47 protein-coding genes are annotated in these 41,046 nt (G+C 69.8%); 29 read left to right on the forward strand and 18 right to left on the reverse strand.

What is annotated here, in order from left to right; translation table 11 throughout:
- Nucleotides 1-135 precede the first annotated feature (135 nt).
- The 3 genes from IEY81_RS08990 (at nucleotide 136) to IEY81_RS09000 (ending at nucleotide 3,299) form a co-directional block, all read left to right on the forward strand.
- Nucleotides 136-1,302 (forward strand): glycerophosphodiester phosphodiesterase, encoded by a 1,167-nt coding sequence (locus IEY81_RS08990; protein ID WP_229787568.1) that lies wholly within the window; start codon nucleotides 136-138, stop codon nucleotides 1,300-1,302.
- Nucleotides 1,303-1,393: 91 nt separating this feature from the next.
- A complete protein-coding gene (locus IEY81_RS08995; RefSeq protein ID WP_189118126.1) occupies nucleotides 1,394-2,161 on the forward strand; it encodes an SDR family NAD(P)-dependent oxidoreductase in 768 nt (255 codons plus the stop codon).
- A 97-nt stretch (nucleotides 2,162-2,258) separates the two neighbouring features.
- A complete protein-coding gene (locus tag IEY81_RS09000) occupies nucleotides 2,259-3,299 on the forward strand; it encodes a DUF3048 domain-containing protein (RefSeq protein WP_189118127.1) in 1,041 nt (346 codons plus the stop codon).
- Between the two features lie 6 nt (nucleotides 3,300-3,305).
- Here the strand turns inward: IEY81_RS09000 and IEY81_RS09005 are convergent, their stop codons facing one another.
- A complete protein-coding gene (locus tag IEY81_RS09005; RefSeq protein WP_229787570.1) occupies nucleotides 3,306-3,995 on the reverse strand; it encodes a TetR/AcrR family transcriptional regulator in 690 nt (229 codons plus the stop codon).
- Between the two features lie 124 nt (nucleotides 3,996-4,119).
- Between IEY81_RS09005 and IEY81_RS09010 the strand changes: the two genes are divergently transcribed.
- The 4 genes from IEY81_RS09010 (at nucleotide 4,120) to IEY81_RS09025 (ending at nucleotide 7,474) form a co-directional block, all read left to right on the forward strand.
- The gene (locus tag IEY81_RS09010; RefSeq protein ID WP_189118128.1) at nucleotides 4,120-4,650 is read left to right on the forward strand and encodes a hypothetical protein; all 531 of its coding nucleotides are present in this window, start codon (nucleotides 4,120-4,122) and stop codon (nucleotides 4,648-4,650) included.
- 176 nt (nucleotides 4,651-4,826) lie between these two features.
- Entirely contained in the window at nucleotides 4,827-5,393 is a 567-nt protein-coding gene (locus IEY81_RS09015; protein WP_189118129.1) for a YqgE/AlgH family protein, read from the forward strand.
- Nucleotides 5,394-5,414: 21 nt separating this feature from the next.
- The gene (locus IEY81_RS09020; protein ID WP_189118130.1) at nucleotides 5,415-5,693 is read left to right on the forward strand and encodes a DUF3039 domain-containing protein; all 279 of its coding nucleotides are present in this window, start codon (nucleotides 5,415-5,417) and stop codon (nucleotides 5,691-5,693) included.
- Nucleotides 5,690-7,474 carry a DEAD/DEAH box helicase gene (locus tag IEY81_RS09025; RefSeq protein WP_189118131.1) on the forward strand — a complete coding sequence of 595 codons (1,785 nt, stop codon included), beginning with the start codon at nucleotides 5,690-5,692 and terminating at the stop codon, nucleotides 7,472-7,474. The genes IEY81_RS09020 and IEY81_RS09025 overlap by 4 nt, the downstream gene beginning before the upstream one ends.
- Here IEY81_RS09025 and IEY81_RS09030 read toward each other — a convergent pair.
- Nucleotides 7,471-7,959, reverse strand: coding sequence for a MarR family winged helix-turn-helix transcriptional regulator (locus tag IEY81_RS09030; RefSeq protein ID WP_189118132.1), 489 nt, complete (start codon nucleotides 7,957-7,959; stop codon nucleotides 7,471-7,473). The genes IEY81_RS09025 and IEY81_RS09030 overlap by 4 nt on opposite strands.
- A 56-nt stretch (nucleotides 7,960-8,015) precedes the next feature.
- Here IEY81_RS09030 and IEY81_RS09035 point away from each other — a divergent pair, with 56 nt between their 5' ends.
- Nucleotides 8,016-8,555 carry a DUF1697 domain-containing protein gene (locus tag IEY81_RS09035; RefSeq protein ID WP_189118133.1) on the forward strand — a complete coding sequence of 180 codons (540 nt, stop codon included), beginning with the start codon at nucleotides 8,016-8,018 and terminating at the stop codon, nucleotides 8,553-8,555.
- A gap of 4 nt (nucleotides 8,556-8,559) precedes the next feature.
- On the opposite strand, the gene IEY81_RS09040 is transcribed toward IEY81_RS09035, so the two are convergent.
- The 3 genes from IEY81_RS09040 to IEY81_RS09050 are packed head-to-tail and all read right to left on the reverse strand — an operon-like array spanning nucleotide 8,560 to nucleotide 11,764.
- Nucleotides 8,560-9,801 carry an MFS transporter gene (locus tag IEY81_RS09040; protein WP_189118134.1) on the reverse strand — a complete coding sequence of 414 codons (1,242 nt, stop codon included), beginning with the start codon at nucleotides 9,799-9,801 and terminating at the stop codon, nucleotides 8,560-8,562.
- Nucleotides 9,802-9,856: 55 nt separating this feature from the next.
- Entirely contained in the window at nucleotides 9,857-10,441 is a 585-nt protein-coding gene (locus tag IEY81_RS09045) for a nicotinamidase (protein WP_444544148.1), read from the reverse strand.
- A gap of 30 nt (nucleotides 10,442-10,471) precedes the next feature.
- On the reverse strand, nucleotides 10,472-11,764 hold the full coding sequence (locus IEY81_RS09050) for a nicotinate phosphoribosyltransferase (RefSeq protein ID WP_189118136.1): 1,293 nt from the start codon (nucleotides 11,762-11,764) through the stop codon (nucleotides 10,472-10,474).
- A 109-nt stretch (nucleotides 11,765-11,873) separates the two neighbouring features.
- Here IEY81_RS09050 and clpS point away from each other — a divergent pair, with 109 nt between their 5' ends.
- Nucleotides 11,874-12,167 carry an ATP-dependent Clp protease adapter ClpS gene (gene clpS, locus IEY81_RS09055; RefSeq protein ID WP_189118137.1) on the forward strand — a complete coding sequence of 98 codons (294 nt, stop codon included), beginning with the start codon at nucleotides 11,874-11,876 and terminating at the stop codon, nucleotides 12,165-12,167.
- Nucleotides 12,167-12,757: a DUF2017 domain-containing protein gene (locus IEY81_RS09060; RefSeq protein ID WP_189118138.1), complete on the forward strand. Its 591-nt coding sequence runs from the start codon at nucleotides 12,167-12,169 to the stop codon at nucleotides 12,755-12,757. Before clpS ends, IEY81_RS09060 begins: the two co-directional genes overlap by 1 nt.
- Here the strand turns inward: IEY81_RS09060 and IEY81_RS09065 are convergent, their stop codons facing one another.
- The gene (locus IEY81_RS09065; protein WP_229787572.1) at nucleotides 12,758-13,168 is read right to left on the reverse strand and encodes a MarR family winged helix-turn-helix transcriptional regulator; all 411 of its coding nucleotides are present in this window, start codon (nucleotides 13,166-13,168) and stop codon (nucleotides 12,758-12,760) included.
- Between the two features lie 73 nt (nucleotides 13,169-13,241).
- Between IEY81_RS09065 and IEY81_RS09070 the strand changes: the two genes are divergently transcribed.
- The 3 genes from IEY81_RS09070 (at nucleotide 13,242) to IEY81_RS09080 (ending at nucleotide 15,892) form a co-directional block, all read left to right on the forward strand.
- On the forward strand, nucleotides 13,242-15,074 hold the full coding sequence (locus IEY81_RS09070; protein WP_189118139.1) for an ABC transporter ATP-binding protein: 1,833 nt from the start codon (nucleotides 13,242-13,244) through the stop codon (nucleotides 15,072-15,074).
- An 82-nt stretch (nucleotides 15,075-15,156) separates the two neighbouring features.
- Nucleotides 15,157-15,585: a M67 family metallopeptidase gene (locus IEY81_RS09075; RefSeq protein WP_189118140.1), complete on the forward strand. Its 429-nt coding sequence runs from the start codon at nucleotides 15,157-15,159 to the stop codon at nucleotides 15,583-15,585.
- A 31-nt stretch (nucleotides 15,586-15,616) separates the two neighbouring features.
- On the forward strand, nucleotides 15,617-15,892 hold the full coding sequence (locus IEY81_RS09080) for a MoaD family protein (protein WP_008358635.1): 276 nt from the start codon (nucleotides 15,617-15,619) through the stop codon (nucleotides 15,890-15,892).
- A 6-nt stretch (nucleotides 15,893-15,898) separates the two neighbouring features.
- Here the strand turns inward: IEY81_RS09080 and IEY81_RS09085 are convergent, their stop codons facing one another.
- From IEY81_RS09085 to IEY81_RS09100, 4 genes are read right to left on the reverse strand one after another with little or no spacing between them, the layout of a single operon-like run.
- A complete protein-coding gene (locus tag IEY81_RS09085; protein WP_189118141.1) occupies nucleotides 15,899-16,528 on the reverse strand; it encodes a response regulator in 630 nt (209 codons plus the stop codon).
- Entirely contained in the window at nucleotides 16,525-17,739 is a 1,215-nt protein-coding gene (locus IEY81_RS09090; RefSeq protein ID WP_189118142.1) for a sensor histidine kinase, read from the reverse strand. The genes IEY81_RS09085 and IEY81_RS09090 overlap by 4 nt, the downstream gene beginning before the upstream one ends.
- A gap of 12 nt (nucleotides 17,740-17,751) precedes the next feature.
- Nucleotides 17,752-18,495 (reverse strand): ABC transporter permease, encoded by a 744-nt coding sequence (locus IEY81_RS09095; protein ID WP_189118143.1) that lies wholly within the window; start codon nucleotides 18,493-18,495, stop codon nucleotides 17,752-17,754.
- Entirely contained in the window at nucleotides 18,492-19,427 is a 936-nt protein-coding gene (locus IEY81_RS09100; RefSeq protein ID WP_189118144.1) for an ABC transporter ATP-binding protein, read from the reverse strand. The genes IEY81_RS09095 and IEY81_RS09100 overlap by 4 nt, the downstream gene beginning before the upstream one ends.
- A gap of 90 nt (nucleotides 19,428-19,517) precedes the next feature.
- Here IEY81_RS09100 and IEY81_RS09105 point away from each other — a divergent pair, with 90 nt between their 5' ends.
- The 3 genes from IEY81_RS09105 (at nucleotide 19,518) to IEY81_RS09115 (ending at nucleotide 21,228) form a co-directional block, all read left to right on the forward strand.
- Nucleotides 19,518-20,465 (forward strand): PLP-dependent cysteine synthase family protein, encoded by a 948-nt coding sequence (locus IEY81_RS09105; protein WP_189118145.1) that lies wholly within the window; start codon nucleotides 19,518-19,520, stop codon nucleotides 20,463-20,465.
- Between the two features lie 153 nt (nucleotides 20,466-20,618).
- Entirely contained in the window at nucleotides 20,619-20,942 is a 324-nt protein-coding gene (locus IEY81_RS09110) for a type II toxin-antitoxin system RelE/ParE family toxin (protein ID WP_189118146.1), read from the forward strand.
- Nucleotides 20,932-21,228: an addiction module antidote protein gene (locus IEY81_RS09115; protein ID WP_189118147.1), complete on the forward strand. Its 297-nt coding sequence runs from the start codon at nucleotides 20,932-20,934 to the stop codon at nucleotides 21,226-21,228. Before IEY81_RS09110 ends, IEY81_RS09115 begins: the two co-directional genes overlap by 11 nt.
- 137 nt (nucleotides 21,229-21,365) lie before the next feature.
- On the opposite strand, the gene IEY81_RS09120 is transcribed toward IEY81_RS09115, so the two are convergent.
- The 3 genes from IEY81_RS09120 to IEY81_RS09130 all read right to left on the reverse strand — a co-directional run bounded on the left by IEY81_RS09120 (nucleotide 21,366) and on the right by IEY81_RS09130 (nucleotide 24,000).
- Nucleotides 21,366-21,710, reverse strand: coding sequence for a hypothetical protein (locus IEY81_RS09120; RefSeq protein WP_189118148.1), 345 nt, complete (start codon nucleotides 21,708-21,710; stop codon nucleotides 21,366-21,368).
- A gap of 30 nt (nucleotides 21,711-21,740) precedes the next feature.
- Nucleotides 21,741-22,919 carry an FAD-dependent monooxygenase gene (locus IEY81_RS09125; protein ID WP_189118149.1) on the reverse strand — a complete coding sequence of 393 codons (1,179 nt, stop codon included), beginning with the start codon at nucleotides 22,917-22,919 and terminating at the stop codon, nucleotides 21,741-21,743.
- Nucleotides 22,920-23,001: 82 nt separating this feature from the next.
- Nucleotides 23,002-24,000, reverse strand: a complete 999-nt coding sequence (locus IEY81_RS09130; RefSeq protein WP_189118150.1) for an alkaline phosphatase family protein — start codon at nucleotides 23,998-24,000, stop codon at nucleotides 23,002-23,004.
- A 117-nt stretch (nucleotides 24,001-24,117) separates the two neighbouring features.
- On the opposite strand from IEY81_RS09130, the gene murI reads away from it, so the two are divergent.
- The gene (gene murI, locus IEY81_RS09135) at nucleotides 24,118-24,975 is read left to right on the forward strand and encodes a glutamate racemase (RefSeq protein WP_189118151.1); all 858 of its coding nucleotides are present in this window, start codon (nucleotides 24,118-24,120) and stop codon (nucleotides 24,973-24,975) included.
- Entirely contained in the window at nucleotides 24,972-25,742 is a 771-nt protein-coding gene (locus IEY81_RS09140; protein ID WP_229787574.1) for an MBL fold metallo-hydrolase, read from the forward strand. The genes murI and IEY81_RS09140 overlap by 4 nt, the downstream gene beginning before the upstream one ends.
- A 149-nt stretch (nucleotides 25,743-25,891) precedes the next feature.
- On the opposite strand, the gene IEY81_RS09145 is transcribed toward IEY81_RS09140, so the two are convergent.
- Both IEY81_RS09145 and IEY81_RS09150 read right to left on the reverse strand, forming a co-directional pair.
- The gene (locus IEY81_RS09145) at nucleotides 25,892-26,587 is read right to left on the reverse strand and encodes a response regulator (protein ID WP_189118152.1); all 696 of its coding nucleotides are present in this window, start codon (nucleotides 26,585-26,587) and stop codon (nucleotides 25,892-25,894) included.
- Nucleotides 26,584-27,744 carry a sensor histidine kinase gene (locus IEY81_RS09150; protein ID WP_229787576.1) on the reverse strand — a complete coding sequence of 387 codons (1,161 nt, stop codon included), beginning with the start codon at nucleotides 27,742-27,744 and terminating at the stop codon, nucleotides 26,584-26,586. The genes IEY81_RS09145 and IEY81_RS09150 overlap by 4 nt, the downstream gene beginning before the upstream one ends.
- A 133-nt stretch (nucleotides 27,745-27,877) precedes the next feature.
- Here IEY81_RS09150 and IEY81_RS09155 point away from each other — a divergent pair, with 133 nt between their 5' ends.
- The 4 genes from IEY81_RS09155 to rdgB all read left to right on the forward strand — a co-directional run bounded on the left by IEY81_RS09155 (nucleotide 27,878) and on the right by rdgB (nucleotide 31,076).
- Nucleotides 27,878-28,807 (forward strand): ABC transporter ATP-binding protein, encoded by a 930-nt coding sequence (locus IEY81_RS09155; RefSeq protein ID WP_189118154.1) that lies wholly within the window; start codon nucleotides 27,878-27,880, stop codon nucleotides 28,805-28,807.
- A complete protein-coding gene (locus tag IEY81_RS09160) occupies nucleotides 28,804-29,640 on the forward strand; it encodes an ABC transporter permease (protein ID WP_189118155.1) in 837 nt (278 codons plus the stop codon). Before IEY81_RS09155 ends, IEY81_RS09160 begins: the two co-directional genes overlap by 4 nt.
- A gap of 100 nt (nucleotides 29,641-29,740) precedes the next feature.
- A complete protein-coding gene (rph, locus tag IEY81_RS09165) occupies nucleotides 29,741-30,448 on the forward strand; it encodes a ribonuclease PH (protein ID WP_189118156.1) in 708 nt (235 codons plus the stop codon).
- Nucleotides 30,438-31,076: an RdgB/HAM1 family non-canonical purine NTP pyrophosphatase gene (gene rdgB / locus IEY81_RS09170; protein ID WP_189118157.1), complete on the forward strand. Its 639-nt coding sequence runs from the start codon at nucleotides 30,438-30,440 to the stop codon at nucleotides 31,074-31,076. Before rph ends, rdgB begins: the two co-directional genes overlap by 11 nt.
- 120 nt (nucleotides 31,077-31,196) lie before the next feature.
- Here the strand turns inward: rdgB and IEY81_RS09175 are convergent, their stop codons facing one another.
- Both IEY81_RS09175 and cls read right to left on the reverse strand, forming a co-directional pair.
- A complete protein-coding gene (locus tag IEY81_RS09175) occupies nucleotides 31,197-32,468 on the reverse strand; it encodes a hypothetical protein (protein WP_189118158.1) in 1,272 nt (423 codons plus the stop codon).
- 50 nt (nucleotides 32,469-32,518) lie between these two features.
- Nucleotides 32,519-33,991, reverse strand: coding sequence for a cardiolipin synthase (gene cls / locus IEY81_RS09180; RefSeq protein ID WP_229787579.1), 1,473 nt, complete (start codon nucleotides 33,989-33,991; stop codon nucleotides 32,519-32,521).
- 39 nt (nucleotides 33,992-34,030) lie between these two features.
- Between cls and IEY81_RS09185 the strand changes: the two genes are divergently transcribed.
- The 7 genes from IEY81_RS09185 to ehuA all read left to right on the forward strand — a co-directional run bounded on the left by IEY81_RS09185 (nucleotide 34,031) and on the right by ehuA (nucleotide 39,520).
- A complete protein-coding gene (locus IEY81_RS09185; protein WP_189118160.1) occupies nucleotides 34,031-34,936 on the forward strand; it encodes an alpha/beta hydrolase in 906 nt (301 codons plus the stop codon).
- Nucleotides 34,933-35,577, forward strand: coding sequence for a class I SAM-dependent methyltransferase (locus IEY81_RS09190; RefSeq protein ID WP_189118161.1), 645 nt, complete (start codon nucleotides 34,933-34,935; stop codon nucleotides 35,575-35,577). Before IEY81_RS09185 ends, IEY81_RS09190 begins: the two co-directional genes overlap by 4 nt.
- A gap of 19 nt (nucleotides 35,578-35,596) precedes the next feature.
- The gene (locus IEY81_RS09195; protein ID WP_189118162.1) at nucleotides 35,597-36,169 is read left to right on the forward strand and encodes an LURP-one-related family protein; all 573 of its coding nucleotides are present in this window, start codon (nucleotides 35,597-35,599) and stop codon (nucleotides 36,167-36,169) included.
- Nucleotides 36,170-36,427: 258 nt separating this feature from the next.
- A complete protein-coding gene (locus IEY81_RS09200) occupies nucleotides 36,428-37,324 on the forward strand; it encodes a transporter substrate-binding domain-containing protein (protein WP_189118163.1) in 897 nt (298 codons plus the stop codon).
- Between the two features lie 9 nt (nucleotides 37,325-37,333).
- Nucleotides 37,334-38,047: an amino acid ABC transporter permease gene (locus IEY81_RS09205; protein ID WP_189118164.1), complete on the forward strand. Its 714-nt coding sequence runs from the start codon at nucleotides 37,334-37,336 to the stop codon at nucleotides 38,045-38,047.
- Nucleotides 38,047-38,727: an amino acid ABC transporter permease gene (locus IEY81_RS09210; protein ID WP_189118165.1), complete on the forward strand. Its 681-nt coding sequence runs from the start codon at nucleotides 38,047-38,049 to the stop codon at nucleotides 38,725-38,727. The genes IEY81_RS09205 and IEY81_RS09210 overlap by 1 nt, the downstream gene beginning before the upstream one ends.
- Nucleotides 38,717-39,520: an ectoine/hydroxyectoine ABC transporter ATP-binding protein EhuA gene (gene ehuA / locus IEY81_RS09215; protein ID WP_271188432.1), complete on the forward strand. Its 804-nt coding sequence runs from the start codon at nucleotides 38,717-38,719 to the stop codon at nucleotides 39,518-39,520. Before IEY81_RS09210 ends, ehuA begins: the two co-directional genes overlap by 11 nt.
- Before the next feature lie 18 nt (nucleotides 39,521-39,538).
- Here the strand turns inward: ehuA and IEY81_RS09220 are convergent, their stop codons facing one another.
- Complete coding sequence (locus tag IEY81_RS09220) at nucleotides 39,539-40,795, reverse strand: inositol monophosphatase family protein (RefSeq protein WP_229787581.1); 1,257 nt, start codon at nucleotides 40,793-40,795, stop codon at nucleotides 39,539-39,541.
- Nucleotides 40,796-41,046: the final 251 nt, after the last annotated feature.

Consider the following 41,046-nt stretch of genomic DNA (forward strand, 5'->3'; position numbering starts at 1 on the left):
AGGGGGCTCGATTCCAGAGCAGAACGAGCGGCGGTTCCCTAGACTTGCCCGACGACTCGAGACGGTCGACGGACGGTCACGAGGCGTTCACGGGACACCCGCACGAGAGACTCTCGGAACGAGTGGGATGGGAGCATGATGATGTTGAAGCCCGCCTCCAGTATGCGCCGCGGGTTCGCGGCGGTGGTGAGTCTGCTCGTCGCCGGAGCCGTGCTGGTCTCCGACCCGGTCGCGGCATCGACGAAGAGCCCGCCGACCGCGCAGAAGCAGGACGAGACGAAGCCGCTCGTGATCGCCCACCGGGGCGCGTCGGGCTTCCGGCCGGAGCACACGCTGGCGGCGTACGAGGTCGCGATCGAGATGGGTGCGGACGTGATCGAGCCGGACGTGGTCTCGACGAAGGACGGGGTGCTGGTGGCGCGCCACGAGAACCAGATCTCGGGCACGACGGATGTGGCCGAGCATCCGGAGTTCGCTGACCGGCGGACGACGAAGACGATCGACGGCAAGGACGTCACCGGCTGGTTCACCGAGGACTTCACCCTGGCCGAGCTCAAGACGCTGCGGGCGAAGGAGCGGCTGCCGGGGGAGCGGCCGGGCAACACCCGCTACGACGGGCTCTTCGAGGTGCCGACGGTCGCGGAGGTCTTCGCGCTGGCCCAGCGGGAGTCGAGGCGGGAGCGGCGGACCATCCGGGTCGCGCCGGAGACCAAGCACCCGACGTACTTCGACTCCATCGGCCTCTCGCTCGAGGAGCCGCTGGCGAAGCTGATCAAGCGCTACGGGTACGACCGGCACGACTCACCGGTCCTGGTGCAGTCCTTCGAGGTCAGCAACCTCGAGGACATGGACCGGTTGACGAAGGCCTCGCTCGTGCAGCTGGTCAGCGCCTCGGGCGCTCCCTACGACCAGGTCGAGGCCGGCACCGGGCTCACCTACGCGCAGATGCTCACACCGGAAGGGCTCGCCGACATCAGGACGTACGCCGACTGGGTCGCGCCCGAGAAGAAGTGGGTGCTGCCGCAGGGTGCCGACGGTTATCTGACCGGTCCGACCGAGACCGTCGCCGACGCTCACGAGGCGGGGCTGAAGGTGGTGGTGTGGACGATGCGTGAGGAGAACAAGTACATGGCGGCCGACTTCCGCAACGGCACCGACCCGCTGACGAAGGGTGACATCGCGGCCGAGGTGACCGCGTTCCTCGACGAGGACGTGGACGCGTTCTTCGCCGACTACCCCGACTCCGCCGTGCAGGCGCGAGACGCCTGGTTGGAGAGCCCGGTCGCCGTTACCAATCAGTAGACACCTCGCGACAGCACGCGCGGCCCTCGCTATTGTCGGCGAGGGCCGCGCGTCGTTGCCGGTCCGAGCCACATACGAAGGAGTTTGGGTCATGGGTCGTTTCGATGGTCGAGTCGCAGTCATCACCGGTGCTGCGCGAGGGATCGGGTTCGGGGTCGCCACGCGGTTCGCCGAGGAAGGCGCTTCGGTCGCGATCATCGACCTCGACGAAGCCGCCGCCGCGGAGGCCGCGGCGAAGCTCCCGCTCACCGAGGGTGCGAAGTCGGTCGGCATCGGCGCCAACGTCGCCAAGGCCGACGACACCGAGGCCGCGGTCGCCCGCGTCGTCGAGGAGCTCGGCGGCCTGCACATCCTGATGAACAACGCCGGGATCACCCGCGACAACCTGCTCTTCAAGATGACCGAGGACGACTGGGACCTGGTCATGAACGTCCACCTCAAGGGTCACTTCCTGATGAGCAAGGCCGCGCAGGCGGTCTTCGTGAAGCAGAAGTACGGCAAGATCATCAACGTCTCCTCCACCTCGGCCACCGGCAACCGTGGCCAGGCCAACTACTCGGCGGCCAAGGCCGGTGTGCAGGGCTTCACCCGCACCCTCGCCCTCGAGCTCGGCCCGTTCGGCGTCAACGTGAACGCGATCGCGCCGGGGTTCATCGCCACCGAGATGACCGACCAGACCGCGGCCCGCCTCGGCCTCGACGTGGACGAGTTCCGCAAGCTCTCGGCCGACGCCAACCCGGTCAAGCGCGTCGGCGAGCCCGCCGACATCGCCGCCGCGGCCGCGTTCCTGGCCAGCGACGAGGCCTCCTACATCACCGGCCAGACGCTCTACGTCGATGGCGGCGCGACCGTGGCCTGACCCGCCGCAGCAGAACCCCGGGCGCATCGACATCGGGTGCAACGATTACCGTCTGACTCTCGTCTAGGTACTGAGCCGATGCAGATGGAGATTGATGATGCGCACGTCCCGCCCGGGGTTCCTCCTGCGAGCAGCGGCGACGCTGACCGCCGCGGGGCTGGTCCTGACCGGTTGCGGCTCCTCCGACGAGCCCACGGACTCGAAGCCGTCGCCGTCCGCTCCCGCTGAGCCGGACCACGAGCCGCTGACCGGCGTCGAGCTCCCGAAGGGGCAGACCGCGGAGCGCGAGCACCCGGCCTACATCGTCAAGATCGACAACACCGCGGCCAGCGACCCGCAGTACGGCGTCGCCAAGGCCGACATGGTCGTCCAGGAGCTGGTCGAGGGCGGCGTGACGCGGCTCGCCGTGGCGTACTACTCCCAGCTCCCGAAGGAGGCCGGCCCGGTCCGCTCGATGCGGGCGACCGACGCCGGGATCGCTGCGCCCATCGGCGCCGAGATCATGACCAGCGGCGCGGCTCCCTACACGTTCGCCCAGCTGAAGAAGCACGACGTGAAGTGGATCGACATGTCCACCCCCTACGTCGTACGCGACACCAGCAAGCCCCACGATTTCCTGCACAGCGTGGTCGGCAAGGTCGCCAAGGCCGGCAAGGCGGAGGCCAAGGGCGGCGACGCCAAGCGCCCCGACGACTTCTTTCCCTGGGGCGACGCGACCACCACGCTCGCCGGCGGCAAGCCCGCCAAGGCCGTCGACGTGAGGTTCTCCGACGCGCGCACCGACAACTGGGTCTTCCGCAACGGCAAGTACCGCCTGAAGAACAACTACATGTCCAAGGGCGGACAGTTCCTCGCCGAGACCGTCGTGGTCGCGCAGACCAAGACCACCATCGCTCCCTACAAGGACCCGGGCGGCGCGATCGTGCCCGTCTCCCACTTCACCGGCCGCGGCAAGGCGTGGATCCTGCGTGAGGGTCAGATCGTCGAGGCGACCTGGGAGAAGGAGGGCGAGAACGGCACCGTCTCCCTCACCGATGCGGCCGGCAAGGAGATCAAGCTTCCGCCGGGCAAGGTGTGGCTGGACCTGATCCCCGAGGGCAACGGCCAGGTCGAGCCCGGCGGCGTCACCGTCAAGTAGCGCGCCTCAGCGCATGTCCTCGACCCGGATGTCCTGCTCGATCAGGGTGCGGATGCCGGTGATCAGGTAGGTCACCGCGAGCTCGACGCGGTCGGCGGCCTCCTCGGGGTCGCCGGCCTCGGTGACGGACTCGCCGGCGGCCGACATCGCTCCGAAGAAGAGCCGGGCGAAGGTCGCGACGATCTCGTCGTCGACGGTGCGGCCGTCGGCGCGCAGGACGGCCGCGACGATGTCCTCGACGACGGTGAAGGTCGAGCGCTCCTCCTGCTCGCGGTAGCGCTGGTAGCCGAGCACCGCCGGCCCCTCCTGCACCACGATGCGGCGGTAGGTGGGCTGCTGCACGGCGTCCAGGAACGTACGCAGCCCGGCACGGGCCTGCTCCCAGGGATCCTTCGTCTCACGCATGGCGGCGTCGATGCGCTTCGCGGTGGCGCCCTCGACCTTCTCGAAGACGACCTCGAAGAGCGCCTGCTTGCCGCTGAAGTGATGGTAGAGCGCGCCCTTGGTGACCTCGGCGCCCGCGACGATGGCATCCAGCGAGGTGCTCGCATAGCCGTGCTCGGTGAAGAGCCGCTCGGCGACCTCCACCAGCGACCGCTTGGTCGAGGCGGAGAACTGCTGCCTTCGAGACATCCCGGGCACCGACGGAAGCGGGGGGACCTTGGGGACGAGCTTGCTCACCGACGACTTTGCCACCCGCCCACTGTAACGGCCGTGTTCGGAATCACCGTCCCAGGTATTGACCATACCGGCGGTATGTCCAATACCATGGGTACGTACTCACGGTATGTGAGTGACGACCTTCCGCAAGGAGCCGACAATGAGCTGGACCAGCCATCACAGGCGCGGGGAGATCCTCCGCGACGTGGTCGCCGCCATCGACGAGCGTCGAGACGGCCTGCTGCCCATGGATCTTCCCGGCGTCGCCGACACCTTCACCGACGAGCTCGACCTGCTCGCCGCGCTGCAGCTGCGCTGGCACACCCGCCTGTCCGGCCGTATCGAGGCCGAGCTCGCCAAGCAGCCGATGGATCTCGAGGACGCCGTCGTCGGCGCCTGGCATGCCGCCGCCGACGATCTGCCGGGTCTCCGCGCAGTCCTCGACCACTACTACGAGCGGCCCGCCGACGACGCGATGGCCGTGGCCCTGGCGAAGTCGCAGGCCAAGGAGCGCGTCACCCTCGCGGTGATGGCCGGCCGCGGCGCCTACGCGGACGCCGAGTGCGTCCGGATCGGCTCGATGATCGAAGCGCGTGCCCGCGCCGAGTACGTACCGAGCGTGCGGACCCCCGAGCGCAAGCCGTTCGCCGGCCTCGTCGACATGCTCCGCTCCGTCCGGCTGGCCGCCTGAGGCTGCCGACGGCCCTCTGACCAGGCCCCGGGTGCCGGTGCGCTCCCTCCCCGCGGACTCCCTTCCGCATCTCCCAAGCGCCGGCCCCGGGGTCTTTTCGTGTCTCGTTCCGCTCGGTCTGCATTGTTGGTTTCTTGTTGCGCCCGACGTGTCCCGGGTGATGCGATCATGGCGTCATGACGGAGCAGAAGGACGTACGCGCCGGGCGGCTGTTGGTAGCCACCCCGGAGCTGCGCGACCCCAACTTCGTCGACACCGTGGTGCTGCTCATCGAGGTCAACGCCGACGGAGCGCTGGGCGTGGTGCTCAACCGCCCCTCGCCGGTGCCGGTTGCCGAGGTGCTGCACCCCTGGGCGACCTCCGTCGCCGTGCCCGACGTCCTCTTCCAGGGCGGACCGGTGAGCAAGGACGCCGCGATCGCGGTCGCGCTCCTGGTCGACTCCGACGACCCGCCGCTGGGCTTCCGGCCGGTGGTGGGACGGCTCGGGCTCCTCGATCTCGACACGCCCGTGGAGCTCGTCGACGGCACCCTGTCGCGGCTGCGGATCTTCGCCGGGTACGCCGGCTGGGGAGCCGCTCAGCTCGAGGGTGAGGTGGAGGAAGGCTCCTGGTACGTCGTCGACAGCGAGCCCTACGACGCGTTCCTGGACGACGTGAGCACGATGTGGTCGGCGGTGCTCAGACGCCAGCCGGGGGAGCTCGCCTTCCACGCCACGCGCCCGCCCGATCCGGAACTCAACTGACCGACCAGTAGACTGGGAGACATGGGCATCCTGGGATTCGGCACGAAAGAAGCCGTCAAGGAACGGGAGGACGTCAGGCATCAAGACGTCCCCACCGAGGAGGGTGACCACGACCGCTACTCCCACTACGTGGAGAAGGACAAGCTGACCGAGGCGATGGTCATGGGCACTCCCGTGGTCGCGCTGTGCGGCAAGGTCTGGGTGCCGAGCCGCGACGGGTCCAAGTTCCCGGTCTGCCCCGACTGCAAGGAGATCTTCGAGGAGATGTCGCCCGGCGGCGGCGAGGGCGACGACGAGTGAACAGTGCCGATCTTCCCGGCGCTCTCACTCCCGCGTGGCCGAACAAGGCCGCGTGGGGCACCGCGCCCAAGCTCCGTGCTTGGCAGCAGGAGGCGCTGTCTCGATATCTCACCGACCAGCCGCGTGACTTCCTCGCCGTGGCGACGCCCGGCGCGGGAAAGACGACCTTCGCGCTGACCGTCGCCGCCGAGCTCCTCGGCCGCAGGCTGGTCGACCGGGTCACGATCGTCGCGCCCACCGAGCACCTCAAGGTCCAGTGGGCCGAGGCGGCCGCGCGGGCCGGGATCCCGATCGACCCGACCTACTCGGCAGGCCAGGGCAAGACCTCGGCCGACTACGTCGGCATCGCGGTGACGTACGCCGGGGTGGCGGTCAACCCGCTGGCGATGCGCATCCGCACCGAGCGGTTCAAGACGCTGGTCATCCTCGACGAGGTCCACCACGCGGGCGACGCGCTGTCATGGGGCGACGGCATCCGGGAGGCCTTCGAGCCCGCCGCGCGCCGGCTGGCGCTGACCGGCACCCCGTTCCGCTCCGACACCAACCCGATCCCGTTCGTCACCTACGCGCCCGGTCACGACGGCATCCCCCGCTCCGCGGCCGACTACACCTACGGCTATGCCGAGGCGCTGCGCGACCACGTCGTCCGTCCGGTGCTGTTCATGGCCTACTCGGGACAGATGCAGTGGCGCACCCGGGCAGGCGACGAGATCGCCGCCCACCTCGGCGAGCCGCTGACCAAGGACCTGACCTCGCAGGCGCTGCGTACGGCCCTCGATCCGGCCGGTTCCTGGATCCCCTCGGTGCTCGCCGCTGCCGACAAGCGGCTGACGGAGGTGCGCCGCCACGTCCCCGACGCGGGCGGCCTGGTCATCGCGACCGACCAGGACTCCGCACGGTCCTACGCCAAGACGTTGAAGGCCATCACCGGTCAGAGCGCCACGGTCGTCCTCTCCGACGAGAAGGCGGGCTCGAAGAAGATCGCCAAGTTCTCCGAGTCCGACGACCGCTGGATGGTCGCGGTCCGGATGGTCTCCGAGGGCGTCGACGTGCCCCGGCTGGCGGTCGGCGTCTACGCCACCACCACCTCCACGCCGCTCTTCTTCGCGCAGGCGGTCGGGCGCTTCGTCCGAGCACGTACGCGAGGGGAGACCGCCTCGGTCTTCCTGCCGTCGGTGCCCAACCTGCTCGGCTTCGCCTCCGAGCTGGAGATGCAGCGCGACCACGTGCTCGGCAAGAAGGTCACCAGCGAGGATGACATCTTCGCGGCGGAGGACGCGCTGATGGCTGCGGCCAACGCCGAGGAGGGCGCCTCCGAGGAGGAGCTCGGAGCCTGGGAGGCCATGGGGTCGGAGGCGCGCTTCGACCGGGTGCTCTTCGACGGTGGCGAGTTCGGCCACTCCGGCGAGGTCCATGTCGGCTCCGAGGAGGAGATGGACTTCCTCGGCATCCCGGGTCTGCTCGATACCGACCAGATGAGGACGCTGCTCCAGCAGCGGCAGAGCGAACGGGCCCGCAAGCAGAAGTCCAGCGGCTCGGCACCGGTCGCGGCCGACGAACCCGTCGCCGCGGTCGCCGCCCACGAGCAGCTGGCCGTGCTCCGGCGCGAGCTCAACGGTCTGGTCGCCGCCTGGCACCACCGCACCAAGACGCCCCACGGCGTCACCCACAACCGGCTGCGCAAGGAGTGCGGCGGCCCGCCCGCCGCGGTCGCCAACGCCGAGCAGCTGCGGGCCCGGATCGACACGCTGCGCGACTGGGCAGCCAGGGGCTCGGCCTAGCTCTCCGGGGACCCCTCCGGAGCGTCGCCCTCGACCAGGTCGCGCAGCACGGCGACGGCGGCCTCGAGGTCGGCCTGGGTGCGCTGGCGCGACTCCAGGCGCTCGGCGATGAGGCTGGAGATCCGCTCGCGCACGTCGGCGAGGTCGGCCCGGCCGGCGTCGGTCAGCGTCACCAGGCTCGCCCGGGCATCGGCCGGGTTGGGCTCCTTGCTGACCAGCCCGGTCTGCACCAGGTGGGCGATCTGAGCCGACATCGTCGGCTGTGAGCAGCCGTCGGCGCGGGCCAGGTCGGTGATGCCGAGCGGTCCGATGGCGTCGAGGATGGTGAGGACCCGGACGCTGGCCGGCAGGTCGAGCGCACGACGTACGACTCGCATGAGCCGCGCCGCGAAGACGACCAGGTCGCTGGAGAGCTCGAGGGTCTCCGCGGAGACGGAGCCCGAGTCGGTCGGGAGTGCCGAGGGGAGCAGCTGCTGAGAGGGCATCGTCGAATCCAGAATCGGGGTTGCGGCGCGGTGGACGGGGTGGAGACTATCTGAGAATGACTACGGAACGGCACACCTGGATCGCGTTCCTGCGCGCGATCAATCTCGGCGCGACCCGGAAGTTTCCCAAGGCGGCGATCGTCGCCGCGGTCGTGAGGGCGGGTGGGACCGACGTCGAGACCTACATCAACACCGGCAACGTACGCTTCGACCATCCGGTCGGCGACCGGGCCGAGATGGAGGCGATCTTGGAGGAGGCCTTCGCGGCCGACCGCTTCTTCGAGGTGCCGACGATCTGCACCACCCCGGCCGAGCTGAAGGTGATCGCCAACGACGCCACCGCGGTCGGGATGGGCCACGAGGGCCGGCAGTACGTCTTCCTGTGCAAGGAGCACAGCGACTCCAGCTCCCGCGACGCTCTGGTCGCCCGGGCGGGGGAGGACGAGCGGGTCTACGTCATCGGCCGAGCCGTCCACCTGCTCACCGAGAACGTCCACAAGACGAAGATCGACAACGCCGTGGTGGAGCGTCATATCGCGGTCAGCACCAACCGCAACGTCAACGTGATCCGCACGCTCGCCGACAAGTGGGCCTGAGGCGCTACGCCGCAGCGCCGTTGGTCTCCGGCGCCGGGAAGGAGACGCGGGCGAGCCGGCGTACGGCCGGGCTCAGCAGCGTCGCCAGCGAGATCAGCACGTAGGCGATGCCGGCGACCGCGAGGATGGTCTCGATCCCGAACGCGGCGGCCAGCGGCCCCATCGCCAGCTGGCCGATCGGGATCGCGATGTAGGTGCCGAGCTGGTCGTAGGAGGAGGCCCGGGAGAGCAGGTCGCTCGGGACGTTCTCCTGCATCGAGAGCTGCCAGCCGAGGCTGAAGACCTGGATCCCGGCTCCGGAGAGCGCGGCAGCCGGCAGCAGCACCCCGAGGTGGGTGGAGAAGCCGAGGGCCGCGATCGGGAGCCCGAACAGGGCCATCCCGAGCATGCCGAAGAAGAGTGGACGCTCGAGCCGGACCTTCATCAGCACGATCGTCGCGACGAGCACGCCGATGCCCTGGAAGGTGAGGAGCAGCCCCCAGCCGCCGGCGCCGAGCGACGACCCCTCGGCGCGCTGCGGGCCGAGGGTGAGCAGGCCGCCCTCGTAGAGGGCGTTGAGCACGGTGGCGGCGCCGACGCAGAGCCACAACCAGGTGGTGGTGCGGAAGTAGTCCCAGCCCAGGCGCAGGTCGCCCACGACCGAGGACTTGCTCACCGTGCCGCTGATCTTGACCGGCAGCAGGAGCAGCGCGGCGACGATCCAGGTGGCGGCGTCGAGCGCGAGCGCCCAGCCCGCGCCAACGCTGAGGACGAGCAGGCCGGCGGTGCCGGGGCCGGCGACCGCGACGACGGCCCGGGTCAGCGACATCAGCACGTTGGCCTCCTGCAGCATGGTGCGCGGCACCACGAGCGGGATGATCCCCTGCTGGGCGGGGAGGCCGGCGGCGGAGACGATGCCGTTGACGGCGGAGAGGACGATCAGATGCCACAGCTCGGCATAGCCGCTGATCACCAGCACGGCCACGGCGGCCTGGCTCGCCCCGGAGACCAGGTTGGAGGCGAACAGGATCCGCGCCCGGCCCACCCGGTCGGCGAGGACGCCGCCGATGAGCATGAAGACGATCATCGGGATGGTGCGCGCCGCGAGGACGGCGCCGATCGCTATCGGGGCGTCGCTCACCTCCAGGACCGCGAAGGCGAGCGCCACGGGCGCCATGAAGTTGCCCACCATGTTGATGGAGCGGGATGCGAAGAACCACCGAAAGTGGGGTTGGCGAAGAGGGGCTGTCGCCGAGATCGGAGCCATTCGAGAGAGAATAGACCTTCTGGAAAGGGCTATCTGCCGAAAATTCTCGATTCTGTCACGAGACCGTTACCCCGGCGGCTCGCATCTCCTCCAGCGCCGTCGCGGTGGACGCCTTCGCCACGCCTGCGGCCAGATCCGAGAGCAGCCTGGTGTGGAAACCGGCGGCCTGGGCGTCGAGCGCGGTGGCGCGTACGCAGTAGTCGGTCGCCAGCCCGCACACGTCGACCTCCTCGACGCCGTGGGCGCGCAGCCAGTCGGTCAGGCCGGTGCCGCTGGTGGCCGCACCCTCGAAGCCGGAGTAGGCCGCGGCGTACTCGCCCTTGCGGAAGATCTCGTCGAAGGTGACCGGGTCGAGGTTGGGGTGGAAGGCCTCGCCGTCGGTGCCGACCACACAGTGGGCGGGCCAGGAGTCGACGAAGTCGGGAGGGTTGCCGAAGTGGTCGCCCGGGTCGATGTGGTGGTCCTTGGTGGCCACCACGAGCCCGTACGTCTGCTCCGGCTCCTTGCTCGCCGCCCGCTCCCGCAGCAGCTGACCGATGTCGTAGGCCACCCGGGCGCCGCCCTCGACGGCCAGGGACCCGCCCTCGCAGAAGTCGTTCTGTACGTCGACCACGATCAGTGCACGCGTCATGCTCGTCAGCCTAGCCCGGTAGCGCTGGAGGATCCGGCGTCACTGGAAGAGCGTCGGGATCGCCGGGTCGCCCTTCAGCAGCGAGTGGGCGATCACGGGCAGCTCCTCGACCGAGGCGCGGTGGCGGTCGCGGGCGGCGTCGAGGGGCTCGCGCCCGACGATCTCGCCGCCCTTGACCAGCTGGGTGAGCAGCGGCCGGTCGTTGTGGTCACCGGCCGCCGGGGTGCCGATGCCGATCACCTCGGCGTCGGCGACGTCCTTGCGGTCGCGGCGGCGCAGGGCGTACTTGCGGCCACCGATCGAGGTCTTCGCCGCGCTCTTCTTGGCGACCGGCTCCAGGTCGCCGGAGGCGCCCTCCCGGGCGACCAGCTTGTAGACGAAACCCGCGGTCGGGTGGCCGGAGCCGGTGACCAGCTGGGTGCCGACGCCGTAGCCGTCGACCGGGGCGGCCGCCAGGCCGGCGATCGCGTACTCGTCCAGGTCGCTGGTGACGATGATCTTCGTCTCGGTGGCGCCGAGCTCGTCGAGCTGGCGGCGTACGTCATGGGCGAGCTGCCCCAGGTCGCCGGAGTCGATCCGCACGGCACCGAGCTCGGGACCGGCGAGCTCGACCGCCTTCGCCACCGCCTCGGTGATGTCGTAGGTGTCCACGAGCAGCGTGGTGCCCTTGCCGAGCGAGGCGATCTGGGCCTGGAAGGCCTGCTCCTCGGAGTCGTGCAGGAGCGTGAAGGAGTGCGCGGAGGTGCCGGTGGTGGGCACCCCGAAGCGGGCGAGGGCGGCCAGGTTGGAGGTGGCGGTGAACCCGGCCACGTAGGCAGCCCGGGCGGCGGCGACCGCGGCCGCCTCGTGGGTGCGCCGCGAGCCCATCTCGATGCAGGGCCGCTCGCCGGCGGCCATGGTCATCCGGGACGCGGCGGTGGCGATGGCCGAGTCGTGGTTGTAGATCGAGAGCAGCACGGTCTCCAGGACGACCGCCTCGGCGAAGCTGGCCTCCACCACGACCAGCGGCGACTGCGGGAAGAACGTCTCGCCCTCGGCGTACCCCCACACGTCGCCGGTGAAGCGGTAGCCGGCCAGCCACTCCAGCGTCGGGCCGTCGACCACGCCCTCCAGCACCGCCAGCTGCTCGGTGTCGAAGCGGAACGCCTCGATGGCGTCGAGGGCCCGGCCGACGCCGCCCACGACGCCGTAGCGGCGCCCGCCGGCGAGCCGGCGGGGGAACAGCTCGAAGACGGCCCGGCGCTCCGCGGTGCCGGCCTTCAGGGCGGCCTGGAGCATGGTCAGCTCGTAGTGATCTGTCAGGAGTGCGGTCGAGTCCGCTGTCGAGTCCACGGACACATCGTGGCACGATGGAGAGTATGAGCGAGCGCCAGCGAGTGATCATCGGGATCCTCATGTCGCCGGGTCCGTATTCTCGCGCTTGCGCTACGGAGGTGGCGGCATGAGCGCGCCAAGCCCTGTGGAGCTCGACGAGCCCGAGGTCTCCGACCTCGTCGCGCCCGCGACCCCGTGGGTGACCATCGTCTGGAACGATCCGGTCAACCTGATGTCGTACGTCACCTTCGTCTTCCAGAAGTACTTCGGCTACTCCAAGAAGAAGTCGGAGAAGCTGATGATGGAGGTGCACAACGACGGCAAGTCGGCCGTCTCCACCGGTTCTCGCGAGGAGATGGAGCGCGACGTCCAGGCGATGCACGAGTACGGGTTGTGGGCGACCCTGGAGAAGCAGGATTGATGGGCGGCTTCAGCTACCACCGCCGCAGCAAGCAGATCATCGCGACCTTCTCCGGGTTCGAGGCCGACCTGCTCCGCTCGCTGGCCTCCCAGCTCGTCGAGCTGCTGCGCAACGAGGTCGCCGCGCCGGCCGAGAGCGAGGACCCGCTCGAGGCGCTGCTCGACTTCTCGGGTCCGACCACCGAGCCCGAGGACCCGGTCCTGAAGCGGCTCTTCCCGTCCGCCTACGGTGACGACACCGAGGCGGCCGGGGAGTTCCGGCGCTACACCGAGAGCGGGCTGCGCGACGGCAAGGCCCGTGCCGCTTCCACGATCATCGACTCCCTGGAAGAGGCCGGGCTCCCGCCCGAGCTCGACGAGGACGGTCTGGTGATCGACGTCGAGCTCTCGATCGGTGACGCCGAGGCGTGGATGCGCTCCTTCACCGACATCCGGCTCGCCCTCGCCACCCGGCTCGGGGTCGAGGAGGGCGACGAGGACTTCTGGGACTCGCTGCCCGACGACGACCCCGCCGGCCAGGTCTACGGCATCTACCAGTGGGTCGGGATCCTGCAGGAGACCATCGTCGAGGCCCTGTTCGCAGCGTCCTGACTAGCGGTCGTCGAGCAGCGTGTGCAGGATGCGCGTGAGCGCCGCCCGGTCCTCCTCGGGCAGGGGCTGCAGGAACTCGTCGGCCGCCTGCTGACGGGCCTCCTCGATCAGCCGTCCGAGGCGTACGCCCTCCTCGGTCGCGACCACGCAGACGGCCCGGCGGTCGGCCGGATCGGGTCGGCGCGAGACCAGGTCGTGGCCCTCGAGCCCGTCGACGACCTCGGTGGCCGACCTCGGGACGATGCGGAGCCGCTCGGCGAGGGCCGAGAGCCGGATCGGCTCGTCGACGGCGAGCACGATCCGCAGGGCGCGACCCTGTGACGGGGTGATCCCCCAGCGGGCGGTCGCGTCGCCGTAGCGGCGGCGAAGGGTGCGCGCTGCCGCCATCAGCAGGTCGGCGGTCTCGTCCACAGGAATAACCCTAACCCATCGTGCGTTAGCCTCATTGTGAGGAAACCTCAGTAAATAGGAACGAGGTGTTCGAATGAGTGACCCGCACCCGTACAAGTCGACCGGCGAGTCCCGCCGCTCCGCCCGGGATCCCGGCTCCAAACGCGCCGACCGCGCGCAGCTCGAGGCCAAGCCGGTCTCGCTGCGGCGGATCGCGCGGCTCTTCGCGCCCTACCGTGGGCGCCTGCTTCTCGTCGTCGCGCTGATCGTGGCCAGCTCCGTGATCGGTCTGGCGCAGCCGTTCCTGGTCAAGCACGTCATCGACACCGCGCTGCCCGAGGGCGACACCACGCTGCTCGTGCTCTGCGTCGCCGCGATGGTGCTCATCGCCATCGCCTCCGCCGCCCTCGGGGTGGCCCAGACGCTGATCTCGACCGAGGTCGGCCAGCGGGTCATGCACCGTCTGCGTACCGACCTCTTCGGGCACCTGCAGCGCCAGTCGCTCGACTTCTTCACCCGTACGCGAGGTGGCGAGGTGCAGTCCCGGATGGTCAACGACATCGGCTCGATGCAGTCGGTGGTCACCTCGACCGCGACCTCGATCGCGGCCAACGTCACCGTCGTGGTCGGCACCGTCGTCGCGATGATGGCGCTCAACTGGCGGCTCGCGCTGATCTCGCTGGTGGTGCTGCCGCCGGCGGTGTGGACCACTCGCAAGGTGGCGCAGATGCGCTACGCGGTGACGTCGCAGCGTCAGGCGAAGATGGCCGACCTGCACGTGCAGGTCGAGGAGGGCCTCTCGGTCAGCGGCATCCTGCTGACCAAGACCCTCGGTGCCGCACCGGCCCTGGCCTCCCGCTTCGAGCAGACCTCTCAGGACCTCGTCGGTCTGGAGGTACGCAGCCAGCTCGCCGGCCGGTGGCGGATGGCGACCATGCAGGTGGTCTTCGCCGCGGTGCCGGCCGCCCTCTACCTCGCCGCCGGGTTCCCGGTGACCTCCGGCGCGCTGACCATCGGCACCCTGGTCGCCTTCGTCTCGCTCCAGGGCTCGCTCTTCCGGCCGCTGATGGGGCTGCTCAACGTCGGGGTCGACGTGACCTCCTCCCTGGCCCTCTTCTCCCGGATCTTCGAGTACCTCGACCTGCCGGTCGAGATCGACGACCCGGCCTCGCCGGTGTCGCTGGGCGAGGCCCGCGGGGAGGTCGTCCTCGACGACGTCGGGTTCTCCTACGACGGCTCGCAGCCCGTCCTCGAGCACATCTCGCTGCGGGTGCCCGCCGGCGGCTCGCTGGCGCTGGTCGGGGCCACCGGGTCGGGCAAGTCGACGCTCGCGGGGATGGTCGCGCGACTGCACGACCCGACCTCCGGCCGGGTGCTGCTCGACGGGGTCGACCTGCGCGACCTGACCCTCGCCGACCTGGCCGCCAACGTCGGCATGGTCACCCAGGAGACCTACCTGCTCCACGCGAGCGTCCGGGACAACCTGCGCCACGCCCGCCCCGGGGCGACCGACGCCGAGATCGAGGCGGCCGCCCGTGCGGCCCGGATCCACGACCTGATCGTCGACCTCCCCGACGGCTACGACACGGTCGTCGGCTCCCGCGGCCACCGCTTCTCCGGCGGCGAGCAGCAGCGGCTGGCGATCGCCCGCACACTGCTGCGCGACCCCCGCGTGCTCGTGCTCGACGAGGCCACCTCGGCGCTCGACAACACCACCGAGCGCGAGGTCCAGGCGGCTCTGGACCGCCTGGCGGAGGGGCGGACGACGATCACCATCGCCCACCGTCTCTCGACCGTCCGCGACGCCGACCAGATCGCGGTGCTCGACCACGGCCGGGTCGTCGAGGTCGGCACCCACGAGGAGCTGCTGCTGCGCGGCGGTGCCTATGCCGACCTCGTACGTGGTGGCCTGGCCGAGGTCGCCTAGCACGCTGGCCGGCGGCAGCCGGCCGGAGTCCGAGGACCGGTCACGTTCGGGATCCGGCCCGCGTCCGCCTAGGCTGAGACCCGTGCTGACCATCGACCAGGCGACGTACGACGCGATCGTCGCCCACGCCAAGCGCGACCATCCCGACGAGGCGTGCGGGATCGTCGCGGGACCCGAGGGGTCCGACCGGCCGGAGCGGTTCATCGAGATGATCAACGCCGCCGGCTCGCCGACCTTCTACGAGTTCGACTCCACCGATCTGCTCCAGCTCTACAAGGAGATGGACGCGAACGACGAGGAGCCGGTGATCGTCTACCACTCCCACACGGCGACCGAGGCCTACCCCTCGCGCACCGACATCGGGCTGGCCATGGAGCCGAACGCGCACTACGTGCTGGTCAGCACCCGAGACCACGGGAACGACGACGGACCTGTCGAGTTCCGCTCGTACCGCATCGTCGACGGCAACGTCACCGAGGAAGAAATCAACATCGTCGCGACGTTGTCGTGACGCATCCTGAAACATCCAGCTAGGAGAACCCATGGCCATCGAGGTCAAGATCCCGACCATCCTCCGCACCTACACCGCCGGTGAGAAGGCAGTCAGCGCCGAGGGCAAGACCCTGAGCGCCCTCATCGACGACCTCGAGGCGAACCACTCCGGCATCAAGGAGCGCCTCATCGACAACGGCGACCTGCGCCGCTTCGTCAACGTCTACATCAACGACGAGGACGTCCGTTTCATCGGCGGTCTCGACGCCGAGCTCAAGGACGGCGACCAGGTCGTGGTCCTCCCGGCTGTGGCGGGTGGCTGCTGACCCGTTTCACCCCAGGATGCCGCGGTCGTACGCTCGTGCGACCGCGGCAGCTCTGTCTGTGACCCCCAGCTTGTCGAAGATGTGGCCCAGGTGGGTCTTCACCGTCGCCTCGCTGACGAAGAGCGAGGCCGCGATCGCGCGGTTGGTGGTGCCGCGGGCGACCAGGGTGAGCACCTCGCGCTCGCGCTGGCTCAGCTGAGCGCTCGGACCCGGTGAGCGCAGCCGCGAGGCGAGCCGGGTCGCGACCGCGGGGGAGAGGACCGTCTCGCCGGCAGCGGTCGCCCGGACCGCCTCGACGAGGTCGGTCGTGGGGGCGTCCTTGAGCAGGTAGCCGGTCGCCCCGGCCTCGATCGCGGCGACCACGTCGGTGTCGGTGTCGAACGTCGTCAGGACGAGTACGCCGGTGCGCGACTCCTTCGCGCGCAGCCGCTCGATCACCTCGACGCCGCTGGTGCCGGGCATCCGCAGGTCGAGGACGAGGACGTCCGGGTCGAGCGTCTCGACGAGACCGAGCGCCTCCTCGCCGTCGCCGGCCTGGCCGACGACCTCGAAGCCCTGGGCGAGGAGCACCCCGACCACCCCGTCGCGTACGACCGGGTGGTCGTCGGCGACCACGATGCTGATGGACCGACTCATGCAGGACCTCGGGAGAGCGCGGGGATGCTGGCGGAGACGGCGGTGCCCGCGCCGGGCGCCGACTCCAGGGTCAGGGTGCCGGTCAGGCGCTCGGCGCGGTCGCGCATCACGCCCAGCCCGAACGATGAGGAACGCCGCGGAGCGGCGGTGTCGAAGCCGCAGCCGTCGTCGCGTACGTCGAGGATCACGTCGGCCTCGTCGAAGGTGAGCGTGACCCCGACGCGTGAGGCGCCGGCGTGCTTGGCGACGTTGGTGAGTGCCTCCTGGGCGATCCGCAGCAGCGTCGCCTCGACCTCGGAGTGGAGTGCCCGGGCGTCGCCGACGACGACGAAGGCGGCCTCGACGCCGTGGTCCTCGCGCCAGCCGGTGACCAGCGTGGACAGCGCGTCGGTGAGGCCGGCGCCGGCCAGCTCGACCGGAGTCAGATCCTGGACCGACCGCCGCGCCTCGACCAGCGCGGTGCGGGCCATCTCGGTGGCGCGTTCCACCCGGAGACGTACGTCTGCGGCGTCCGCGGTGCCCTGGGCGGCCTGGAGCTGGGCCACGACACCGGCCAGCGACTGCGCGATGGTGTCGTGGATCTCGCGGGCGAGGCGCTCGCGCTCCTCACGGACGCCGGCCGAGCGCGACTGGGCGAGGAGCTGCGCCTGGAGCCGTTCGTTCTCGGCGAGCGCGTCCTCCAGCCGGACGATCGTCTCGCCGCGCTCCCGGCTCACCGAGTCGAGATGCTCGCTGTAGCGGCCCATCAACCCCGCCAGGCCGAAGTTCACCACGAAGAGCAGCGGCAGCAGCATCGCCTGCCAGGGGTTGTCGTAGGGCGGCGGGCCGCCGGTCTGGCCGACGGCCATGATCGCGGCCGTCACCCCCATCGCCACCCAGCGCACGCGGCCGCGGAAGGAGTCGAAGGCGTCCAGGTAGCCGATCCACGCGACGATGCAGAACAGCGGGTGCATCAGGGTGAGGGTGGCGATCAGCAGCGTGCGGCCGAAGTAGCCGACCGGGTGCGGGCCGCCGTGGACATAGGTCCACCACCAGGACCACAGCGCGACCGCCACCACCAGCCCGCCGAAGGCCACCTGAGCCTCGAAGCTGCTGGGTCCGAGGACCGGCAGCGTCGCGAGGCAGATGGTCGTGGCGAGCACGATCAGCGCCAGCGGCAGCACCTTGAGGCTGCGTACCCAGCGCTGATCGTGCTCGACGACCGAGTCCATGCTCAGACCCTCTCATTCCCACTTGAAGGCGCGCACGGCAATCACGTAGAGCAGGATCGTCCAGCCGCCCATCACCGCGAGATCCATCAGCTGTGGGAAGTCCCCGGCGCCGGCGTCGTTGAGCGCGTTCGACGCGGCACCGTAGGGCGTGAGCGAGATGATGTCGCGGACGGTGCCGCCGAAGACCTCGACGGGGAAGTAGACACCGGCGGTGAACATGCTCGGGATGAATGCCGCCATCGCCACCACCTGACCGGTCTTGGCGTTGGGGGAGACCGCGGTGATCGCGGTCCCGATCCCGAGCGAGACCGCCAGCGCCAGCACGTACGCCGCCGCGTACCCGAGGATCGACCCCGGCAGCGGCGTCCCGAACACCACCCGGCCGACCACGATCACGATCACCGACGAGGCGGCGACCGCGACCGCGTGCACCAGCACCTGGCCGAGCAGGATGGAGCTCGGGCGGGCCGGTGTCGTGCCGAGCCGCCGCAGCACCCCGGTCTCGCGATAGCCGGTCAGGGTCGGCGGCATCGTCATGATCGCCGCCATGATCATCGAGAGGAGCACCGTCGTCGGCACGTAGAGGTCGATGAGACGACGGTTGCCGAAGTCCTCGTTGTACTCGCGGAAGGCCGGCACGACCCCGAGCACGACGAGCAGCAGCGTCGGGAACGCGAGAATCCAGAAGAGCGAGAGCCGCTCGCGGGTGAAGAGCCGCGTCTCCGTGCGGATCATGGCTACGGTCGGGCTGGTCATCGCAGTGCCTCCATGGCGGTGATGGTCTCGGTGAGGTCGAGGTAGGCGGCGTCGAGGGTGCCGGCGGCGACCCGGAACCGCTGCGGTGTCACGCCCTGCGTACGCAGCGCCTCGACGACCGCGAGCGCGACCCCTTCAGCGCCCTCGACGGTGACGAGCCCGTTCTCGCTGCGCGCGGCGGCGACGCCGTCGAGCTCGCGCAGCGCGGCCAGGTCGATCGCGACCTCGGTCTCGAAGGTGGTGATGGTCGCGGCGGACGCGGCGTCGATCAGCCCCGCCGGGGTGTCGAGCGCCCGGATGCGGCCGGAGTCGACGATCGCGATCCGGTCGCAGAGCGTCTGCGCCTCCTCCATCGAGTGGGTCACCAGCAGGACGGTCACACCCCGGTCGCGTACGTCGCGCACCAGGTCCCACACCTCCCGGCGCGCCCGCGGGTCCAGGCCGGTGGTGAGCTCGTCGAGCACGACGACCCGCGGCCGGCCGATCATCGCCAGCGCGATCGAGAGCCGCTGCTGCTGTCCGCCGGAGAGGTGCTCGAACCGCTGCTGCAGGTGGCCGCCGAGCCCCAGCCGCTCGGCCAGCGGCGCCCACGGCTCGGGATCGGGGTAGAAGGCGCTCCACAGCTCCAACGCCTCCTTGACCGTGATCTTCGGCTGCAGCTTCGCCTCCTGGAGCTGTACGCCGAGCACCTCCGTCACCGCCGCACGATCCGTCCGGGGGTCGATGCCGTGGACCCGGATCCGGCCCTTGTCGCCCACGCGCAGCCCGGCGATCGACTCCACGGTCGTGCTCTTGCCGGCCCCGTTGGGGCCGAGGATGCCGAAGATCTCGCCCTCGTAGACGTTCAGGCTGATCTCGTCGACCGCCACCTTCGCGCCGTATGTCTTGCGCAGGCCGTCCACGACGACCGCTGTTGCTCGCTCCTGATGCATACCTGGAGCCTGTCGTGATCCGCGGTCTCACGGATCGGGCGATCGGCGCGAGTGGGCATCAGCCGATCGGTTGATGCGACGATGGACCCCATGCGCTACGACAACCTGCTGGCGTCCGTCGGGAACACCCCGCTGGTGGGCCTTCCCCGCCTCTCGCCCTCGCCCGACGTACGGCTGTGGGCCAAGCTGGAGGACCGCAACCCGACCGGCTCGATCAAGGACCGCCCCGCCCTGCGGATGGTCGAGGAGGCCGAGAAGGACGGCCGGCTCCGGCCCGGCTGCACCATCCTCGAGCCGACCTCCGGCAACACCGGGATCTCGCTGGCCATGGCGGCCAAGCTCAAGGGCTACCGGATCGTCTGCGTGATGCCCGAGAACACCTCCGAGGAGCGGCGTCAGCTGCTGCGGATGTGGGGCGCCGAGATCGTCTCCTCGCCCGCCGCCGGCGGCTCCAACGAGGCCGTCCGGGTCGCCAAGCGCCTCGCCGCCGAGCATCCCGACTGGGAGATGCTCTACCAGTACGGCAACTCCGCCAACGCGCTCGCGCACGAGGAGGGCACCGGTCCCGAGCTCCTCGCCGACCTCCCCTCGATCACCCACTTCGTCGCCGGGCTCGGCACCACCGGCACCCTGATGGGCGTCGGCCGCTACTTCCGCGCCGCCAAGCCCGACGTACGCATCGTCGCCGCCGAGCCGCGCTACGGCGAGCTCGTCTACGGCCTCCGCAATCTCGACGAGGGCTTCGTCCCCGAGCTCTACGACGCCTCCCTCATCGACGCCCGCTTCTCCGTCGGCCCCCGCGACGCAGTCCGCCGCGTCCGCGAGCTCCTCGAGCTCGAGGGGATCTTCGCCGGCATCTCCACCGGCGCCATCCTCCACGCCGCCCTCGCCCAGGCCGCCAAGTCGCTGCGCGCCGGCGAGCAGGCCGACATCGCCTTCGTCGTCGCCGACGGCGGCTGGAAGTACCTCTCCACCGGCGCCTACGAAGGCACCATCGACGAGGCCGAGGAGGGTCTCGAGGGCCAGCTCTGGGCCTGACCCGCCACCCAAGGGTGTCGACGAAATGTCGGTGGGCCCGATTAGCGTTCCAGATGCATCGAAGGTCGAGGCACATTCTGGAACCACGAACCGGGGGTAGCCGACCATGGCTGATTGCTTGGAAACGCTTCGAGTGTCAGATATAGTCGACAGATGATCGAGGTCGCCAGGACCGAGGACTTCGACCGATGGCTGAGGAAGCTGAGGGACCGCCAGGCCCGACTGCGCATCGTGGCGCGCATCGGCCGGTTGGCCCATGGCAACCCCGGCGATGTGAAACCAGTTGGCCATGGCATATCGGAGATGCGGCTGACGTACGGCCCGGGATATCGGGTCTACTACCTACAAGACGGCGACAAGCTGATCCTGCTGCTCTGCGGAGGCGACAAGTCTGCGCAGAGTGAAGACGTCGAGAACGCGCATGCTCTGGCGGAAGAGTGGCATGCAGACAAGGATGCTGAGCACGATGGCGACTGAGAAGTACGCGCGCTTCGACGCTGCTGACTACCTGGACGGTCTCGATGACATGGCCGCCTACCTCGAGATCGCTCTCGAGGATTCGGCGGACGACCCGACTGCTGTCCCGCGCGCGCTGGGTGTGATCGCCAGATCGCAGAACATGAGTGAGCTCGCTCGCCGGGTCGGGATGAGCCGAGACGGCCTCTACAAGGCGCTTTCCGCGGACGGAAACCCGACCTGGTCGACGATCCTCAAGGTGACGAAGGCGCTCGGGCTGAGGTTCGAGCTGCACGCGGTCGCGTAGGTCGTCTCGCTGGTCGAGCCGCGAGCGCCAGCGAGCGTGTCGAGACCAACACAGTCCCATCGAGCGCCGATCCGAAAGTGATGGTCTCGAGCCGGATTCGCTCGTTCCTCGCGAATCCGGCTCGACCAGCGGTGGGGTCAGCGGCAGAAGGCGTAGACGACGAGGCCGTGGTCGCGGCCGGCGAAGACCTGGTCGAGGGCCTTGCCGGTGAGGTGGGCGTCGACGTAGCGCGGGGCGGGGCCGGTGGCGACGATGGCGTGGCCGGGCATCCGGCCGGTCATGTCCCGCGGGGCCTCGGCGCTCCAGCAGTCGTGCTTCTCGATGAGCGCGGCGGGGCTTCCGGGGGCGAGCGGGCGGCCGGAGCGGGTGCTGCCCTCCTCGGGGGCCGAGCCGAGCTGGACCAGCGCCACGGCGATGGCCGATGCGTACATCGCCCAGATGCCGAGCGCCAGGAAGCCCTTGCGTCCGAGGAAGGCTCTCACTCCCGGACAACGCCCCAGCAGGGCGGGGAGTTACGGTCGGCCGATCTCGGCCACGTCGTGGTCGTGGATCCAGGCGAGATGACGCTCGTAGACGTCGGGAGCGCCGAGGCGCTTGTTGCGGCCCCGGGCGCGGGGGCCTTCGGGCAGGTGGAGGACGTCGGCGGCGGCCAGCGAGGCGACCTGGATCCGGCGGGCGCGGTCGCGGCGGCGCACCTCGTAGGAGGCGCGGGCGCGGGCACGGTCGTCGGTGGAGGTGAGACAGTCGGCGAGCACGACCGCGTCCTCGATCGCCTGCGCGGTGCCCTGGCCGTGGTGGGGGAGCATCAGGTGGGCGGCGTCGCCGAGCAGGGTGACCCGTCCGCGCGACCACTCCGTCAGCGGCGGCCGGTGGAGCAGCGCCCAGCGCTTCGAGCAGGTCGCCGCGGAGATCATCTGGACGACGGCCGGGTGCCAGCCCGCGTACGCATGGACGTGCTCGTCGGGCTCGGCGGGCCACGACCACGTGTCCGGTGCCCACGGTCCGGGCTGTCGCCGGACCAGCAGGAAGGCATGGGCACCGTCGGCGACGGGGTGGTGCATCAGGTGGGCGTCCGGGCCCATCCACAGCTGCAGGCGCTCGGGGTCGGGGAGCAGGGTGAGGTCGGAGCGCGGGACCACGCCTCGCCAAGCGACGCAGCCCGAGAACTGGATGTCGTCGTAGCCGACGACGTGCTCGCGCAGCACCGAGCCCGCCCCGTCGGCGCCGATGACCACGTCGGCCTCGACGGGGTCGGCGCCGGCGAAGTCGAGCCGCACCGGTCCGGTGCCGTGGTCGGTCACACCGGTCAGCCGATGGCCGAGATGGAGGCCGCGGGTGCCGAACGCCTTGCTCAGCAGGGCGTGCAGGTCACCGTGGCGGATGCCGTAGAAGGGGGCCCCGGAGTGAGCGGCGTACTCCTCGGCGGAGAGGCACCGGCCGACCGTGGCGCCGGTGTGACCGTCGCGCCAGACGAAACCGTCCACGGCCGCCGACGCCTCACCGAGGCCGGGCTCGAGCCCGAGACGGTCGAGGTGCCGGGTCGCGTTGGCCGGGAGCAGGACGCCGTCGTTGCTCGGCTGCGGGTCGGTCGCCGCCTCGTACACGTCGACCTCGACGCCCCGGCGACGGAGCTCGACCGCGAGGGTCAGGCCGCCGATGCCGGCGCCGATGATCGCGATCCCACCTGACATCGAACTCCCCCTTGGTCCGGTTACGTTGCGAACGTACCTCAGGGTTCGGTTTCCTTGTGGTGGTCTTTACATACTCGCGATCTCAGCGGACGTCGAGGGTCTGCTTCGCATTCAGCGTGCTGCCGGGGATCGGGCCGAGCCCGAGCAGGTCGAGGGCCAGGTTGCCGAGGGCGCCGTTGCGGACCGGCTGCCTGCCGGCGTAGGTGGGCCGGCTCGTGCCCGGCGGCCGGTATTCGGGGTTGAGCTTGTAGAGCGACTTCCCGCGAGCGACGCCGGGACCCCACACCACGAACGGGATCCGGTAGTTGGCGTAGACGCGGGCGCTGTGGTCCTTGCTGCCGGACCGGAAGCCGTGGTCGGCGGTGAGGATCACGTACGTCGTGCGCTCGAGCGTCTTGGACGAGTCGATCGTCTTCAGCAGCCTGCCGATGCGGGCGTCGGTGCGCTTGAGCGAGGCGCGGTAGGCGGCGCTCATCCCACCGTCGTGGTGGCCGTAGTGGTCGGGGGAGCCGAGGTGGACGAAGGTGAAGGCGCGCTTGTGCTCGGACAGGTCGCGGGCTGCCCGGACGACGAGGTCGCCGTCGCCGTCGATCACGACCCGGTCGATCGAGGGCCAGGAGCGGTCGAAGATGCGGAACTTCGACTTCGAGGCGAACAGGGCGCTGCTCCGGCCGGTGCGCTCGACCTGGCTGAAGACCGACCAGACCGGGTGTCCGGCGGCCTTCTGCACGGTCATCTTCCGGCGGTCGTCGTTCCAGGTCACGCCGTGACCGTGGGCGGACCTCGTGATCCGGCGGCTGGTCACCATCGAGGTGTGGTTGGGCAGGGTGACGTTCTGCTCGTAGGCGCTGCGCGCCTCGCGGGTGGAGGCTCCTCCGCGCATCAGCCGGTAGATGTTGGGCAGGTGGCCGGGGCCGAGCCGGTCGATCGCGGCCACGCTGAGACCGTCGACGGAGATGGCCAGCACCCGCTTCGCGGTGGCCGCCTGGGCGGGCCTCCCGGGCAGGTCGACGACGGCGAAGGTCACGCCCATCAGGGCGATCACGACCGCCAGCACCAGCGAGCGAGACGAAATCGTCATGTAGCGACGTTACCGCAGCTTTTCGTACTGCTCATGGCAGTGAGATGGATCTCTGGTAGCCGATTCGTGACCCCCAGCACTGCGAAGGACCGGCATCTGGGCCTAGCCTTGACGATCGTGCAGTCCGTCTCGCCCCTGGGTTCGACCTCGACCCTGGGCTCCTCCCAGCCAGACCGCGACGCCCCGATCGGGATCTTCGACTCGGGCTTCGGCGGACTGACGGTGGCGCGGTCGGTGATCGACCAGCTCGCCCACGAGTCGATCCTGTACGTCGGCGACACCGCCCGCGCCCCCTACGGACCCAAGCCGATCGCCGAGGTGCGCGAGTACGCCCTGGAGTGTCTCGACCACCTCGTCGAGCAGGGCGTGAAGGCCCTGGTCATCGCCTGCAACTCGGCCTCCGCGGCGATGCTGCGTGACGCCCGCGAGCGCTATCGTCCGCTGCCCGTCGTCGAGGTCATCCTGCCGGCCACCCGGCGCGCGGTGGCGGCCTCCCGCACCGGTCGTATCGGCGTGATCTGCACCCGCGCGACCGCGGAGTCGATGGCCTACGACGACGCCTTCGCCGCCGCGCCCCACGTCTCGCTGCACACCCAGGCCTGCCCGCGGTTCGTGCCGTTCGTCGAGGCCGGGGTCACCGGCGGCGACGAGCTGCTGGCCGCCGCGCACGAGTATCTGGACCCGCTGACCAGCGCCGGGGTCGACACGCTGATCCTGGGATGCACCCACTATCCGCTCCTGACTGGTGTGATCTCCTATGTGATGGGCGACAACGTGACCCTGGTCAGCAGCGCCGAGGAGTCGGCGAAGGACGTCTACCGCGTCCTGGCCGAGCACGACCTGATGCGCGAGGCCGGGGAGCCGACCTACACCTTCCTCACCACCGGCAACCCCGCGGAGTTCAAGGCCATCGGCGGCCGCTTCCTCGGGCCCGAGCTCGCCACCGCCCAGCAATTTGTCGGAGGGATGGGGTGAGCGGCCAGGTGCGACTGACCGTCATCGGGTGCTCGGGGTCCTATCCCGGACCCGACAGCCCCGCCTCCTGCTACCTGGTTGAGGCCGACGACGAGACCGGACGTACGTGGCGGATCGTGCTCGACATGGGCAACGGTGCGCTCGGCGTCCTGCAGCGCTACGTCGACCCGCTGCTCATCGACGCCGTCCTGCTCTCCCACCTGCACGCCGACCACTGCGTCGACATGACCTCCTACTACGTGCTCCGCAAGTGGCACCCGACCGGCCCGCAGCCGCCGATACCGGTCTTCGGCCCCAAGGGCACCGGCCGCCGCCTGGCGAAGGCCTACGACCTGCCCAAGCGTCCCGGGATGCGCGAGGAGTTCGCGTTCTCGACCTACACCGGGCCGATCAACCTCGGTCCGTTCGTGATCACGCCGACGGCCGTGGAGCATCCGGTCGCTGCGTACGGGCTGCGGATCGAGGCGCACGGCAAGGTCATCGCCTACAGCGGCGACACCGCCGAGACCGACGTGCTCCTCGACATCGCCGCCGACGCCGACCTGTTCGTCTGCGAGGCCGCCTTCCGTGACGGCGTCGAGAACCCGCCCGGGGTGCACATCACCGGCGTCCATGCGGGGGAGTACGCCACGAAGGCCCGCGTGAAGAAGCTGGTCGTCACCCACGTCCCGCCCTGGCACGACCCCGACGATGCCCTGCGCGAGGCGCGCTCTGCGTACGACGGTCCGACCGAGCTGGCCGCCACGGGATCGGTCTACGAAGTCTGAGGCGCTCCGCTGGTCGAGCCCGGCGAGCGCCAGCGAGCCGGTGTCGAGACCAACACGGTCGTCTCGAGCGCCGAGGGGAACGTGTTGGTCTCGACACGCTCGCTGGCGCTCGCGGCTCGACCGACGGGAAACAGGCTCGACCGACGGGTTCAGACCAGGCCGGCGTCGTGGACGGTGATCGCGATCTGGACGCGGTTGGTGGCGCCGAGCTTGTCGAAGAGGCGGGAGACGTGCGCCTTGACGGTGGGGATGGAGAGGTAGAGCTCCTTGGCGATCTCGGCGTTGCTGAGGCCGCGGCCGACCGCCAGCGCGACCTCGTGCTCGCGCTCGGTGAGCGCCTCGAGCCGGCGTCCGGCGGCAGCAGCGCGGTCGCCGGTGGGCTCGGCGCGCAGCCGGGTGATCAGGGTGCGGGTGGCCTTGGGGGAGAGGATCGGCTCTCCTGCCGAGACCGCGCGGATCGCGGCGACGATCTCGGGTGGTGGGGTGTCCTTGAGGAGGAACCCGTCGGCGCCGGCGGCGAGGGCGTCCACGACGTACTCGTCGGCACCGAAGGTGGTCAGCACGATCACCCGTGGCGGCCGAGCGTCGGCCAGCACCCTGCGGGTCGCGTCGAGGCCGTTGACGCGGGGCATCCGGATGTCCATGAGCACCACGTCGGGCGTCGACGTGCGCACCAGCGACAGCGCCTCCTGGCCGTCGGTCGCCTCGCCGACGACCTCGATGTCGGCCTGGCCGCCGAGCATCAGACCTAGAGCCGAGCGTACGAGCGGGTCGTCGTCGACGATCGCCACCTTGATCTTGACCGGGCTCGCTGGGCTCGCTGGGCTCGTGCCTGGGCTGTTCACTGGCCCCACGGTAGCCATGCTTCGAGGATGAAGACATCCTTTTCCGTGCGGTGTCCGAGCCGTCCGCCGGCGAGGTCGGCCCGTTCGCTGAGCCCGATCAGGCCCAGCCCGGAGCCCGGCGTGTTGGAGCCGAAGCCGAGCCGGTTGCGCAGGTCGACGGTGATCCCGTCCTCCTCCGAGCCGCGCAGGGTGACCTCCAGATGCGCGCCCGGGGCGTGCTTGCGGGCGTTGGTGATGCCCTCCTGCACCACCCGGTAGATCGATCGGCCGATCGTCTCCGGCGGGGTGCCTTCGACCTCGTCCTCGAAGTCGACGTTCATGCCGCCCGTGCGGGCCTCCTCGACGAGACGGCACACATCGGCGTACGTCGGCTGAGGTGCGGTCTCGGGATCCTCGCCGGTCCCGCGCAGAACGCCGAGGACGGTGCGCAGGTCCTCCAGCGCCGTGTGGGCGACGTCGCGGATGGCGCCGACCTGGCCGCGTACCTGGTCGGCGGAGAGGTCCTCGCGGTAGGAGAGCGCGCCGGCCTGCATCGAGATGTGGGAGATGCGGTGGGCGAGCACGTCGTGCATCTCGCGGGCGATCCGCCGGCGCTCGGTCTCGCGGGCCTGGGAGACGCGCAGCGACTGCTCCGCCTCGGCCGTCTCCGCACGGACCCGGAGGGTGGCGATGAGCTCGCGTCGCGACCCGATGTACATGCCCCAGGCGACCAGCGCGGCGACGACCACGACGTTGACGCCGGCGTTGAGGCCCCACACGCCCAGCGTCTGCGGCCCCTTGCCCGGGGTGACGTCCATGACCGCGAACCAGAACATCCCCTGGACGAAGCTGAGCAGGGAGATCGGGATGATCTCCCCCCAGCGGCGCCGGGTCGCCAGCGAGACCAGAGCCAGCGCGGAGGCGCCGGCGGCGAGGATCGAGAAGGCGCCGGCGATGGCGGTGATCGTGGCGATCGCGAAGGGCCAGCGGCGACGCCAGAAGACGAGCACCAACGCGACCACTCCGATGGAGAGGTCCACGGCGAGCCGCCATTCCGGCCAGACCCCGGCGCTGCTCGTCAGGCCGACCACGCTGATCGCCAGCGCGGCCAGATAGCGCCAGATGTGCCCCCACAGGCTCAGGCGTGGCTGGTAGTCGTCCGGGGAGCGTTGCTGCACGCCGTCCACGGTAATGAACCGAAGCCTCCCCGACCCGATCCCGCGGTCGCGAACGACCCCATACTTTCGTCTGGTTGCGGGTCATCCGTATGTCCGATGCGGTTCCGGCGGTGAGCACGGCAGGATGTACGCCATGATCAAAGTCGAAGGACTGACGAGGGTCTACGGGACCTTCACCGCGGTCGACGACGTGTCGTTCACCGCCGAGGCCGGCAAAGTCACCGGCTTCCTCGGACCGAACGGCGCGGGCAAGTCGACCACCATGCGCATCATGGTCGGCCTGACCAACCCCACCAGGGGTCGGGCGACGATCAACGGCAGCCTCTATGCCGACCTCCCCAACCCGGGCCGCCACGTCGGTGTGCTGCTCGACGCCAGCGCTCAGCACGACGGCCGCACCGGCCGCGAGGTGCTCACGATCGCCGCCACGACGATGGGCCTGCCCAAGTCGCGCGTCGACGAGATGCTCGAGCTGGTCTCGCTCACGCCGTCGGAGGCCAAGCGCCGGATCAAGAACTACTCCCTGGGCATGAAGCAGCGCCTCGGCATCGCCCACGCGCTGATCGGCGACCCCAAGGTGCTGATCCTGGACGAGCCGGCCAACGGTCTGGACCCGGCGGGCATCCGCTGGATGCGTGGACTGCTGAAGGAGTACGCCGACCGCGGCGGCACCGTCCTGCTCTCCTCGCACCTGCTGCACGAGGTCGAGCAGATCGCCGACGAGCTGATCCTCATCGGCAACGGCCGCATCGTGGCCGAAGGCACCAAGGACACCATCCTCGCGGGCCAGGGCGGGGCCGGCCAGTCGCTGGTCACCGCTCTCGACAACGAGGCGCTGACCGTCGCGCTGAAGGCCAAGGGCTACAGCGTCGAGCCGATCGGCACCGGCATGCGCGTCTCCGCCGCGCCCGCCGAGGTCGGCCGGGCCGCCCTGGAGGCGAACGTCGTCCTCACCGACCTGCGCGACGGCGGCGCCGGGCTGGAGGACATCTTCCTGCAGCTCACCGCCGAGACCCAGCGCGAGAACACCGCGCAGATCCACGCCGAAGGAGCCTCCGCATGAGCGCCGCAACCGTAGCGCCGTCGACCCCGCTGCCGACGGCCAGCAAGGTGCCGTTCGGCCGGCTGGTGCTGGTCGAGTGGCGCAAGATGACCGACACCCGTGCCGGGCGGGTCATGCTGATGATCACGGGCGGCCTGATCGCCCTGGTCGCGGGCATCATCCTGCTCGTCATCGCGCTCTCCGACATGAGCGGGCTGCCGGCCTCGACCTGGATGAGCGCGCTGTCGTTCCCGGTCTCGCTGCTGGTGCCGGTGCTGGCCATCATGATCGTGACCCAGGAGTGGGGCCAGCGCACCCACATGGTCACCTTCACCCTCGAGCCCAGCCGGCTCAAGGTCGTCCTCGCCAAGCTCCTCGCGGTCTTCGTCCTCGGCGTCGTGACCATGGCCATCGCGGTCGGGATCGGTGCGATCGGCACCGCGGCCGGCGCGGCGATCGCCGGCACCGAGGCCAACTGGAACGTCTCCGGCGAGACGCTCGCCTGGTCGCTGGCCACGCAGATCCTCTACCTGCTGATGGGCTTCGGGTTCGGGATGCTCCTCCTGAGCACCCCGGCCGCGCTGGTCGTCTACTACGGCTACACGCTGATCCTGGAGGCCTCGGTCTTCAGCGCCCTCTACTTCATCTTCGACTGGGCGCAGAACCTCTTCCCGTGGATCTCGATGCAGGTCGCGATGATGCCGTTCGTCGCGGGCGACGAGATGCGAGCAGCAGGTGTCAACGTCGACGACGGTGCCCTCGGCATCGCCCGGCTGATCACCTCGGTCGCCCTCTGGGTCGGCCTGCCGCTCGTGCTCGGCACCATCCGGGTCCTCAGGTCCGAGCTGAAGTAGCACCTCGGGACGTACGACCGACCGCCGCGCGGGGGTGGGTGCTTCGGCACCCACCCCCGTTGCCGTCCGGCGAGGTGGAGCGGTTGCATAGGGTGGACACGTGACCACACGAGCTGACGGGCGCGCCGACGACGAGCTGCGCCCCATCAAGATCACCCGCAACTGGCTGGACCACGCCGCAGGGTCCGTCCTCATCGAGTTCGGCAAGACCCGCGTCCTGTGCGCGGCCTCGGCCTCCGAGGGCGTACCGCGCTGGCGCAAGGGCTCCGGCCTGGGCTGGGTGACAGCGGAGTACGCGATGCTCCCGGCCGCCACCCACGAGCGCTCCGCGCGCGAGTCGGTGAAGGGCAAGATCGGCGGGCGCACGCACGAGATCTCCCGCCTGGTCGGCCGCTCGCTGCGTGCCGTGATCGACTACAAGGCGCTCGGCGAGAACACCATCAACATCGACTGCGACGTGCTGCAGGCCGACGGTGGCACCCGCACGGCGGCGATCACCGGCGCCTACGTCGCGCTGGCCGACGCGGCCGCCTCGCTCGGCGTCTCGAAGGCGCTGACCGGGTCCGTGGCGGCGATCTCGGTCGGCATCATCGACGGCACCCCGCGCCTCGACCTCCCCTACGAGGAGGACGTCCGCGCCGAGACCGACATGAACATCGTGATGACCGGCGAGGGCAAGTTCGTCGAGGTGCAGGGCACCGCTGAGGGCGTCGCCTTCGACCGCGCCGAGCTCGACGCGCTGCTGGCGCTGGGCGAGAAGGGCTGCGCCGACCTGACCAAGCTGCAGGAGGCCGCACTTGCCGGCTGAGCCCAAGAATGAGCCCAAGAACGAGCCCAGCATCCACGTCGCCTCGCGCAACGCCAAGAAGCTGGGCGAGATGTTCCGGATCCTGGAGCCGCTGGTGCCCGGGATCTCGGTCGTCGGCCTCGACGACGTCGACCACTACGACGAGCCGGTCGAGGACGCGCCCGACTTCGAGGGCAACGCGCTGATCAAGGCCCGGGCGGGCTTCAAGGCCACCGGGCTCCCGACAGTCGCCGACGACTCCGGTCTCTGCGTGGACGCCCTCAACGGGATGCCGGGTGTGCTCTCGGCCCGCTGGGGCGGACCGCCCAAGTCCGACGAGCGCAACAACGAGCTGCTGCTCGCCCAGCTCTCCGACGTACCCGACGAGCGCCGCGGCGCCCACTTCGCCTGCGCGATCGCCTTCGTCTGGTCCGGCGGCGAGCTGGTCGTCGAGGGCCGCATGGACGGCCGGATCATCCGCGAGGTCCGCGGCTCCGGCGGCTTCGGCTACGACGTCCTCTTCGTCGCTACCGACACCAAGGACGGCCGCACCTCCGCCGAGCTGTCGATCGAGGAGAAGGACGCCATCTCCCACCGCGGCCGCGCGCTCCGCGAGATCGCGCCGCAGATGGCGAAGCTGCTCGGCTGAGGCGGGCGCGTTGACAGAAGCCCGCCATGGCGGGGAAGTACAGCCCGATCCAGCGGGTGAGGGGCGCAAAGGTGTAGCACTCCTCGGTCACCGCCTCGGCCGAGGAGTCGGCGGAGCGGCTCATCCTGAGGGTAGTCGCTCGAACCAGTCCCACGCGCCCGCGACGAGCTCCTTCTCGGTGATGCCGTAGGAGGCGCGCAAGGCCTCGTCGGTGCCGTCGTTGTAGTCCGTGCTGCCCTGAGGCCGGTGCGAGAAGAAGTCGTTGCAGAACTCGATGAACTTCGCGAGCCCGCCGTGCTCCTCGATCAACCAGGAGACCGCGGCATGGGAGATGGCGTAGTCGATCGCTCCCTCCTCACCCCACTCGTCGTCGTCCGGGAGGGCGCGCTCGTGAGCCAGCAGCTCCTCGCGGTCCTCGTCCTCGTCGCAGATGTTCGCCTCGCACCTGGAGAGGTGTTCGGCCAGACCCTCCTTGACCCAGGTCGGCACCAGTATCGGACCGTAGACATGGCTCAGCTCGTGGCGCAGCGTGCGGTCGTCGATGGCCAGCCGGTTGCTCGCCACCGGGTTGTCCTTGACGACGATGGTCGCGAAGGGCTTCCAGATCGTCTTGCCGGGACCGACCGCATCGACCCGGTAGGTCACCGCGGCCGCACCGTGCTCATCGTCGAAGGTGTCGCCCGGCGGCTTGCCGTTGTTCGTCGCGTCGACGAGCAGCGGCACCTTCCCCTTCTCGGCGTCCTGCACCGCCTTCAGGTCTGCCTTGATCACGGTGCGCGCCTTCTTCACCCGTTCCAGCAGATCGTCGGCACCCGTCGGGCCGTCCTTCTCGATGACCACGGCCACCGAGCGTCCGACCGCCACCGAGACCGGACCACCGAACCAGGGCCGGCTGTACCTCGTGACGGGCGCGGCGCGGTCGCGTCCGACCACCCAGCGGTCCTGGTGGCGTACGAAAGTCATGTCGGTCGGGTGGGAGACGGGTGTTCGGTGGGCCTGCTCCATCTGGGCCACCTCGACCACCTTCGGGGCGAAGAGGACGCCGTCGTTGCGGACCTCGTCAGGGTCGTTCTGGACGTCCTTCACCCGGTAGGAGAGCGAGGTCATCGGCAGCTGCTGCAGGTTGTCGAAGATGGTGCGCTGCTGGTCGAGCAGCTTCTCGACGCGGGGGTCGACGGTGGCGAGGAACCCGGTCTCGTCACCCTGCAGCGCTGCCGTGGCGCGCCGGTCGAGCAGGTCCCTGACGGCCTGGTAGTCGGCCGGCGTCGCCTCGTACGGCGGGTGCGTGGGAGCCGCGGTCGGGAGCTCGGGAAGCTCCGCGCAACCGGCGCTGAGCAGCATGACCGCGAGCAGTGGTCCGAGCCTGATGGGGGAGCGCCCCGGAATCCTCACAGCCGAATCCTAGAGAGATCCTCGATCCTCCGCCCGCCAATAACTCGGGGTTACTGGAGGGCTGCGGTGAGGCGCAGAACGTTGTCGACGTACGCCGCGACCTTCGGCCGCGCGAGCCACTCCTCGAGCAGCAGCTCGCGGGAGACGGCGCGGTAGCCGTCCTCGACCTTCCGCATCTGCGCGACCGGGTCGCCGTCGAAGAGCATCAGCGAGATCTCGTAGTTGAGGGCGAAGGAGCGCATGTCCATGTTGCTCGAGCCGAGCACGGCGATCTCGTCGTCGATGCTGAAGTGCTTGGCGTGCAGGACGGCGGGCTTGGGGTAGAGGTAGATGCGCACCCCGGCCTCCAGCAGCGCCTCGTAGTAGGAGCGCTGGGCGTGGTAGACCATGAACTGGTCCTTGCCCTCGCTGACGAACAGCTCCACCGCGACACCCCGCCGGGCGGCGGTGGTGACGGCGTAGAGCAGCGACTCGTCGGGGACGAAGTAGGGGCTGGTGATCGAGATCCGCTCCCGGGCTGCGTACATCAGCGAGGTGAAGGCGCGCAGGTTGTTCTCGGCCTCGAGGCCCGGGCCGCTGGGCACGGTCTGCCCGGTGACGTCGCCGGCCGGCTCCCCGGAGAGCCAGGCGGTCGCCGACTCGGTGAGCTCCGACCTGAGCAGCTCGCCGGTCTCGCTGTTCCAGTCGCTGGCGAAGACGACGTTGAGCGCTGAGACCAGCGGCCCCTCGACGCGGGCGGTCAGCTCGACCCACTCCCGGCCGGCGCGGTGATTCTTCGGCTTGTCGTAGCCGGGCTCGATGAGGTTCTGCGAACCGGTGAAGGCGACCTGGCCGTCGACGACCAGGAGCTTGCGGTGGTTGCGGAGATCGGGGCGGCGGAGCTGGCCGCGGAGCGGGGCGATCGGCAGCAGCGGGTGCCAGTCGATGTCGGAGGCGTTCAGCCGCCGGACCAGTTGGCGCCATACCGGGATCCCGCGCGAGCCCAGATGGTCGAGCAGGAGCCGGACGGTCACACCCCGCGCCGTGGCGCGGTCGAGCGCATCGAAGAACGGCTCGGTCAGGTGGTCGCAGGCCGTGATGTAGAACTGCACGTGCACGTAGTGCTCGGCGCTTTCGACCGCAGCGGTCATCGCCTCGATCGAACCGGCGTAGTCGGGGATGAGATCGACGCGGTTGCCCGGCGTCGCGGGCAGCGAGCCGAGCCGCTCGTTGAGCTCGATCGTGGCGGCGTCGACCGGTGAGATCGACTCCGGGTGGGGCGGGCGCGGCAGACCGGCGACATAGCGGGTCACCTCCTCGTTCAGCGCCCGCTGGCGCTCGTGACGCCGGCGATCGAGGCGGGTCTGGCCGAGCATCAGGTAGGCGATCAGGCCCACGCTGGGGATCAGCAGGATCGCCAGCAGCCAGGCCATCGCGGTGCCCGGCCGCCGGTTGCGGGGCACCACACCGAGGGCGACGACCTTGATCAGCAGGTCCACGACGTAGACCAGCGTGCCCAGGACCCCCGCCACTGTCATGCGCATCAGCATGCACCACCGCCAGGCGTGTGGGAATCTTCTGACATGGTCCGACTCTTCCCCGCCGCCCGCCGTGCCGTCGCCGCCGACCAGGACGCGCCGCCGATCTGGGAGGTCGACATCGCCGCCCAGCGCGACGAGGCCCGCAAGCTCGCCGCGGCCGAGGCCAAGGAGGAGGTCGCCGAGGTCGCCGGCATCGACGCCGACGGGGTCCCGTGCCGGCTCTACACCCCTGAGGACGTACGCGAGGGGGTGATCGTGCACCTCCACGGCGGCGGCTTCGTCTTCAACGACGTCGAGGTCCACGACGCGGCGTGCCGGCGGCTGGCCAACCGTACCGGGCTGCGGGTGCTCTCGGTCGACTACCGCAGACCCCCGGAGCACCGCTTTCCCGCCGCTCCCGACGACGTCGACACGGTCATCGGATGGCTCGGCCGCGACCCGCTGCTGAGCACGCTGCCGGCGTACGTCCACGGCGACAGCGCCGGCGGCAACCTGGCGCTCGTCGCAGCGCTGCGCAACCCCGGCGTCTTCGCCGCGATGGTGCTGGTCTACCCGTTCCTCGACCCCTCGATGAGCACTGCGGGCTACACGATGGCGGGTGGCTGGACCGAGGAGGCGGCCTGGTACTGGAAGCAGTACGCCGCGACCGAGGCCGACCTGCGCGACCCGGATCTCGGTCCCTACCTGGCCGGCGACGACGAGCTCCGCGACCTGCCGCCGACGCTCCTCGTCAGCGCAGAGGGCGACATCCTGGTCGAGGAGAACGAGGACTTCGCGCTCCGGCTGGCCGACCTCGGTGTCGAGGTGGTCGCCTTCCGTGCGGTCGGCCAGGTCCACGGCTTCTGGCGCCACGCCGCGACCTTCCCGGCCGCCGAGACGGTGATGACGATGACCGCCGGGTTCCTGCAGCAGCGGTCGGGCCCGACCGCCAACGGCGGGCGCCCATGACGGAGCCCTACGACGTCACCGAGACCCGAGCCGCCTACGACACCGTCTCGAAGGCCTACGCCGAGATCGTCGACCCGGAGGTCACCGAGACCTCGTTCGACGCGGGCGTGCTCGACACCTTCGCCGGCTACGTACGCAACGACGGCGGCGGACTCGTCGGTGACATCGGCTGCGGGCCGGGCCGGATCACCGCCTATCTGGCCGCCCGCGGCCTCGACGTCTTCGGGGTCGACCTCTCGACGGGGATGATCGCGCAGGCGATGGAGAGGCACCCCGCGCTCCGGTTCGAGGTCGGCGACATGGCGCGGCTGCCGCTGCGTGACGGCGAGCTCGCCGGGGTGCTGGCCTGGTACTCCCTGATCCACACCCCGCCTGCGCGCCGGCCTGCCGTCCTCGCCGAGCTCGCCCGGGTCACCCGTCGCGGCGGCCGGTTCGTGACCGCGTTCCAGGTCGGCGACGAGCACGTCCGTCACATCGGCGCCTACGGCCACGACGTCACCTTCGACGGTTACCGGCTGCCCGTCGAGGCGACCAGCGCGCTGCTCGAGGAAGCCGGTTTCGAGGTCACCGCGACCGTGGTGCGCTCCGCGGAGCAGTGGGAGCGGACGCCGCAGGCCTATCTCGTCGCGCGCCGGCGCTGAGGACCGATAGGTTGCGCCCATGACGCAGCAGCCTTACCACGTACCCCGCTTCTACCTCCGCCAGAAGGTCACGCCCTTCGCCAACAAGTACGTCGCGCAGGCCGCGAACCCGGACGGCTCCGAGGGGCAGGTGCTCGCCTTCGCGCAGCAGAAGCGGCTGGCGTTCAAGGAGCAGGTGACCTTCTACGCCGACGAGTCGAAGGCGCAGGCGGTCTTCGCGTTCAAGGCGCGCGCGGTGATGGACCTCAACGCGGGCTACGACATCACCGACCCGAGCGGTGCGCCGATGGGCTTCTTCCGCAAGGACTTCGGCAAGAGCCTGCTGCGCTCGACCTTCCATGTGGAGGGCCCCGGCTATGCCGGCACCGGCCAGGAGCGCAACCAGCTGGTCGCCATCCTGCGCCGCTTCACCGAGATCGACTTCCTGCCGATCCACTTCGACTACGTCTCCTCCGAGGGGCAGCCGCTGATCTCGATCGAGCGTCGCTTCGCGCTGCGTGACAAGTACACCGTCACGGTCCACGACCCCCGCGTCGACTTCCGCGTCGCCGCCTCTGTCGCGGTGGCGATGGACGCGTTGATGCAGCGCTGAGAGCGGTCTGCGGCCGGGGAGGTAACGAACACATGTCGATCCTGGGTGAGCTACGGGCCGCCTGAGCGGCGTTGGGCCCCGCTGCGTCTGTGCAGGTCAAACACCATTTTCTGGATCCGGACAGTCGCCTCCAGAACGCGCTGAGCGGCGATCGAAGACCGTTGTGGTGTCGGCGAGGACGTCATACGGTCACGAGGTCTTTGCTCGACGCGGCGGACTCGGTCGGCGCGTCGCACGCCCGATCGAAAGGTTCACACCATGCGACTGCGCACACGAAGCTCGCGCGCACTCTTCGCCACGCTGGCAGCCGGGACTCTGCTCCTCTCCGGATGTGGTGGCGACGACGACAGTGCCGGCGGAGGAGGGGACGGCAAGACCATCAAGATCGCCATCGCCGGCGAGAAGCCGTACTCCTACATGGAGGACGGCGAGCCGACGGGCGCCACCGTGGCGCTGCACGAGGAGATCTTCAAGAACCTCGGCTACGAGAACGTCGAGGCCGAGGTCGTCGAGTGGGACGGTCTGATCCCGGGCCTGAACGCGGGCCGCTACGACGTGGTCAGCGCCGGGATGTCGATCCTTCCCGAGCGCTGCGAGCAGGCGGCCTTCGGCGACCCCGAGATCATGTACACCACCGCGTTCGCGGTGCCGAAGGGCAACCCCGAGGGCCTGGAGGACATGGATGACATCGCCGAGTCCGACGTCCGGCTCGCTGTCATCAACGGCGCCATCGAGCAGACCTACGCCGAGGAGCTCGGCATCGACGGCGTGACCACGGTCAACTCCGCCGAGGACGGTTACGCCGCGGTCCAGAACGGCCAGGCGGACGCCTTCGCGCTGACCGGCATCTCGGTCCGCACCTGGGTCGAGGAGAACCCGGACGCCGGCCTGGAAGCGACCGACTCCTTCGAGGCTGTCGTCAAGGACGTGGTCCAGGTCGGTGCCGGTGCCACCGTGTTCCGCGAGAAGGACTCCAAGCTGCGCGAGGACTACAACAAGGAGCTCGCGAAGATCACCGGTTCGACCGAGGCGTACGAGGACGTGCTCGGTGAGTTCGGCTTCACCGACGCCGAGCGGCCGCCGGAGAACATCACCACCGACATGCTCTGCAAGGGCGAGCTGCCGTCGGTGGACGAGTACGAGTCGTCGAACTGATCGAACGCCTTGTCTGATTTCTTCCAAGCGATATCCGACTACAGCCCCTACCTCTGGGAAGGCGCCCGGGTCACCCTGGCCCTCTCCGGAGGAGGGGCGGTCGTCGCGCTCGTCGTAGCCGTCGTCCTGGGCCTGTGCGCGATCAGCCCGGTCGCCGTGCTGAGGGTGGGATCGCGGGTGATCGTGGAGTTCTTCCGCGGCACCTCGCTCGTGGTCCAGCTCTTCTTCCTCTTCTACGTCTTCCCGCTCTTCGGGATCGACCTCCCCGGGATGTGGTGCGGCATCGTCGGGCTCGGCCTCAACTACGGTGCGTACGGCTCCGAGGTGGTGCGCGGCTCGCTCAACGCCGTGGCCAAGGTGCAGTGGGAGTCCACCACCGCACTCTCGATGTCGTGGCCATTGGCGGTGCGCCGTGTGATCTGGCCGCAGGCTTGGGGACTGATGCTGCCCGGGCTGAACAACCTGATGGTGATGCTGGTCAAGGGCACCGCGGTGGCGCTGCTGATCGGACTGCACGACCTCACTTACTGGGTCGAGGTGATGCGTAAGGATCCTGAGGTGGGCCTCTGGATCGCCTACGGCGCCGGCTTCCTGTTCTACTACCTGATCGCGCTCGCGTGCTCCAGCGGCCTGCGGCTGCTCGAGCGTCGCGCGCAGCGACGCCTCGGGCTCGCCCCGAGCAAGACCCGGACGACCCGCGCGACAGCAGAGGCGGTGGCCTGATGGAGTTCGATCTCGAGTTCGCGCTGGAGACCGTGGGCCCGCTGCTCATGGCGTTCCTGCAGGTGACCCTGGTGGTCACGGTGGCCGGCTCTGTAGTCGCGGCCCTGCTGGGTCTGATCTGGGCGGTCTGCCAGCGGGAGCTGCCGACGCCGGTCCGCCTGCCGCTTTCCTGGGTGCTCGACGTGATCCGGATGACGCCGTTGCCGCTGCAGCTGCTGTTCGCGGTGGCGATCTTCATCTCGTTCGACGGCTACCGGAAGTTCCCCGACACCGATGTCGAGACCATCGGGATGATCCTCGGCGTCGCGGTCTTCGCCATCCACTACTCCACCTACATGGCGGAGTCCTACCGTGCCGGGATCGACTCGATCCGTCAGGGTCAGTGGGAAGCGGCGACCGCGCTGTCGCTGCCGCGCTCGCGGGTCTGGCGTGCGGTGATCATCCCGCAGGCGCTGCGGGCCACGCTGCCCTCGCTGGGCAACTGGGCGATCGCGATGTTCAAGGACACTCCGTTCCTGCTCGTCATCCTGGTCCCCGAGATGGTCGCAAAGGCCAAACAGCTGGGCGGGGCCTCCTATCAATACACCGAGGTCTTCACCGTGGCCGGCCTGATCTTCCTCGCGGCCAGCTATCCCACGGCCGTCCTGATGCGAAAGTTGGAGAAGAAGCTTGTCTACTGACACCACCAGTCCGGGCGGGTCCACCGGCGACCAGCCGCGGATCGTGATGGAGGACGTGTCCAAGAAGTTCGGCAAGAACACCGTCCTGGACGGACTGAACTTCACCGTGGCTCGCGGAGAGCGCGTCACCCTGATCGGCCCGAGCGGGTCCGGCAAGACCACCATCCTCCGCCTGCTGATGACGCTGGAGGACCTGACCGGCGGCTACATCTACATCGACGGTGACCCGCTGACGTACGCCAAGCGGGGCAATCGCCGGGTGAAGCTGCCGAACAAGGAGGTCACCCAGATCCGCAAGCGGATCGGGATGGTCTTCCAGCAGTTCAACCTGTTCCCGAACATGACCGTGTGCGAGAACATCATCGAGGCGCCCGTGCACGTGCTCGGTCAGTCCAAGGACGAGGCCCGGGCCAAGGCGGCCGACCTGCTCGACCAGGTCGGACTCCGGGACAAGATCGATGCCCATCCGACCAGCCTCTCGGGTGGCCAGCAGCAGCGTGTGGCGATCGCGCGTGCACTCGCGATGGAGCCGGAGATCCTGCTGCTCGACGAGGTGACCTCCGCGCTCGACCCGGAGCTGGTCGGTGACGTCCTCGAGGTGCTGCGCGAGGTGGCCAGGAAGACCGACATCACGATGCTGCTGGTGACCCACGAGATGCAGTTCGCCCAGGACGTATCGCATCGGGTGCTGATGTTCGACGAGGGTCGCGTCATCGAGGAGGCGAAGCCCGAGGTCATGTTCAACAACCCGACGCACGAGCGGACCAAGCAGTTCCTGCAGGCGGTCCTCTGAGCCTGGCTCGGGGCTGGCTCATTCCGACGTGGCCTCCAGGTGCGGACGGACCAGGTCGAGCAGCTGCCGATGGGTGTCCGCATCGGCCGCGGCGATCATGCCGCGGCCGGTGTGGAGCCTGTTGCCCTCGAGGTCTGTCACGATGCAGCCGGCGGCCTGGCAGATCGCGATCGGCGCGGTGAAGTGGACACTTCCCTCGAGGCCACCACCCTCGGTGAGGCGATCGTCAGTGACGTACCCCGCCCGCCGCCCTGCCGCGACCCAGGTCAGCGCTAGCGTGGTCGACATGACCCGAGGACCGAACGTCCTACGGAGAGCAGGGTCAGCAACTAGCTGGCCGCCGAGGAACGGCTCGTCGGGGGCGCCGTCGCACTGGATGTCGACGAGCATGGTGCGCGGGCTCGGCGTGAGGGCGGTGTCGCCGCCACCCTTGCGTACCCAGGCCCTGGTGGTCGAGCCTGTCGAGACCCCGTCGGTCCAGAAGATTTCCTCGCTGATCGGATCCGCGGAGGCCGCGACCCGAGTCCCCTCCGGTGTCGTGAGCGCGACGTTCACCGCCGCCAGCGGAGTCTGGGCAGCGTAGTTGAGGGTCCCGCAGAGCGGGTCGACCAACCAACTCCGCTCGCCGTCGCCGCTGCGCCCCGTCTCCTCACCCTCGAAGGCGTCGCCAGGACGGTACGTCGCGATCGTCTCCCGGATCGCCTTCTCCGAAGCGATGTCCGCCTCCGTCGCGAAGTCCGTCGGCGACTTGTCGAAGTGGCTCAGCTCGCTGCCGTACATCCCCCTGACCACCTCGGCCCCCGCCGCCGCTGCGGCGATCGCCACCGCATGGTCCGGGAACGCCGCCCGGAACGCATCGATCGCCGGATCCGGCGACTCCTCGGCGTCGTCGCCGACGAACACCGCCACGACCTCGGCTCCCGGGTCCTGCTCCATCGCCGGCAGCAGCCGGTCGCGCCAGTGCCGCAGGTTGGGATGGTCATACTCGGCGTACGCCTCCGCAGGGGAGAGCATCTCGACAGCCCGCTCGACCTGCGCCCTGCTCAGCCGGTACGCCCTCGTCCCGTCGGTGTGCCCGACGACCGTCGCCATCACCACCGCCGGCAGGCGATGCCCATGAGCGTTGACGAGCGGAAAGTGCTGTTCGCTGAACTCGGTGGCACCCGAAGGCCGCAACCCCACCCCATGCGCCCGCGGCGGCCGCCACCCCTCCAGCGGCCCCTCGAACCTCTCCCGCGCCGCCAAGATCTCCGCCATCGTCCGCCACCGCTGCATGCTCGGAACCTATCGGGCTCTCCATCCTCAGGTCCTCGGTCGGTCGAGCCCGTCGAGACCTGGTCCTCCGCTGGTCGAGCCTGTCGAGACCTCCCCACTCGGGACACCGTCCCCCGGTGGTGTTCACCGGTGGTCGAGCTTGTCGAGACCTCCCACGCGTAACGCCAGCCCCTCGCCGGTGTTCCCCGGTGGTTGAGCCTGTCCAGACCTCCCTGCCGGAAACGTGTCGCCGAGGCTGGTCTGGGCCGCCG

The sequence above is a fragment of the Nocardioides luteus genome (assembly GCF_014648595.1).
GTDB lineage: Bacteria > Actinomycetota > Actinomycetes > Propionibacteriales > Nocardioidaceae > Nocardioides > Nocardioides luteus.

Excerpts from the sequence above, each read along its gene's own strand:
- IEY81_RS09220 (WP_229787581.1), bottom strand. The coding sequence starts at position 40,795 with ATGCAGCGGTGGCGGACGATGGCGGAGATCTTGGCGGCGCGGGAGAGG.
- IEY81_RS09130 (WP_189118150.1), bottom strand. The coding sequence starts at position 24,000 with ATGACGATTTCGTCTCGCTCGCTGGTGCTGGCGGTCGTGATCGCCCTG.
- cls (WP_229787579.1), bottom strand. The coding sequence starts at position 33,991 with ATGCGCATGACAGTGGCGGGGGTCCTGGGCACGCTGGTCTACGTCGTG.
- clpS (WP_189118137.1), top strand. The coding sequence starts at position 11,874 with ATGAGCGCGCCAAGCCCTGTGGAGCTCGACGAGCCCGAGGTCTCCGAC.
- IEY81_RS09200 (WP_189118163.1), top strand. The coding sequence starts at position 36,428 with ATGCGACTGCGCACACGAAGCTCGCGCGCACTCTTCGCCACGCTGGCA.
- IEY81_RS09155 (WP_189118154.1), top strand. The coding sequence starts at position 27,878 with ATGATCAAAGTCGAAGGACTGACGAGGGTCTACGGGACCTTCACCGCG.
- IEY81_RS09190 (WP_189118161.1), top strand. The coding sequence starts at position 34,933 with ATGACGGAGCCCTACGACGTCACCGAGACCCGAGCCGCCTACGACACC.
- IEY81_RS09015 (WP_189118129.1), top strand. The coding sequence starts at position 4,827 with ATGACGGAGCAGAAGGACGTACGCGCCGGGCGGCTGTTGGTAGCCACC.
- IEY81_RS09085 (WP_189118141.1), bottom strand. The coding sequence starts at position 16,528 with ATGAGTCGGTCCATCAGCATCGTGGTCGCCGACGACCACCCGGTCGTA.
- IEY81_RS09125 (WP_189118149.1), bottom strand. The coding sequence starts at position 22,919 with ATGTCAGGTGGGATCGCGATCATCGGCGCCGGCATCGGCGGCCTGACC.
- IEY81_RS09195 (WP_189118162.1), top strand. The coding sequence starts at position 35,597 with ATGACGCAGCAGCCTTACCACGTACCCCGCTTCTACCTCCGCCAGAAG.
- IEY81_RS09040 (WP_189118134.1), bottom strand. The coding sequence starts at position 9,801 with ATGGCTCCGATCTCGGCGACAGCCCCTCTTCGCCAACCCCACTTTCGG.
- IEY81_RS09095 (WP_189118143.1), bottom strand. The coding sequence starts at position 18,495 with ATGACCAGCCCGACCGTAGCCATGATCCGCACGGAGACGCGGCTCTTC.
- IEY81_RS09020 (WP_189118130.1), top strand. The coding sequence starts at position 5,415 with ATGGGCATCCTGGGATTCGGCACGAAAGAAGCCGTCAAGGAACGGGAG.
- IEY81_RS09090 (WP_189118142.1), bottom strand. The coding sequence starts at position 17,739 with ATGGACTCGGTCGTCGAGCACGATCAGCGCTGGGTACGCAGCCTCAAG.
- IEY81_RS09000 (WP_189118127.1), top strand. The coding sequence starts at position 2,259 with ATGCGCACGTCCCGCCCGGGGTTCCTCCTGCGAGCAGCGGCGACGCTG.
- IEY81_RS09105 (WP_189118145.1), top strand. The coding sequence starts at position 19,518 with ATGCGCTACGACAACCTGCTGGCGTCCGTCGGGAACACCCCGCTGGTG.
- IEY81_RS08995 (WP_189118126.1), top strand. The coding sequence starts at position 1,394 with ATGGGTCGTTTCGATGGTCGAGTCGCAGTCATCACCGGTGCTGCGCGA.
- IEY81_RS08990 (WP_229787568.1), top strand. The coding sequence starts at position 136 with ATGATGATGTTGAAGCCCGCCTCCAGTATGCGCCGCGGGTTCGCGGCG.
- IEY81_RS09210 (WP_189118165.1), top strand. The coding sequence starts at position 38,047 with ATGGAGTTCGATCTCGAGTTCGCGCTGGAGACCGTGGGCCCGCTGCTC.
- IEY81_RS09010 (WP_189118128.1), top strand. The coding sequence starts at position 4,120 with ATGAGCTGGACCAGCCATCACAGGCGCGGGGAGATCCTCCGCGACGTG.
- IEY81_RS09070 (WP_189118139.1), top strand. The coding sequence starts at position 13,242 with ATGAGTGACCCGCACCCGTACAAGTCGACCGGCGAGTCCCGCCGCTCC.
- IEY81_RS09100 (WP_189118144.1), bottom strand. The coding sequence starts at position 19,427 with ATGCATCAGGAGCGAGCAACAGCGGTCGTCGTGGACGGCCTGCGCAAG.
- IEY81_RS09060 (WP_189118138.1), top strand. The coding sequence starts at position 12,167 with ATGGGCGGCTTCAGCTACCACCGCCGCAGCAAGCAGATCATCGCGACC.
- IEY81_RS09110 (WP_189118146.1), top strand. The coding sequence starts at position 20,619 with ATGATCGAGGTCGCCAGGACCGAGGACTTCGACCGATGGCTGAGGAAG.
- IEY81_RS09080 (WP_008358635.1), top strand. The coding sequence starts at position 15,617 with ATGGCCATCGAGGTCAAGATCCCGACCATCCTCCGCACCTACACCGCC.
- IEY81_RS09030 (WP_189118132.1), bottom strand. The coding sequence starts at position 7,959 with ATGCCCTCTCAGCAGCTGCTCCCCTCGGCACTCCCGACCGACTCGGGC.
- IEY81_RS09115 (WP_189118147.1), top strand. The coding sequence starts at position 20,932 with ATGGCGACTGAGAAGTACGCGCGCTTCGACGCTGCTGACTACCTGGAC.
- IEY81_RS09035 (WP_189118133.1), top strand. The coding sequence starts at position 8,016 with ATGACTACGGAACGGCACACCTGGATCGCGTTCCTGCGCGCGATCAAT.
- IEY81_RS09185 (WP_189118160.1), top strand. The coding sequence starts at position 34,031 with ATGGTCCGACTCTTCCCCGCCGCCCGCCGTGCCGTCGCCGCCGACCAG.
- IEY81_RS09160 (WP_189118155.1), top strand. The coding sequence starts at position 28,804 with ATGAGCGCCGCAACCGTAGCGCCGTCGACCCCGCTGCCGACGGCCAGC.